Source organism: Streptomyces sp. NPDC046727, from assembly GCF_040645635.1.
Taxonomy (GTDB): domain Bacteria; phylum Actinomycetota; class Actinomycetes; order Streptomycetales; family Streptomycetaceae; genus Streptomyces.
The window spans coordinates 112,891-168,865 of the sequence record NZ_JBEYYR010000010.1 but is presented as its reverse complement, the minus strand read 5'-3'; the positions used below and the strand labels follow the sequence as shown (position 1 = coordinate 168,865).

Below are 55,975 nucleotides of genomic sequence, written 5' to 3'. Positions count from 1 at the left end.
ATTCCTCGTTGCGCCGGGTGAGCCAGCGCAGGCGGCCGTCGACCGGTTCCATGACCGAGATCAGCAGGCCGTTGCCGGCCATGGCGAGGACGCGGTCGTGGAAGCGGGTGTTGATGTCCGTGATCGCCTCGGCGTCTTCGTCCTTCGTGGCCCGGGCCGCCTGGTCGAGCAGGGCCCGCAGTTCGGCGAGGGCCTCGGGGGTCGCGCGGGACGCCGCCAGCCCCGCCGCGTACACCTCCAACGCCTCGCGCAGCTCGAAGAGTTCCCGGACGTCGGCCGGGGTGAGCCGGCGTACGACCGTACGGCGGGCCGACTCGAACAGGACGAACCCCTCGGCGACCAGGGCGCGGATCGCCTCCCGCACCGGCACCCGCGAGACGCCGAACCGCTCGGCCAGTTCCCGTTCGACGAGCCGGTCACCGGGGCCGAGGCGCCCGGAGATGATGTCCTCCCGCAGGCTCGCCAGGACCCGTTCGCGCACCGCGCCCAAGGGTTCGGCCTTCGCCCTGCCGGGGCTCGTCGTGGGGCTCATGGGCCCATCTTCGCCGAAAGCGGGGGGCTTTTACGGGGCCGTAACGGCAACGACATCGGTCCGAACGCTTGACGGCGGGACCATGGCGGCAGTTTGGTATACCAAACGCGCTCGCCCGGCACCGAAACCCGCCGCCCTCCGTCCCCTCGTCCATGGAGGCCCCGTGTCCCTCGCCGACCGCGCCGCAGCCACCGGCGCCCTCGCGTCCGTCCCCGACCCCCGCCTCGTCAACGAGGACCTCGCCCCAGCGAAGCAGCGGAACTGGAAGGTCTTCGACCTGTTCGCCATGTGGATGTCCGACGTCCACAACCTCGGCAACTACACCTTCGCCGCCGGCCTGCTGGTCCTCGGCATGAACGTCTGGCAGATCTTCACCTCGCTCCTCGTCGGCTTCGTGCTGATCTACGCCGGCATGAACCGCATGGGGAGGATCGGCCAGCGGCACGGGGTACCGTTCCCGGTCGTCAGCCGGATCAGCTTCGGCGTCTGGGGCGCCAACGTCCCGGCGCTGATCCGGGCCGTGATCGCCATCATGTGGTACGGCATCCAGACCTATCTGGCCTCCGTCGCCGTCAATGTGATGCTGCTCGCGGCCTGGCCGGGCCTGGAGTCGCTGACTCACCACTCCTTCCTCGGCCTGGACGCGCTCGGCTGGATCTCCTTCGTCTCGCTCTGGCTGCTCCAGGCGCTGATCATCAGTCAGGGCATGGAATCCGTGCGGAAGTTCCAGGACTTCTGCGGTCCGGCGATCTGGCTGGTGATGATCGCGCTGGCGGTGTGGGTCCTGGCCAAGGCCCACTGGAGCATCTCGCTGACCTCCACCCCGCATCCGGTCTCCGTCGGCGAGCAGTGGCGGCAGTGGTTCGGCGCGATCGGCCTCATCCTCGCCACCTACGGCACCCTGATGCTCAACTTCTGCGACTTCTCCCGCTTCGCGCCCGACCAGCGGACCGTCCGCCGCGGGAACTTCTGGGGCCTGCCCATCAACTCCACGGCGTTCGTGGTCGTCTCGGTGATCGTCACGGCGGGCTCGCTGAAGGCCTTCGGGCGGGCCATCACCGACCCGGCGGAGCTGGTCGCCGAGGTGGGCAACACCTGGGTGCTCGTCGTGGCCGCGCTGACCTTCGCCATCGCCACCATGGGCGTCAACATCGTCGCCAACTTCGTCTCACCGGCGTACGACCTCGCCAACGTCTGGCCGCAGAAGATCACCTTCAAGGTCGGCGGCATGATCAGCACGGTCGCGGCCCTGGTGGTCACCCCCTGGAACCTCTTCTCCAACCCGACCGTCGTCAACTACTTCCTCGGCGGACTCGGCGCCTTCCTGGGACCGCTGTTCGGTGTGATCATGGTGGACTACTACTGGGTGAAGCGCGGCAAGGTCGACGTCGACGCGCTCTTCGACGCCCGGCCCGGCGCCCCGTACCACTACCGCAAGGGCGTCAACCCCAAGGCGCTGGGGGCCTTCCTGCCCTCCGCCGCGGTCGCCGCCGTCCTCGCGCTCGTGCGGAGCTTCAGCGATGTGTCGCCGTACTCCTGGTTCATCGGCACGGCGCTCGCCGCCGGCCTGTACGCGGCGCTGTGCCACCGGGAGCGCGCGGCGGCGGGGCGGGAGGGCTGACGGTCGTGCGGATCATCGTCACCAACTGCAACACCACGCGGGAGATGACCGAGGGGATCGTCCGCGGCGCCCGGGCCGCCGCGGGCCCGGCCACCACCGTGACCGGGCTGACCCCCGACTGGGGCCCGGAGTCCGCCGAGGGCTGGCTGGACAGCTACCTGTCGGCCGCGGCCGTCCTCGACGCGCTGCGGACGTACGACGGCCCGGCCTACGACGCGGTGGTGCTGGCCGGGTTCGGCGAGCACGGGCGGGAAGGCGTACGGGAGTTGGTGGACGTACCCGTCGTCGACATCACGGAGGCCGCGGCACACCTCGCCTGTCTCCTCGGGCGCCGCTACGGCGTCGTCACCACCCTTGACCGGTCGCGCGGCCAGATCGAGGACAGCCTGGAGACGGCGGGCGTGGCCCGCAACTGCGCCGCCGTCGTCGGCACCGGCCTCGGCGTGCTCGACCTCGCGGCGGACCCGGCCCGTACGGAGTCCGCGTTCCTGGCCGCCGCCGAAGGCGCCCGGGACGCCGGCGCCGAAGTCCTGGTCCTGGGCTGCGCCGGGATGACGGGGCTGCAGCGGACGGTGGCGGTGAAGCTCGGGCTGCCGGTGGTCGACGGCGTCGGGGCGGCGGTGAAGCTCGCGGAGTCCCTGGTGGGGCTGGGGCTGACGACGAGCCGGGCGGGGGCTTACGGGAAGCCGCTGCCCAAGGGGAGGGTGTGGGGGCGGCCGGAGGCCGCACGGCCCGGCGTATCGGCGGGTCAGGGGCGCCAGACGTAACGGACGTCCGGCTCCCGCTCCTCGTTGCCGCTGCCGTCCGTGTACTCGACGGCGACGAAACCGTGCCGCTCGTAGAAGCGGTGGGCGGGCTTGTTGACCTGGAAGGTCCACAGGGTCAGCCCGCCCGGGCCGCGCTCCTTGGCCAGCGCGACGAACCGGTCCCCGAGGCCCCGCCCGCGCCACTCCGGGTCCAGGTACAGCTGGGACAGCACCTCGCCCTCCAGGACCATCAGACCGACGACACCTGTTCCGGCCGCCTCCGCCACCCAGGTCTCGTGCGACGGCACCACGACGTCCCGGATGTAGGCCCGGACGCCGTCGTCGGTGTGCGCCCGGACGACCGTCGGCAGCGCGGCGTCGAAGGACCGCAGATAGACCTCGGCGGCGGCGCGGGCGTCGGCCGCCACGGCGCGGCGCAGCTCGACCGTGTCCGTCACAGGTCGCCCTCTTCCGGCTCCGGCACCACGGCCGTGGCCGTGATCTCCACCAGCTGCCCGGTGTACCCGAGGCAGGAGACGCCGAGCAGCGTGGACGAGTGCGGCCCCCGGCTCAGCCCCGACGCCTCGACCACCTCCCACACCGCGGACAGCGTGGCGGGCTCGCTGCTGACCACGTACACCTCGGTCACCAGCACATGCTCCAAGCCGCTGCCCACGACCCGCAGTTGCTCGCGCAGATTGGCGATCACCTGCTCGGCCTGGCGCACCGGGTCCCCCGGCCCCACCAGCTCGCCGTCGGCGGTGAGCGGCACCGCCCCGGCGAGGAACGCGAGCTTCGTGCCGGCCTCGACGACGGAGGCGTGGGAGTAGGTGGGCGGAGGGAAGAGAGAGGGGGCGGTCACACGCCGGATCACGGAAGCGGCTCCTGGGAGAGTCGGTCGACTACTGCCCGATGATCGGTCCTGCCCGGCCTCGACCGCATCCGAATTATCGGGAGCGGACTGCGGGGTGGCTGCGCCAGGCTGAGCGCATGCCGCAGTCTTCCGACGCCGACTTCCTCGCCACCACCGCCGACCGCCTGGCCGCCCTCCCCACCGTCCGGGCCGTGGCCCTCGGCGGCTCCCGCGCCGAGGGCACCCACCGCCCGGACAGCGACTGGGACCTGGCCGTCTACTACCGGGGCCCCTTCGACCCGGACGACCTGCGCGCCCTCGGCTGGCCGGGCGAGGTCTCCGACATCGGCGGCTGGGGCGGCGGTGTCTTCAACGGCGGCGCCTGGCTCACCGTCGACGGGCGCCGGGTCGACGTGCACTACCGGGACCTGGACGTCGTCGAACACGAGCTGGCCGAGGCGCAGAACGGTCGCTTCCGGGTGGAGCCGCTGCTGTTCCACCTGGCCGGGATCCCCAGCTACCTGGTCGTCGCCGAGCTGGCGCTCAACCGGGTACTGCGGGGCGAGATCCCGCGCCCGGCCGGATATCCGCCGCGGCTGCGCCGCACCGCCGCCGACCGCTGGTCCGGCACCGCCCGCGCCACCCTCTCCTACGCCGGGGCCAACCACGCCCCGCACGGCCGCCTCACGGAGACCGCCGGAGCCCTCGCCACCGCCGCCACCCAGGCCGCCCACGCCGTGCTCGCGGCCCGCGGGGAGTGGGTGACGAACGAGAAGCGGCTGCTGGAGCGGGCCGGGCTGCGCGGGATCGACGCGGTGGTGGGGGCGCTGCGCGCCGAGCCCGGCGCCCTCGCCGACGCCGTGGCCGAAGCCGAGGCGATCATCGCCGGGGCGCTGCGTTCGTAGGGGCGGTGCCTTGCGTTCGTAGGGGCAGCAGGGCGCTTGCGTTCGGTTCGTAGGGGCAGCCGAGGGATTGTGTTCATAAAGAAACCGGCCGGGCCCGACATCTTTCACCTGTCTGAAACGTGAGCGTCCGGTTTGCCGGGGGAACGCGATCTACCGTGGAGACACCTCCACCGGCCACCGTCGTCCGAAGGCCCACCCCGCCCTCGTATGAACAGGAGCCCCGTGTCCCGGCCCGCCGTACCCCTCTGGCTCGCCCACGCCTTCCGTGCCCAGCGCGGTCCCGTCCCCTGGAGCGCGGTGTGCCGAGGGGCGCTGGCCGCCGGGCCGCTGCTGCTCGCCGGCCTGCTCCTCGGACGGACGGCCGACGGGGTGCTCGCCGCCATCGGCGCGATGCTCGCCGGCATCAACGACCGGCCCGGCAGCCGGCGGGCGTCCGTGCAGCGCCTCGGGGTGCCCGCCCTGGCCGGGGCGCTGGGGCTGCTCGCGGGGACGTACGCCGGGCAGGGGCTGACCGCCGTACCGCTGACCCTGGCGCTCACCGCGCTGGGGCTGCTCGCCGGCGGTATCAGTGCCGTCGGACCCGTCGCCTCCGCCGCCGGCACCCAGCTGCTCGTCGCCGCGGCCATCGGCGCCGGGATGCCCGCCGCACAGAGCGGCTGGCAGCGGGCCCTGGCCTTCCTGGCCGGCGCCGGCTGGCTGCTGGTGCTGCGGCTCGCCCTGCCCACACCCGGATCGCTCGCCGGGGACTTCCGGTTCGACGGGGAGCGGGCGGCGGTCGCCGACGTGTACGACGCGATCGCCGCGCTCCTCGAAGCCGTGGGCGGTGCGCGTGCCACCGCCCGGCGGGCCGCGCTGACCGCCGCGCTCGACCACGCCCAGGACGCCCTCGCCGGGCCCCGGCTGCGCCCGTACGCCGGCTCCGCGGCCGAGCGCCGGCTGCACGCCCGGTTCGCGGCGGCCCTGCCCCTCGCCGAGGCCGCCACCGCCCTCTACTGGGCGGGGGAGCCCGTGCCGGCGCGGGCGGCCGAGGGGCCCCGGCGGCTCGCGGCCGCCGTCCGTGGCAGCACCGGCACCGGCCCGCTGCCCGCACCTCACCGGTCGGCCCCCGCCCTGCGCGCCCTGGACGACGCCCTGTTGCGCGCCGCCGAGGCCTTCGACCGGGGCGAGGGCGCCCAGCGCGGGCTGCTCGGCCGGCGCCGCGACGTCCGGCACGCGCTGCGGGCCGCGCTCGGTGCCGGCGGGCGCGAGTACGGTCTGCGTGTCGCCCTCTGCTTCGGCGCCAGCGCCGCCATCGCCCAGGCCCTGCACCACAGCCGCTGGTACGGGCAGCACGCGCACTGGTACTGGCTGCCCGCCACCGCCGTCTTCCTCGTCAAGCCCGACCTCGGTCCGCTCGCCTCACGGGTGCTGTGCCGGGCCGCCGGTACCGTGCTCGGCGCCGTGGTCTTCGCCGGCTTCGCCGCGCTGCTGCCCCGCCCGGCCGGGCTGATCGCGCTGGTGGCGGTGTGCGGCGCCCTCGTGCCGGTCGCCACCCGGCACTTCGCGGCGCTCACCGCCGTCGTCACCGTCCTCGTCCTCGCCCTGGTCATGGCCGGCGGCGAACCGCAGGCCTCGGTCAGCCGGATCGGCGAGACCCTGCTGGCCTGCGCACTCGTCCTGGTCGTCGGGCATCTGCCGATGCCGGGGGAGCGGGGCGGCGGGGTACGGGCCCGGCTCGCGACGGCCGGCGGCGCCGCGCACACCTATCTCCTGCACGTCCTCGGCGAGTCCGACGACCGCGCCGAGCGGTGGGCGCTGCGCCGGGAGGCCTACCGCACCCTCGCCGAGGCCCGGACCGCCATCGCGCTCTCCGCCGCCGAGCTGCCCGCCCTCGCCCGGCACACCGAGGGCACGGACGCCGTCGCCGAACTGCTGGAACGCCTCGTGGACACGACCACCGCCTGCGCCGTGCACCTCGACGACACCGGTCGGCTCACCCCCCGGCACCTGCGCCGACTGCGGGAGGCACTGGGGGAGCTGGAGCGGCGGGGCGTGCGCGTGCCGCTGCCCGCCACCGCGTAGCCGTGCCCGGCGGGCGAGCCACGTCCCGCGACGCCGGGAGGACCGGAACGCCGGGCCTAGGCCAGCCGTATCCACACCGGAGCATGGTCCGAGCCGGGGGTGTCCCGTCGCTGCGCCGGGTCCGGGCCGACCGACGGCAGCCGGGGTGCCGGGTCGGTGGGCAGGCCGGTGCCCGCCTCGGTCACCCGCTGCGCCAGATGGTGGCTGACCAGCACATGGTCGATCAGTTCCCGGCGCCCGGAGTCGATCCGCGAGTAGCGGCGGTCGACCGGTATCAGCGGGGCCACGTCCCACAGCCGTACCGCGTCGCCCCCGTCGGGACGGTCGTACCCGGTGGTGCCGAACTCGGAGCCGGGCGGGCCGAGCAGGATCTGGGTGGTGGCCGCCAGGACCTCGTCGTTGAGGTCGCCGAGCACGGCCACGTCCCGGGTCCGGCCCTCGCCCGCCAGCAGCTCGTCCGCGAGAGCCCGCAGCGCGGTGGCCTCGGCGGCGCGGCGGAAGAGGGCGTAGGCGCCGTAGCGGGCCCGTTCGCCCTCGTCGTGCGGGAAGAAACGGTCCCCCGGGTAGGTGAGCAGCTTGGACTTCAGATGCGCGACCGCCACCGTCAGCCGGCCCGCCCCGGTGTCCGTCGTCACGGCCAGGAAACCGCGCCCGGCCCCCGCCTCCACCGCACCCGAGTCGTCCGACTGCACCGGGCGCAGCTCCGCCGGGAAGCCGGCCGTGTCGGCCACCACGCGCAGCTCGGTACGGCCGAGGAAACCGACCCGTATCCCGCGCCCGTCGGGATGCGCGGACAGAGCCGTGTGCCAGTCGCCGCCCAGCAGGCCGGCCAGATCCGCGAGCGCGTCCGGGTCGCCGACCTCCTGGACGCCGAGCAGTACCGGGTCGAGCGCGCCGATCACACGTGCGAGAGCGGCGAGTTTCGCCTCGTAGGCGGCCTTGTCGCGCGGGCCGTACGGGCCGCCGGGTCGGTAGAGGTTCTCCAGGTTCCAGGTGCCGAGGAGCATCCCGGACTCCTTTCAGGGGCCGCGGACGGGCTGTGGTGAGGCCAGGGTGCTCGTCCCGCGCGCCGCACGACAGGGCCCGTGACCGGATGCGCGGTTCGGCTCACGCGACGGTACGACAGGGCCGTACGTTGGGCTCATGAGTGCCGTTGGCCCCCCGAGCGCCGCTCCTGCCGACCTGGTCGTCACCGGCTGCACCGTCCTCGTCCACGACGAGGAGGAACGGATCGGATTCCGCCAGGACGCCGCGATCGTCGTCCGCGACCGGCTGATCGACGCGGTCACCACGGCCGCCGCCGCGCGGGAGGTGCCGGCCGTGACCCGGATCGAGGCGCCCGGGCAGGTCGCGCTGCCCGGCCTGATCAACTGCCACACCCACGCCCCGATGGTGGCCCTGCGCGGGCTCGCCGAGGACCTGCCCATCGAGGAGTGGTTCAACGACGTCGTCTGGCCCGTCGAGTCCAACCTCACCGAGCGCGAGGTGGAGTTGGGAGCGCGGCTCGCCTGCGCCGAGATGATCCGGGGCGGGGTGACCTGCTTCGGCGACCACTACTTCCACATGGACACGGTCGCCGCCGTCGTCGCCGAGTGCGGGCTGCGCGCCCACCTCGGGCAGACCTACTTCTCCAGCCAGGGACCCCGGGGGCGGGAGGCGTCACTGGAGTTCGCGCTCCGCCGGCGCGGCACCGCCGACGGCCGCATCACCACCGCCCTCGCTCCGCACGCCCCTTACACCGTCACCGACGCCGACCTCACCGCCACCGCCGAACTCGCCCGCGAGCACGGGCTGCCCGTCCACCTCCACGCGGCCGAGAACCCCGCCCAGACCGAGACCAGCCTCGCCCGGCACGGCCGCACCCCCATCGAGGTCCTGGACCGCACCGGACTCCTCGACACCGACCTGCTCATCGCCCACGGCACCGGCATCGTGGAGCGGGACCTGCCGCTGCTGGCACGCACCGGCGGCCGTACGGCGGTGGCCACCGCGCCCCGCGGCTACCTCAGGTTCGCCTGGCCGACGACCACTCCGGTACGGGCCCTGCGCGCGGCCGGTGTCCCCGTCGGCCTCGCCACCGACGGCGCCGCCTCCAACAACTCGCTCGACGTGTGGGAGGCGATGACGCTGACGTCCCTGATCCAGAAGTCCACCGAGGGCGACCCGCGCTGGCTGACCGCCCGCCAGGCCCTGCACCACGCCACGCTGCAGAGCGCCCGCGCGGTCGGCCTCGGGGACCGGGCGGGCGGCCTCGCGCCCGGCCGGTGCGCCGACTTCGTCCTGGTCGACCTCACCGGACCGCACACCCAGCCGGTCCACGACCTCGCCGCCACCCTCGTGCACAGCGCCCGCGCCGCCGACGTGCGCACCACGATCGTCGACGGCCGCGTCCTGATGCGGGACCGCGAACTCCTCACCCTCGATGTGCCGTCGGTCGTGGAGGAGCTGACGGCCCGGCTGCCCGCGCTGACCGCGCGCGACCACGGGCGGCGCGTCCAGGAGTACGACGCCTGAGCCGAGACCCTGCGCGCTCTGCCCCGGACTGGCCGAAAATCTCTCCTTATCCGGCGATGAGTTCCGCTCCCGCCGGCGGTCACCACCCCGAACCGACCGTCGGACAGGAGGGCCCATGTCGCTTCCGGAGATCGTCTCGCGCGAGCAGTGGCGCGCGTCGCGCGAGGAGTTGCTGCGCAAGGAAGAGGCGGTCAGAAAGGCGCGCGAGGTCCTGGGCGCCGAGCGCCGCCGGCTGCCCATGGTCGAGGTCGACCCCGAGTACGTCTTCGAAGGCGGCGACGGCAAGGTCACCCTGCTCGGCCTCTTCGAGGAGCGGACCCAGCTCGTCGTCCACCACTTCATGTTCGCGCCGGAGTGGGAGACCGGCTGCCCGTGCTGCGCGGCCTTCCTGGACCAGATCGGGCACCTCGCCCATCTGCGGGCCAGGAACACCTCCTTCGCGGCCGTCTCCCGGGCGCCGTTCACCCGGATCCTGCCGTTCAAGGCACGGATGGGCTGGGCGGTGCCCTGGTACTCCTCGTCGGACAGCGACTTCAACCACGACTTCGAGGCCACCGTCGCGTCGGACGGGAACCTGGTCGAGCGCCCGGGCCTCAGTTGCTTCCTGCGCGACCACGACCGGGTCTTCCACACCTACTCGGTGTACGACGACGGCCTGGACGAACTGGGCACCACCGCGGCCCTGCTCGACCTGACCGCGCTCGGCCGCAGCCCCGCCGGCAGCGACCGGCTCCGCCTGCACGACGAGTACGACTGCTGACACGGAGGGTGCCGTTCGTGTCACCAAGTGAACGGATCCTCACGGTCCGCGCCGACCCCGTGTCGGCATTGTCTCAGTCGGGTCACCGAGCGAGCCGTTTCCCTCCTCCAAGGCGTTAACTCCTCTACGGACGACGCTTTCTGGAGGTGCGAGATGGTGAACGGGCGAACGGTGCTCGAACGCTTTCCCGCCGGTGGTCCGCGAGGCTCCTGGCCCGCGGAGGAGTTCGCGCACGCGCGGCGTCTGGAAGGCCTGCCCGCGGAGGTCGTCATGGACCTCGCGACCGACATGTTCCTGGTGATCGTGCGCGGGGGCGAGGCGGCGGAGTGAGCCCCTCTTCGGCGCCGGGGCCTGATCCGGGGCCGGGCGGTGGCGGGGTGGCTCAGGCCGGCTTCGGTGCGGGAACCTGCTCGGCTGCCGGCGCCGGTGCCCTCGCCGTGAACTGCTCCGCCTGGAGCGTGTACAGCTCGGCGTAGACACCGCCCCTGGTCAGCAGCTCCTCCGGGGAACCGGACTCCACCAGGCGCCCCTGCTCCAGCACATGCACCAGGTCGGCATGCCGCACCGAGGCCAGCCGGTGGGTGATCAGGACCACCGTCTGCCCGCCGCGCGCCAGTGCCCGGATCTTCTCGAACACCTCCAGCTCGGCCCGTGCGTCCAGCGCGGCCGTCGGCTCGTCCACGATCAGGATGCTCCCACGGCGGTAGGCCGCCCGGGCGATGCCGAGCCGCTGCCACTGGCCGCCGGACAACTCGTGCCCGCCGCTGAAGTTCCGGGCCAGCAGGGTGTCCAGACCACGCGGCAGATCCGCGACCACCTCCTCGGCACCCGCCTCGGCGACCGCCGTGGCCAGGCGCTCCTCGGTCATGGGGGCGGCGGAACGGCCGACGGCCACGTTCACCCGGGCGGTGAACGGCCAGCGCTTGAAGTCCTGGGCCACCATCGCGATCCGCTCGGCGAGCAGCCGCCGGTCGGCACGCGCGGCGTCGACCCCGTCCCACAGGATCCGGCCCCGGTCCGGTGTGTACAGCCCCGCGAGCAGCTTGACCAGCGTGGTCTTGCCCGAGCCGTTCTCCCCGACGAGCGCGATGATGCGGCCGAGGGGGAGAGTGAGGGTGACGTTGTCGAGAGCGGGACGGCTGGGGTGGGGGCGGGTGCCGGCCGGACGCGGGTCAGGTGACTGCGTGTCACCCGAATTCGGCGTGTCATCCGGGTTCGGCGTGTCGTCCGGGCTCGGATCACCGGGGTCTGTGTCACCCGGATAGCTGAACGAGACGTTCTCGAAGCGGATCTCCTTCGGGTCCTTCGGCAGCGGTTCCCCGCCCGCAGGGATCGCCCGTTCGGCAGCCGCGACGTACATCCGCTGCAGATCGCCCACGAACAGGGCCTCCTCGTGCAGCTGATTGATCTCCAGCACCAGCGTGTCCAGGCTCGCCGCCCCCGTACGGATCGCGATCACCGCCGTACCGGCCACCGACAGGGCCATCGCGCCGGTCAGCAGCAGCGCGCCCAGCGTCGCGTACGTCGCGAGGGTCGCGAGGCCCGTCCAGGCCGCCGCGATCAGACCGGTCCGCGCGGCCAGCCGGGACAGCCGGGCCTGCTCCGCCTCCGCGGTCTCCGACATGGACCGGAAGTGCCGCAGCAGGAACGGGCCCACCCCGTGCACCCGGATCTCGGGGGCGGCGGCCGGCTCGGTGAGCAGGTTGCTGATCAGCTGGCCGGCCCGGGCGTGCTGCACCCAGGTGTGGAAGGACTCGTAGCGGCGCCGGGCGTTGGTCAGCGCGCTCCAGGCGCTGGGCAGGGTCATGGTGACCAACAGGGGCAGCAGCGCCGGATGCAGCACGGTGAGCACGCCCGCCGCGGCGACCAGCGAGATCATCGCGTTGATCACCCGTGCGCTGTAACCGATCATGTGCCGGGCGGACCGGGCGCCGTACTGGGCCGTGTCCAGCAGTTTGTGGAAGGCGTGGTCCTCGATCGCGGCCAGCTCGACGTCGGCCGCGCGCTCCAGGTACAGCTCGGTCGCCACCCGCTCCACCTTGGGCTCCAGCCGTCCGGTGGCGTAGGTGGAGGCGGCCCGCAGCAGCGCGGCGACCAGCATCACGGCGGCCATCACGGCGAGGGCGGGGCCCGCCGCGCGCAGTCGCTGCTCGATGTCCGGGCCGGTGAGCAGCTTGCCGAGCGCGTTGTTCACGGCCAGCAGGCTCACCGCCTGGGCCGCGCCCCGGCCCACCTCGGCGGCCAGCACCACGCGGGCGGCTCGCGCGTCGGCCTGCCGGGCCAGCCGGAGACTGGACGCCAGCATGCCGGGCAGCCGGACCATCATCGCCCGGAAGCTCAGCGCCAGGAAGGCGTCCGCGTGCTGGTTCCAGCCCATGTCGTACCGCAGCGGCCCGCCGAACAGCAGCCGCTCCGACGCCGACACCACGGGCTGGGCCGCCTCCTGTCTCTTCCTCACCATGACCTCCCGAACCCCACCGGAACGGCCACTATCGCGGCCGGTGCGGCGCCTCGGCAGGGCGCGAGGAGCAGCACGAGGGGCGCGGAGGGAGCGCGGTGTCGCGGGGCGCGGTCGGGAGGGCTGGGAGGTGGGCGCGGGTGAGTGCGACGGGCGCGGGTGCGGCGGGAGGGGTGCGGTGGTCGGGGAGTGGGTGCGGGTGCGGCCGGAGGGGCGCGGTGGATCGGGCGCGGGCGCGGTTACGCCGAAACCGCCCGCGACCAGTCCGGGGCCACCCCCGTCACCCGGCACAGGGCCAGGTACAGCGGGATCGGCGGGGTGTACGGAACCGTGCCCTCCGGGCGGTGGATGAGCCGGGCGGTGCCGGTGACCAGGGCTCCGGCGGCGTAGTGGGCCGGTGCCGGCCAGGGCAGGGCGTAGTCGGAGTCCGACGGAACGATCCACCACCAGTGGGAACCATCGGTGTACACACAGCCCACCCGCGGCAGCTTGGGCACGACGAACGGGCCGAGGCGGTCGGGTACGGCCACGGCGTCACAGCCGAGCGGAGCCGTCATGCCGTCGGGCAGTGTCAGCCGATGGCCCGGTCCCGGGGCCGGCCGCCGGCGCTGCAGATGGACCAGGGTGTTCAGACCGATGGCGTGATCCTGGCCGGCAGCGCCGTCCCCAGGGCGTCCGGCCCCGCGCATGCCCGTCACGACCGCTCCCCGCGTAGGCGCTGCCCGGTCGCGCGGTACGAGCGCTGCTCCGGGGCCGTGTGCCGACGGTGCTCCGGGCGCGCGGCGGGCCGCTGCGGCTCGGCTGCTCCCTGTCGGTGCTGTTCCACCGCTCCGGAGTCCTGCCGGCCCGCAACGGTGTCTTCCTGCTGGACAGTGTCTCCGTGCTGGACAGTGTCTCCGTGCTGGTCAGCGGGTGGCGTGTGCGGGTCCCGGCTCGCCTCGGCCGGGTCCTCGCCGGAGTCGTCCGGGCGGCCCGGCTTGGGGCGTGCGCCCCAGCCCAGGTCGCACCGCGGCCCTGCGGTGTCGGAGGCGGCGTCGGTCCCGCGGGGCAGTTCGGCCCACACCAGCAGGCCGGGGCCGTGCTCCTGGGCACCCCAGGCCCGGCACAGCGCGTCGACGAGAAGCAACCCCCTCCCGTGCTCCTCATCGGGTCGCTGCGGAGACGGGTGGGGTTCGCCAGGAGCACAGCCCCCGTCGCGGACGGCTATGCGCACCATGTCGTCGTGGTCGTGCAGCTCGCACACGACCCGGGTGCTCGCCGTGTGCACGATCGCGTTGGTGACCAGCTCGGATATGACCAGGGCCGCGTTGTCACAGGTGTCCGCGCAGACGGACCAGCCCGACAGCCGAGCCTGCGTCAGGCGTCTGGCCTGGGCGACGGAACCCGGATGTGCGGCCAGCTCGAACCGGAATCGGCGCTCGGCAGCGCCCCCCTGGGGGGTTGCTCCCTCTCCCACGCTCGAACCGGCTCGCGCGGGGGGAACCCCATCGGCGCCGAGACCGGGACGGTCTGCGGCGGCGTCTGTTCCTAAAGGCGCGGACGGAATCACGCCTGCCACTATCTCCCCGCCGCGGACACTTGGCAAGAGTCACTCTGAAAATTGCAGAGTGCAGTGTGACTCGGTCAGAGGCCGTGGCACACTGCTCGCAACAGCACCTCGCGCGGCGCCAATTGGAGTCGTCGGAGATCCGATCCGGTCTTCGAATGAACCTTCGAATGGCGCCGTAGGGCTGTCAGGAAACTTTCGGTGGGCTTTCGGTGGAGGTGGGAGCGTGAGCGAACCGCGGTCCGCGCCGACGGTGGGCCAGGTGGTCCTCGGCCGGCGCCTGCTGGACCTGCGGGAACGCGCCGGACTGAAGCGCGAGGAGGCCGCCCGCGTCCTTCGTGTCGCCCCCGCCACCGTCCGCCGCATGGAGATGGCCGAGGTCGCCCTCAAGATCCCGTACCTGCAACTGCTGCTGAAGGCATACGGCGTCCCCGACGAGGAGGCTGAGGTCTTCGTCCAGCTGGCCGAGGAGGCGAACAGGCCCGGCTGGTGGCAGCGGTTCCACGACATCCTGCCCAACTGGTTCTCGATGTACGTGAGCCTGGAGGGCGCTGCCAGCCTCATCCGCTCCTACGAGCCGCACTTCGTCCCCGGCCTGCTGCAGACCGAGGACTACGCGCGCGCGGTGCTGAAATCCGGTGCCATCGGCCAGACGAGCCCGGACGACATCGAGCGGCATGTCGCGCTGCGCATGCAACGCCAGGAACTGCTCACCCGTCCCGACGCCCCCCGCTTCTGGGCGGTGATGGACGAGACCGCCCTGCGCCGCCCGGTCGGCGGCCCGGAGGTGATGCGCGCGCAGATCGACAAGTTGCTCCAGGCCACGAAGCTCGCCCATGTGACGCTCCAGGTCGCCCCGTTCGCCAACGGGCCGCACCCGGGAACGTACGGGCCCTTCGTGCTGTTCCGATTTGCCATGTCAGAACTGCCGGACATGGTCTACAGCGAGTACCTGACCGGCGCCGTCTACCTGGACGCGCGCACCGAGGTGGCGACCCACCTGGAGGTCATGGACCGCATGGCGGCGCAGGCCGCTACGGCACAACGCACGAAGGAGATCCTCCGCGATCTCCGCAAGGAGCTGTGAATGGATCGCATCAAGCCGCGCGGACGCGTCTACAACGGCATGCCCGCGCGGGAGTTGGGCACCGAGGGTTGGCACAAGCCCTGGAGCGGCGGCAACGGCGGAAACTGCCTGGAGGCGATGAAGCTGGCCGACGGCCGGATCGCCGTGCGCCAGTCGACCGACCCGGACGGCCCGGCGCTGATCTACACCATGGACGAGATGACCGCGTTCATCGAGGGTGCCAAGGCGGGGGAGGCCGACTTCCTCCTGTCCTGAACCCGCCGACGGCCCTGACCTGCGGCGGTTTTTGATGCTTGCTTGCTCAACCTCCTGATCCCGACAGTGGCTTGACCTTCAACACGTCCGACGCTCACGGAGCTCCGCCCCGCGCCCCCACGAGGAGTTCGCCCGCCTCTTCACCGGCTTCGCCTGGCCGACCCCGGCGAAATTCGGCTGCGTGGGCCCGTGCCCCGCGCCTACGGTGGTTCCGGTTCAGGTGCGCAGGCAGCGGATCCTTCCGTCGCAAGTACTCGCTACCCCCCGGCCGTCCGGCCCCACTCCGGTCGGCCGGATCAATGCCGATGGCCGGCCGAGCGCCGGCCACCGGCACGCGGGTGTTCACGTCGCCGCCGCCGACCTCGATCTCTGAACCCGTCTCCCGGAACTCACACCGGCGGCGGCAGCACCCCGCACAGCGCCTCCAGCGCCGCCCCGTAGCCGTGTTCGGCCGGGGCCGCGTACCCCACCACCAGACCGTCGCCCGCCTCCGTCGGACTCTCTGGATGCCGGAACGCGGCGAGACCGTCGAGGGCGACGCCCTGCCACGCGGCGGCCTTCACCGTCGACCGCTCCGTGCCGGGCGGCAGCCGCAGCACCGCGTGCAACCCGGCCGCGATGCCCGTCACCTCGATCTGCGGCGCCTGTGCGGCGAGCGCGGCGACGAGCCGGTCACGCCGCCGCCGGTACGTCTGCCGCATCCGTCGCACATGGCGGTCGTACGACCCACAGGCCACGAAGTCCGCGAGAGCGAGCTGGTCCAGGACGCTCGCCCACCCCTCCCGCTCGCCCTTCACCGCCAGCACCGGCTCCACATACCGCTGCGGCAGGACCATCCAGCCCAGCCGCAACGCCGGCGACAGGCTCTTGCTGACCGACCCGATGTGGATCACCCGCTCCGGATCGAGGCCCTGCAGCGCGCCGACGGGCCTCCGGTCGTACCGGAACTCACCGTCGTAGTCGTCCTCCAGCACCACCGTTCCGTGCGCGCGTGCCCAGTCGATCACGGCGGCCCGGCGCTCCGGGTGCAGCGGGCCGCCGGTCGGGAACTGGTGCGCGGGCGTCAGCAGCACGGCCCGCTCACGCCCGAGCGCGTCCACCCGCGCGCCGTGCTCGTCGAGCGGCAGCGGCACCGTGCGCACGCCCGCCTCCGTGAGCAGTTCCCGATGGAAGCCCAGCCCGTACGCCTCCACACCGAGCGGACCGCGCAGCACCCCGCCGGCACCCGGCTCCCGCGTGCCCCGGCTGAAGAGCAGCCGCAGCGCGTGCGCGAAGCCCGAGCAGATCACGATCCGGTCCGGCTCCGTACGCACCCCACGCGCGCGTGCCAGGTATTCGGTCAGCGTCTCGCGCAGCTCCCGGCGCCCCGCGGGATCGCCAGGCCCGAACGCCTCGTTCGGTGCCTCCTGCAGCGCCCGGCGGTACGAGGCCGCCCAGGCCGCACGCGGGAAGGCCGACGCGTCCGGCGTGCCCTGCCGCAGGTCGTGCCGCGGACCCCGTGCGCGCAGAGGCGCCTTCACGGGTGTTCGCACGGCGTGGCGCAGCGGCTCGGTGCGCTCGGCGACCCGCGTCCCGGAACCCTGCCGGGCGGTCAGCCAGCCCTCCGCGACCAGCTCCGCGTACGCGTCCGCCACCGTGTTGCGGGCCACGCCCAGGTCCGCGGCGAGCGACCGGTACGGCGGCAGTCGGGTGCCCGGAGCCAGCCGGCCGCTGCGCACGGCCTCCCGCAGCGCCCTCGTCAGCGCCGCCCGCCGACCGCCCGGTCCGGACAGCTCCAGGTGGAGATCCGCGCCGATCCGCTCTGCGGAATTGACCCACGATCCCGTCATGGAAATGCACCCTACAGCCGGTCTTTTTGCCTCCTAGGTTTAAGGGCATGACGACGAACACGACCACCGCCACCGCCACCGACATCACCACCGGGATCGCCGCCGCCGAGGCCGCCCGCACCCGCCTGGACTTCGCGAAGGCCGCCCCGAAGGTCTTCCGCGCGATCATCGGCTTCGACGCCGCCGCCCGCGCGGGCCTCGACCCGGCCCTGGTCGAACTCATTCAGATCCGCGCCTCCCATCTCAACCACTGCGCCTACTGCCTGCACATGCACACCAACGACGCCCGCAAGGCGGGGGAGAGCGAGGACCGGCTCCACATGGTCGCCGTGTGGCGCGAGGCCCGGCACTTCTTCACCCCGAAGGAACAGGCCGCCCTCGCCCTGACGGAGGCCGTGACCCTGGTCGCCGACGGAGGCGTCCCCGACACCGTCTACGCCGAGGCCGCCGCCCACTTCGACGACGAGGAACTGGCCCACGTCCTCTCCCTGATCCTCACGATCAACACCTGGAACCGGGTCGCCCTGGCCACGGGCAAGGTGGCGGGCACGGACGAGCGCACCGCCTGACGCCCCCGCCGAGACCTCCGATCCCGGCTCGCCGCGGCCCCCTCGGACAGCGCCTCAGACCACCAGCGGCCGGTCCGAGGCCGTGATCGGGGCCGGGAGCCGGGAACGCCCTGTCAGATAGCGGTCGACGGCCGCCGCGACCGCCCGCCCCTCCGCTATCGCCCACACGATGAGCGACTGCCCGCGCGCCGCGTCTCCGGCGGCGAACACCCCGGGGACGTTGGTCGCGAAGCCGTCGTCCCGGGCGATCGTGCCGCGCGGCTGCAGGGCCACCTCCAACTGGTCGATCAGCCCGTCCTCCGGGTCCGGCCCGGAAAACCCGAGGGCGAGCAGTACGAGGTCGGCGGGGAGCGTCCGCCCGGTGCCCGGCACCGGAAGCCGTTGCTTGTCGACCTCCACCAGATGCAGTGACCGCACATGCCCCCTCTCGTCTCCGGTGAAGCGGAGCGTGGACGCCGCGAACAGCCGCGCGTCCGCGTCCGCCGCCGGCGCCGTACCCAGATCCCGCGCCTCCTCGTGCGCCGCCGAGAGCCGGTAGACCTTCGGATACGTCGGCCACGGCTCGGCTTCCTCGTCCCGCTCGGCACCCGGCTGCGCGTAGATGTCCAGCTGGGTCACGGACGCGGCCCCCTCGCGCACCGCCGTACCCAGACAGTCCGCCCCGGTGTCCCCGCCGCCGACGATCACCACGTGCTTGCCGGCGGCCGACAGCGGTGAAACCTCCAGATCCCCCTCGCACACCCGATTGGCCAGCGGCAGATACTCCATCGCCTGGTGTATCCCGTTCAACGCCCGGCCCGGCACCGGAAGTTCCCGCCACGCCGTCGCACCTGTCGCGATCACCACCGCGTCGTACCGGGTCCGCAGCTCGTCCGCCGGAACATCCCTGCCGACCGTCGTCGACGTGCGGAACTTCGTCCCCTCGGCCAGCATCTGCTCGATCCGCCGCTCCAGATGCCGCTTCTCCATCTTGAACTCGGGGATGCCGTACCGCATCAGCCCCCCGATCCGGTCGTCCTTCTCGTACACCGCGACTGTGTGCCCGGCCCGGGTCAGCTGCTGCGCCGCGGCGAGCCCGGTGGGCCCGGAGCCGACGACGGCGACCGTCTTCCCGGTCAGCCGCTCGGGCGGCCGGGCCGACGTGAAGCCCTCCTCCCACGCCTTGTCCGCGATCGCGCACTCGACGTTCTTGATGGTGACGGCCGGCTGGTTGATCGCCAGCACGCACCCCGCCTCGCACGGCGCCGGGCAGAGCCGCCCGGTGAACTCCGGGAAGTTGTTGGTGGCGTGCAGCCGGTCGCTCGCGGCCCGCCAGTCCTCCCGCGAGACCAGGTCGTTCCACTCGGGGATGAGATTGCCCAGCGGACAGGCCTGGTGGCAGAACGGGATACCGCAGTCCATGCAACGGTCGGCCTGCTTGCTGATGATGGGCAGCAGCGCTCCCGGGACGTACACCTCGTTCCAGTCCCGCACCCGCTGCTCGACGGGCCGCCGCGGCCACTCCTGGCGCGGCGTGGTCATGAACCCCTTGGGATCGGCCATGGGCGTCTTCCTCGCGTACGGGCACCGGAGGCACCGGGTGTACGAAGGGCCGTGCGTCATCGGGCGGCACTCTTTCGGCCACGATACGTCCGCTCCGACGGCCGCGCAGGGTGGCGGACAGCGCTTTCTGCCGGGGTTCCCTCAGCACACGCCGGCCGGCTCCCGGGCGTCGCTCAGGGCGGATCCGGGGGAGTCCCAGGGGATGATCAGGGTCGGGGCAGCCGTGAGGCAGCAGGCCAGGTACCTGGAGGGGCCAGCGGGCCGGGTTCCCGAGGGAGAATCACGTCAGGGCCAATATGTAGACGAAGGAGGCCGCGGCCGAGGCGACGGTCCGGACATGGTTCCAGAACGTCCACTCGCGCACATACACCGGCCAGTACACGGCCGCCTCCGGCGCACCCGGGGTGAGCCTGGCGAGCCGGTCGTTGCGCGGCACGTTCGCGACCGTCGTCAGCACGAACGACCCCACCAGATACAGCGCACTGCCCAGCAGCAGCGCCACCTTCCCCTCGTCCGGCCACACGACGAACGTCACCACCGCGATCATCGCGCTCAGCAGCGCGGATCCCATGAACACGGCCATGAAGGCCGGCCGCACCGCGGCGACGTTGATCGCGTTCATCGCCGCGACCCCCTGCGCGGGCGGCAGCGCGGCGAGCCCCCGCATCACGAAGGTCGAGAATCCGCAGAACACACCGGCCACCAGCCCGGTCCCGATGATTCCCGCCACGACCAGCACGAAGAACGGCCCGTCGATCACTTCCACGCCCCCATTCCGTTCCACCCGGGCAGGCGCCCGGCACCAACATCACTCCCAGTGAAAGCCCACCACCGGGGAACCGGCCACGGCGAGAGCCCACGGCACGAACCCCCGCCCCAAGCCGCCACCTGCCCGCACCCCGGCTCCCTCCGGGGAGTCCTCACCCTGCCGCGTCCTCGCCGGCCTCCCCCTGCCAGGCCCGCAGCACGCTCTCCACGACCGGCGTGATCCGACGCCGCGCCTCGTACCTCGTTACCCCGCTCATCAGCAGCTCGTCGTACGGCGTGTCCACATGACGCACGCCCGCCACGACCGCCGAGATCACCGCCCCCTCGGTCAGCGCCCGTCCGGCCGCGCTGCGCCCGACCCGCCCGCTGCCCCGCACCGAGGCGTGGGCCGCGATCGCCCGGGCCCGCTCGGCCGGACAACCGGGGAACAGCCGGAGGATCTCGGCCGCGAACGCCGCCGCGAACCGGTCGTCCTCCGCCGCCCTGCGCCGCGCGTCCCGGGCCCGCCGCCGGCGCCGCGCCTCGGCGTCCGCCAGACAGCGGGCCTCTGCCCGGGCCAGGGCGTCCTCTTCGACGAGCACGCCCTGGCGTTCGTAGCGGCTCTTGCGCCGGTTGAACCGCACCACGACCGCTGACAGCGTGCTCTCCTCCCGCGACCTGCGGGTCAGGGCCGTGTCGCCGCGCGGCAGGAACACCAGGTGCCCCAGATCGGCACAGTGCAGGCACCGAGGTGCTCCGTCCTCCAGCACCAGCAGCGACAGCGGACCACGCCGGCAGCCGGCACACCGCTTGCGCTTCGACGACTGGACGACGACAAGCCGACCGGGGGAGTGGGGAGTTGCGGGGAGCGCCATACGCGGTACTTTCCCCGCCGCCGCCCGCGCCTCCCACGCCCGCGCGAGTCTTCTCCTCAACCAACGATTCCGCCCCCACACATCCTCCCGCTCCTCCTCCGGTTCCCCCTCCGGTTCCCCCTCCGGTTCCCCCTCCGGTTCCTCCTGCGGCTCCTCCTCTCGTCCTTCCGCCCGTTCGAACTACCCCTTGTCCTCCCGGAGGTTGAACACCGACACCCGAGTGCGGTGCCGCACCGGTTCCTCGATCTCGTCCACCAACGCCACCGCGAGATCCGCGTACGACAGCCACGGTTCACGGTCGTCACCGGGCAGCTGCTCCCCGCCGACGCGGTACCGCCCGGTGCGGGCCCCGCCGTGCTCCAGGTGCCCGGCGGGCGTGAGCATCACCCAGTCGACGGGACCGTCCCCGCGTTCCCGCAGCCGGTGCAGCCCGGCGGTGTGCGCCTGCGCGAACGGCCGGATCTCCGGAGGGAACGCGAGCGGATCGTCCATCACCGGCCGCCCGTCCGCACCGAGCAGGTTCGCCCCCAGGCCCACCGCGACGAGCCGGCCCACCCCGGCCGCGGCGAGCCCGTCGAGCAGCGCGTCGGCCGCCTTCACGAAGAACCCGGGGTCCAGCGTGTCGAAGCCCTGCTCCGGCCCGCTGAACGGTGAGACGGCGTGCACGGCACCGGCATGCCCGGCAGCGATCCGGCCGACCGATCCGGGGTCGGTGACGTCGCCCCGTACGACTGTGACGCCTTCCGCGTCGAGATCCGGATACCGCGCCGGATCACGCACCACTGCCGTCACCGTGTACCCACGCGCACGCGCCTCCGCCGTCACCGCCCGCCCGGCCCGGCCGCCGGCACCGAAGACCACGATCCCGCTCATCCCCAACCTCCGAGTGACTCAGACCTGTTCGTGTCCGACCGGACGTTAGGGGCCGAGCCCCCGGTTACCGCAACGGAACCGGCGTTACGCTCGATGGATGACCGACGCGACGGACCGCGACCGCGCCGTACCTCTCGATCCCGACATGTTCCACCCCCTCTGTCCGTCCTCCGCGATGCCCTTCCGGGTCGGCGACAAGTGGTCCGGCATGGTGATCCGTTGTCTCCAGGACGGGCCGCGCCGCTTCGGTGAACTCCGGGTTCCGCTCAAGACCGTCACGCCGAAGGTCCTCAGCGAGACCCTGCGCGCGATGGAGCGCGACGGCCTGGTGACCCGCACCGCCTACGACGAGAACCCGCCGCGCGTCGAGTACGCCCTCACCCCGCTCGGCCGCACCTTGATCCCCCTTCTCGACGCGGCCCGCGTCTGGAGCGAAAACCACCTCCCCACCCTGCTCGCGGCCCGCCACGCGACCGACCCCCTCGCCTGACCGACCCCCGCCGCTCCCGCACCGCTCTCCCGGCCCACCCGGCATCATGGGGCCTGTGCGACTCGAAGCGATCACCTGGGACCTGCTGGCCGAGCGGCTCGCCGACCGGTTGGCCGGTGCGGTGCCGGCCGACGGCGGTACCTGGCAGCGCGTCGGCTTCGACGGGGCCCCGGCCGCCCACCCCGGAGACCTCGCCGGGCGTGTCGGGGAGGCACTTCGGGTGCGTGGCCGGCCCTCGCTCGTGATCGGCACCGAGGGCTTCCTGCGCCCTGCCTCGCTGCGCCTGGAGCACGGGCGGCGGGACGCGGAGTCGTACTACAGCGGATGGTTCGACACAGGCGCCCTGTGGCGTGAGGTCTTCGGCCCGCTCGATCCCGGAGGCAGCGGGCGGGTCCTGCCCGACCTGTGGGATCCGGCCACCGACCGGGCCACCCGCAGCCCTTACGTCCAACTCCCGCCCGGCGGGATCCTGTTGCTCCACGGCCCCCTCCTGCTGCGCCACTGGTTCCCCTTCGATCTGACGGTGCACCTCCTCCTTTCCCCTGGCGCCCTGCGCCGCCGCACCCCCGAGGCCGACCACTGGACCCTCCCCGCCTTCGCGCGCTACGAGGCCGAGACCGACCCGGCCGGGACGGCCGACGTCCTGGTGCGCGCCGACGACCCGCGCCATCCCGCCTGGAGCGGCTGATCCGACGCGCCCTCCGGAGATCCGGCCGATGAACCAAGTCAATCCTCTTTTATATGCACGTGCATCTAGCTAGGGTGGTGCCATGACGACCTCACCGGCCTCTCCCGTCGCCTTCGGCGACTCCCTCCGCGCTCTGCTGGACGGCAAGAACTTCGCCAGCGTCGCCACGCTCGGCCCGGACGGCGCCCCGCAGAACTCCGTGGTCTGGATCAAACGCGACGGCGACAGCGTGCTCTTCTCGTCCGTCGACCGCCGCCAGAAGGTGCGCAACCTCCGCCGCGACCCGCGTATCAGCCTCTCGGTCTTCGACCTGGCGAACCCCTATCACTCCGCCGAGATCCGAGGTCTCGCCGAGATCCTGCCGGACCCGGGCAAGCGGCTCCCGTACGAGCTGTCGCACAAGTACCTCGGCATCGACCCGCCGGCCGAGAAGGACGACGAGACCCGCGTCGTCGTCAGGATCGTCCCCCAGAAGGTCGTGTCCTTCGCGGCCTGACCGGGCGAAGCGTCCGGGCCGCGCCGTGGCCGTCGGTAACCGCGGTCCACAGCGCGGCGGCCCCGCCGTTCAGAGCCAGCCGTTGCGCCGGAAGCCCCGGTACAGCGCCAGACATGCCGCAGCCATCACGGTCATCACCAGCGGATATCCGAACTGCCAGTGCAGCTCCGGCATGTGGTCGAAGTTCATGCCGTACACCCCGCACACCATCGTCGGCACGGCGATCACCGCGGCCCAGGCCGTGATCTTCCGCATGTCCTCGTTCTGCGCGACGGTCACCTGCGCGAGATGCGCCTGCAGGATGGAGTTGAGCAGTTCGTCGAACGCGGCGATCTGTTCCTTGGCCCGGATCAGATGGTCGAGCACATCCCGGAAGTAGGCCTGTATCTCCGGGTCGACGACCCGTATCGGCCGGGTGGCCAGGTCCTCCACCGGGCGGCTCAGTGGCACCACCGCCCGCTTCAGCTCCAGCAGTTCGCGCTTCATCTGATAGATGCGGCCCGGATCGAGGCGCGCGCCGTTCTCCGAGAACACCTCCGTCTCGACCTGGTCGATGTCGGCCTGCACCGCGTCCGTGACGTTCAGATAGTCGTCGACCACATGGTCGGCGATCGCGTGCAGCACCGCCGCCGGTCCCTTCGCCAGCTGGTGCGGGTTCGCCTCCAACTCCTCGCGCAACGGGCCCAGTGAGCCGTGCCGGCCGTGCCGTACCGTGATCACGAAGTCCTCGCCGACGAACACCATGATCTCGCCGGTGTCCACGACCTCGCTGGTCGCCGTCAGCTGCTCGTGCTCCACGTAGCAGACGGTCTTGAACACCGCGAAGAGCGTGTCCCCGTAGTGCTCCAGCTTCGGCCGCTGATGTGCCTCGACCGCGTCCTCCACCGCCAGGGGATGCAGGTCGAACAGCTCGGCGATGCCCGCGAACTCGCGGTCCGTCGGCTCGTGCAGTCCCAGCCAGACGAAGCCCTCGCCGGTCTTGCGTACCAGCCGCACCGCATCCACCAGGTCGGCGCACCCGGGCACGCGCACGCCGTCCTGATATGTCACGCAGTTCACCACCGACGAGCCCAGCGGCGACCTGGCGGGGTGGCTCAGGTCCACGCGCGGCCGACGCCGGGCCAGCCGCGCCACCTTGCGCAGGCCACCGACCCTGCCCAGCCCCGTGACCTTCCGCAGATTCCCTGCCATCGACATCTGGATCTCCTCGCGTGGATCTCCGCGCAACGCTTCCGCGCCTTGCCCGGCAAGTCTGCCAGCCCCGGGCAAAGTGCGGGCAAGCCTGTGGGAACGGCGAGTTCCGCTTTGTTCCCGCCTGTGGACAGAGGGTCGACCGAACCGGACAGGCCGGGTGACTGGGATGATCGGCGGCGTGACGCGATCCGACGGGTACCTCCTGGACAACCAGCAGAACGAGGCGGGCCGGCGCTTCGACGCCTTCGCGGACCTCTTCGACCCCACGACCTTCCGGCACCTCGAAGGACTCGGCATCGGGCCGGGCTGGCGCTGCTGGGAAGTCGGGGCCGGCGGTACCTCCGTCGTGTCCTGGCTCGCCGAGAAGGTGGGGCCGACCGGCCAGGTCGTCGCCACCGACATCGACACCGGGCGGCTCAACCCCGCGGCCCGCCCGCCGGTGGAGGTCCGCGTCCACGACGTGGGCGCCGAGGAGCCGCCGGGCGAGGGCTTCGACCTGGTCCACGCCCGGCTGGTCCTCGTCCATGTACCCGACCGGGAACGGGCGTTGCGGTCCATGGTCAAGTCGCTGCGGCCAGGCGGACGCCTGCTGATCGAGGACGCCGACCCCGCCCTCCAGCCCCTGACCTGCCCCGACGAGTACGGCTCCGAGCAGCGGCTCGCCAACCGGCTGCGCCAAGGCTTCCGCAAGCTGCTCGCCGACCGCGGCGCCGACCTGTCCTACGGCCGTAAACTCCCGCGGCTGCTCCGGGAGGCCGGGCTGCGGGGCGTGGAGGCCGACGCGTACTTCCCCGTGACCTCGCCCGCCTGCACCGCCCTGGAGGCCGCGACGGTCCGTCAGATCCGGGACCGGCTCGTCGCCGCCGGCCTGGCCACCGACGCGGAGATCGACCAGCACCTGGCCAACGTCGAAGCCGGCGACATGGACCTGGCCACCGCACCGATGATCTCGGCGTGGGGCCACAAGGGGTAGTCGGCGGTGCGCCCCCCACCCGCCTAGCTCCCGTTGCCCGGATGCGGTGGTCTGCCGCCCACCCGTCGTACCGCCTCCGCGCCCGCCCGGCAGCCCCGTGCCGCCGCCTCCTCCGGAGTCGCGCCGGCGAGCAGCGCGGCGAGGAACGCGCCGGTGAAGGCGTCACCCGCGCCTGTGGTGTCCCGAGGCACCGCCGGTACGGCCGGCACCCGCGCCACAACGGCACCGGAACGCGCCACCAGCGCCCCGTCCGCGCCCGCCTTGGCCACCACCAGCGGCACGAGACGGCTCAACTTGGCCGCCGCGTCCGCCGGATCCGGCAGCCCGGTCAGCAGGCATGCCTCGTCCCGGCTGGGCAGCAGCAGGTCCAGTCCCTCCGCGAACGCCAGGAAGCGGTCCACTCCCAGATCCACCAGGAACCCGGCCGACGCCGGGTCCAGGCTGACCGGCACACCACGCGCGCGTGCCGCCGCGGTCGCCGCCTCGGCGAGTGCCCGGCTCGGCTCCGTGAACAGCAGATAGCCCGACAGATGCAGCCGGTCCACCCCGTCCAGGAGCGCGTCCGACCAGTCGGCGGGACCCAGCCGCAGGGACGCCCCGCTGTCCGTCAGAAACGTCCGCTCGGCGGCCGCGTCCGTGTCGACGAGGCAGATCACCGTCCCGGTCGCCGCCTCGGCATCCACCACCAGCCGGGGCCGCACCCCGGCCGCGACCAGCTCCCGCTCGTGCCACGCGGCGGCCTCCGCGCCCACCCGCCCCAGCAGCCGTACGTCCGCGCAGCCGACGTGGGCGGCCCAGCAGGCCACGTTGGCGCCCGCGCCGCCCGGCAGCGTCCGGATCACGGCGGCCGTGTCGGTGCCGGCCGCCAGCGGCCCCCGGCGCCGGGCGACCACATCCGTGATGACGTCCCCGACGACCAGCAGCGCTCCGTCGCGGCTCGCGGTCACCCCCTGGTCCACGCCGTGGCGATCCGCGCGGCCAGCCGTACGTTGCCGCGCACCGCCGCCAGATTGGCGCTCAACGACGCACCGTCGGTGTGCCGGACCAGGTGGTCCAGCAGGAACGGGGTCACCGCCTGCCCGGTGACCCCCTGCTCGGCACAGGCGCGCAGCGCGTCGTCCAGCACGCGCGCGTGCAGGTCGGGATCGAGTTGCTCCGCCTCCGGGACGGGATTGGCGACGATCAGCGCCGATTCCGCCGCGTCCAGCGCGTCCTGGGCGCGCATGACGGCGGCGACCTGCTCCGGCGTGTCCAGAGTCCAGTCGACCGGATGCCCCGAGTCCGACAGATAGAAGCCGGGGAACCGGTCCGTGCCGTACCCGGCGACGGCCACGCCCAGCGTCTCCAGCCGCTGCAGCGTCGCCGGCACGTCCAGGATCGATTTCACGCCCGCGCACACCACCGTGATCCGGGTGCGCGCCAGCAGCCCCAGATCGGCCGACTCGTCCTGGGTCACCGTCCACTCCCGGTGCACACCGCCCAGCCCACCGGTGGCAAACACCCTGACCCCAGCCAGCGCGGCCAGCTGCGCCGTGGCCGACACAGTGGTCGCCCCGCTCGCCCCCGCCGCCACGGCGAGCGGCAGGTCACGGTGCCCCAGCTTGCGTATGCCCTCCTCGTTCGCGACCCGTTCCAGCTGGTCCTTGTCCAGGCCGACGAGGGGCCTCCCGTCGAGCACGGCGACGGTCGCCGGCACGGCACCCTCCCGCCGTACCGCTTCCTCCAGCTCCAGCGCCACCTGCAGGTTGCGCGGGCGGGGCAGGCCGTGCGCGATGATCGTGGACTCCAGGGCCACCACCGGCCGCCGCGCGTCGATCGCTTCCCGGACTTCTTCCGACACCACCAGCTCCACGTGCCCGCCTCCTGTCCGTCGGTCCTTCCCTCATCTCTGGCGGCCACCGACCCTGGATAAACGCTTGTGGCCGGTGGAGGAGGCCATCAGCCTGGGTCGCATGAGGAACAACACCACGCGTCTCGACCATGTCGTCCTGTGGGTGGCCGACCCGGTCGCCGCCGCCGTCTTCTACCAGACGGCCGTCGGCCTGGAGCCGATCAAGGTCGCAGAGTTCGTGGAGGGGAAGGCGTCCTTCCCCTCCGTGCGTGTCAACGAGGAGACCATATTCGACCTCGCACCGCGCACCTTCGCCGAACGGATGAGGATGCTGCCCGGCTCCGCCGACAGCGCGGGCCACCCGGTCAACCACATCTGCCTGTCCCTGCCCGCCGACGCCTTCGACGCCCTGCGGGTCCGCCTGGAAGAGCACGGTGTCCCCGTGTCGGGCATCGACCACGGCCTGTCCGGCGCCCGTGGCAACGCCACGCGCAGCTTCTACTTCCGGGACCCCGACGGCAACATCTTCGAAGCCCGGCACTACGACGACTGACCGCGACGACGGACCGGGTCCGGGGGCCGGTCAGAACAGCGGCTCGGGCAGCACACCCTCCAGGGCGAGCAGCTTCCGCTTGGTCTCCAGCCCGCCCCCGAAACCACCGATGCCGCCACCGCTCTCCACCACCCGGTGGCACGGCACCACCACAGGCAGCGGGTTGGCGCCCATCGCGGCGCCGACCGCCTGCGCTCCGCCGGGCTGCCCGACCCGCCCCGCCAGATCGCCGTACCCCACCACGGTGCCGTACGGCACACCGGACGCCAGCTCACGCAGTACCTGCCGGTTGAACCCGGAGATCAGCGACCAGTCCAAAGGCAGGTCGAAGTCGTGCCGCTCGCCCGCGAAGTACGCCCGCACCTGGCCTATCGCCTCCGCCAGCAGCGGAGAGTCCGGATCCTCCACGGGCCGGCCGCCCAGGCGGGCGGCCAGCCGCTCCAGCGCACGGTCGCGCACCGCGTCCGAAGCGTGGAAGACGACGTTGACCAGGCCGTCGTGGGTCGCCGCCAGCATCAGCGGACCGATGTCCGTGCCGACGACGGCCCACACGACCCGCTGCTCATCCTGCCCATGGCTGTCCATGCGCCCACGGTACGACCCGCCACTGACAACGCTCGCCCGGCTCAGTCCGAGCCCAGCGCCGCCCGCACCACGTCGGGCTTGTTGGTGATGATCCCGTCGACCCCGTAGGCGGCGACCATGCGGGTGCCGGCAGCGTCGTTCACCGTCCAGGCGAACAACTTGAGCCGCCGGCCGTGCGGCCCGTGGAAGACGTGCACCGCCGAAACATAGCCCCTGCTCAGCGACCCGTACGAGGGATTGACCAGATCGGTGAAGCGCGCGAGCCCGGGCAGCTGCGCCACGGTGGGCGTCCCGAGATAGGCGGTGGTGACCGCGGGCTTCAGCTCATGGACGGCCCGCACGCTGTCCGCGCTGAAGCTCTGCACGACCAGCCGCCCCAGGTGCCTGCCGTCCAGCCACCCCTCGTTGCCGAGGAGCTTCAGGGTCTGCTGCTCGATGCCCGGGTACAGCTCCGGGTTCTTGATCTCCAGGAGCAGCTTTTCGTGATTGTGCTCGACCCGGCGCATGTACTGCTGCAGCGTCGGCACGCGCGCGCCCGCGTACGCGGGGGAGAACCAGCTGCCCGCGTCCAGCCGGGCGATCTCGGCCGCGGTGAAGTCCCGCACCTTCCACGGGGCCCGGCCGGGGAAGACGTCCTCGACGTTCGTGGTGCGCTGCAGGCTGTCGTCGTGGAGGACGACCAGCTCGCCGTCCTTGGTGCGCTGGACGTCGTTCTCGACCCAGGAGAAGCCCAGCTCGGCGGCCTTGTCGATGGCGGCCAGCGTGTTCTCGGGTGCGTAGGCGGAGGCACCCCGGTGGGCGATGACCACGGGCACGCCGTCCTCACGCGCCCGGGCGTCGGACGTGGGGCTCAGCAGAACCGCCGCCGTCCCCAGGGCCGCGGCGAGCGTGGCGGCTACTACGCGCGCGTACATGCGTACTCCTCGCGTCGACAAAATACCGACAGCTCCAGACTGACAGCAGAGGGTCAACGACACCCGGGCGCACGATGGACACAGATTGAATGGAGATGTCCAAGTGCGCTCACCGGTGCCGCACAACTGCGGCAAGGGCGTGTTTCTTTGCCGGAAAGTCGTTCGACCATTCCGGTGGGGGTCATACTCTCTGCGACAACCCTGACCGCCCGCGCGGTCCTGGGACGGGGGCATATTCAGGTATTCCGGGACGCAAGAAGGCGGAAGGGCAGCCGCGGATGCAAGGCACGGTCGACGGATTCAGTTACGGGGCCGTCACCCCGTTGGTGGCCTATCTCATGGCCTGCCTCGGCGGTGCCCTCGGCCTGCGCTGCACCACACGGTCTTTGCTGGTCACACACTCCCGGCGCCCGGCCTGGCTGGCTCTCGGCTCGGCCGCGATCGGCTCCGGCATATGGACCATGCACTTCGTCGCGATGATGGGCTTCACCATCAAGGAGACGTCGATCCAGTACGACAAGCCGATCACCTATGCGAGCCTCGGGCTCGCCATCGTGATGGTCGGCATCGGGATCTTCATCGTGGGCTACCGGGGCGCCACCGGAACCCCCCTCTTCACCGGCGGCACGATCACCGGTCTGGGTGTCGCCTCGATGCACTACCTCGGCATGGCGGGCGTCCACTTCCATGGCCGCTTCACCTACAACACCTTCACCGTCGCCGCCTCCGTCGTCATAGCGGTCGTGGCCGCCACCGCCGCCCTGTGGGCCGCCGGACAGGTGCGGGGCTTCGTGTGGAGCGTGGGCGCGAGCCTCGTCATGGGGCTCGCGGTCAGCGGCATGCACTACACCGGGATGGCCGCCCTCAGCGTCCACCTCGACAGCGCCTCCCAGGCCGCCGGGGGCACGCCCGCGGCATCCGTGCTCGCGCCGATGCTGATCGGCCCGCTCGCCTTCCTGCTCCTCGCCGGCGCCGTCGTGATCTTCGACCCGCTGATGATCATGGGCCGGCGCCACTGGACTCCCGTCGAGCACAAGCCGGGTGTCCCGGCCGCCGCTGTCGCCTCCCACACGGACCGCCGCCCCGCCGTCCACGAGGGGCACCGGCCGGCCCGCCGGCCCGAGCACCACGGCTCCCGCACCCCGCAGAACCGCTGATCGGGACCCGTTGTCAGTGGGGGGTCGTACGGTGGATGGCATGCGGCCCGTTTCCCACATCGAACGCACGGTGGCGCCTTTCGAGGTCGTCAGCCCCTACCAGCCCAGCGGCGACCAGCCCAGGGCCATCGCCGACCTGGCCAAGCGCATCCAGGGCGGTGAGAAGGATGTCGTCCTCCTGGGCGCGACCGGCACCGGCAAGTCCGCCACCACGGCGTGGATGATCGAGCAGCTCCAGCGCCCCACGCTCGTGATGGCGCCGAACAAGACGCTGGCCGCCCAGCTGGCCAACGAGTTCCGCGAGCTGTTGCCGAACAACGCGGTCGAGTACTTCGTCTCGTACTACGACTACTACCAGCCCGAGGCCTACGTCCCGCAGTCCGACACCTACATCGAGAAGGACTCCTCGATCAACGAGGAGGTCGAGCGCCTGCGCCACTCGGCCACCAACTCGCTGCTCACCCGCCGCGACGTGGTCGTGGTCGCCTCGGTGTCCTGCATCTACGGCCTCGGTACTCCGCAGGAGTACGTGGACCGCATGGTCCCGCTCAGGGTCGGCGACGAGATCGACCGCGACGACCTGCTGCGCCGCTTCGTCGACATCCAGTACACGCGCAACGACATGGCCTTCACCCGCGGCACCTTCCGGGTCCGCGGCGACACCATCGAGATCTTCCCGGTCTACGAGGAGCTGGCCGTCCGCATCGAGATGTTCGGCGACGAGATCGAGGCGCTGTCCACGCTCCACCCGCTCACCGGCGAGATCATCAGCGACGACCAGCATCTCTACGTCTTCCCCGCCTCCCACTACGTCGCCGGTCCCGAGCGCATGGAGCGGGCCGTCAACGACATCGAGAAGGAGCTGGGAGAGCGCCTGGCCGAGCTGGAGAAGCAGGGCAAGCTCCTGGAGGCTCAGCGGCTGCGGATGCGCACCACGTACGACATCGAGATGCTCCGGCAGATCGGCACCTGCTCCGGCGTGGAGAACTACTCGATGCACTTCGACGGCCGGCTGCCCGGCTCGCCGCCCAACACCCTGCTGGACTACTTCCCGGACGACTTCCTGCTCGTCATCGACGAGTCGCACGTCACCGTCCCGCAGATCGGCGCGATGTACGAGGGCGACGCCTCCCGCAAGCGCACCCTCGTGGACCACGGCTTCCGCCTGCCCTCCGCCCTGGACAACCGCCCCCTGAAGTGGGAGGAGTTCCAGGAGCGCATCGGGCAGACCGTCTACCTGTCGGCGACCCCGGGCACCTACGAGATGTCGCGCTCGGACGGCTTCGTCGAGCAGATCATCCGGCCGACCGGACTGGTCGACCCGGAGGTCGTGGTCAAGCCCACCGAGGGGCAGATCGACGACCTGGTGCACGAGATCCGCAAGCGCACCGAGAAGGACGAGCGGGTCCTCGTCACCACGCTGACCAAGAAGATGGCCGAGGACCTCACCGACTACTTCCTGGAACTCGGCATCCAGGTCCGCTACCTGCACAGCGACGTCGACACCCTGCGCCGCGTCGAGCTGCTGCGCGAGCTGCGCTCCGGTGAGTACGACGTCCTGGTCGGCATCAACCTGCTCCGTGAGGGACTCGACCTGCCCGAGGTGTCCCTGGTGGCGATCCTGGACGCCGACAAGGAGGGCTTCCTCCGCTCCGGCACCTCGCTGATCCAGACCATCGGCCGTGCGGCGCGTAACGTCTCTGGTCAGGTCCACATGTACGCCGACAAGATCACCCCGGCGATGGAGAAGGCCATCGAGGAGACGAACCGCCGCCGGGAGAAGCAGATCGCCTACAACAAGGCGAACGGCATCGATCCGCAGCCGCTGCGCAAGAAGATCAACGACATCGTCGCGCAGATCGCCCGCGAGGAGGTCGACACCGAGCAGCTCCTCGGCTCCGGCTACCGCAAGACGAAGGACGGCAAGGGCGCGAAGGCCCCCGTTCCGTCGCTCGGCGACAAGGCCGCCAAGGGTGCGAAGGCGGGCAAGGCCGCCAAGACCGCCAAGGGCCAGGCGGTGCCCACGGACCGTCCGGCCGCCGAACTGGCCGAGCAGATCGAGGAGATGACCGAGCGCATGCGCGCCGCCGCCGCGGAGCTGCAGTTCGAGATCGCGGCGCGGCTGCGCGACGAGGTCTCCGAGATGAAGAAGGAGCTGCGTCAGATGCGGGAGGCGGGCCTCGCCTGAGCCTCTGCTCCCGTCCCGACCTCGGCATATGCGCCAAGTGTTGCAACACCGACACAAAAGCGCGGGCCGGGGTCGGCACTGTCAGTGGCCCTGCGTAGGGTTTTGGACAACCGCGCTGTGCGCAGCACACAGCCCGGCGCGGCAACAGGGGACCGTCGAGAGGGGATTCAGCCGTGTCCGTCAACTTGTCCAAGGGTCAGGCCATCAGCCTGGAGAAGAAGGACGGTGCCACCCTGACCGCGGTCCGTATGGGGCTCGGCTGGCAGGCGGCGAAGCGGCGCGGCCTGTTCGGCTCCCGCACCCGCGAGATCGACCTGGACGCCTCGGCGGTCCTCTTCGCCGGCGGGAAGCCCGAGGACGTCGTCTTCTTCCGCCACCTGGTGAGCGACGACGGTTCCGTGCGCCACACCGGTGACAACCTCGTGGGCGGCGCCGGTCAGGGCGGGGACGACGAGGCGATCCTGGTGGACCTGCAGCGTGTCCCGGTCCACATCGACCAGATCGTCTTCACGGTGAACTCCTTCACCGGCCAGACCTTCCAGGAAGTGCAGAACGCGTTCTGCCGGCTCGTGGACGAGACCACCGGCCAGGAACTGGCCCGCTACACCCTGGCCGGCGGTGGCGAGTACACCGCCCAGATCATGGCCAAGGTGCACCGGGCAGGCTCCGGCTGGACGATGACCGCCATCGGCTCCCCGGCGAACGGCCGCACCTTCCAGGACCTGATGCCGACGATCCAGCAGCACCTCTAGGACCGACCGCCGGCCCACCGGGCGCGGTACGCACGACAGAACGACACGGGGGGACGGCGATGGCGGCTGAGCTGGTACGGGGACAGAACCACTCGCTGTCCCAGGCCCGGCTGGAGATCCGGATCTCGGCCGGAGTGCCGGTCCTGGCCGGAGCCACCCTCGGCGACGAGCACGGCACGGTGCACGGCCGCGAGTGGGTGGCCCACCTCGGTGCCCCTGCGGTGCCCGGCGTCGAGGTGCTCCGGCAGGCCGCCGCCGAGCACCGCCTGACCGTCGACCTGGCCGCCCTGCCCGAGGCCGTGCACCGCATCGACGTGTTCCTGGCCCTGCCCACCGGCACCGCGGGCCCGCTCCGCTTCGGTGCCGTCCCCGCCCCGCACACCACGGTGAACGGCCTCGACGGCACCGAACTCGCCTGCTACACCCTCACCGGCCTGGACGCCGAGGCCGCCGTGATCGCCCTGGAGCTGTATCGCAGGCAGGGTGCCTGGAAAGTGCGTGCGATGGGCCAGGGCTACGCGGGCGGCCTGCCCGCACTCCTCGCCGACCAGGGGCTGCGCGACGCGGACGACGTCACGACGGCCATCCAGGAGGCGGCGGCCCACACCCTGCCTCACGCGATACCCACACCGTCGACCGAGCCGGCCGCGCCGACCGCCGTCGGTTCCACACCCCTGGCGTCTCCCACCCCTGAAACACCTCCCGCGCCTCACACGGCGTCCGCTCCGCAAGCTGCCTCCACATCCGAGCCCGCGGAGTCGCTACGGCCGTACGGCCCGCAGCACCCGGACGACGATCACCTGCAGCCCATCGGCCCGATCGACTACACGCACCCCCGCCGGACCCGCAACGGTCCTCCTCCGCCCCCGCCTCCCGCCCCCTCGGCCGCCGACGGACAGCCCGCTCAGCCCGTCGCCGGAGACGCCGTGGGCTGGTCGATGGAGGAACGGCTGTACAACCAGGTCTGGGGCATGTTCGAGGATCTGGCCCGCACCACCGCCGCCTACCGCAGGGCCGTCGAATTCGCCGACTCCCGACTGGAGGAGGAGCTGGACCAGGCCCTCGCCGACCCGCGCCGGCGGCTCGGCACGGCGGGAGACACCGCCCGCGAGGCGGCCCACGCTCGCCGGACCCAGCTGGCGGACCAGGCGCGCGAGGCCCTCGACCGCGACCTCGCCCAGCTCACCGCCGAGGCCGAGGTGGTGGAGCCCGCGCTCCCGCCCGCCTACGCCCGGTGGGACAACCCCGTCTGGCATGCCTACCGTGTCCCCGCGGAGTCGCCGATGGCCCTGCGGCTCGGCGATCTCCACCTCCCCGATAGCGTCCCGCTGCGCATACCCCTGCTGGTCAGGCTGCCGCTGGAACGCGGTCTGTGGATCGACAGCGGTCCGGCGGCAGACACCGGCGACCGTGTGCCCGACTCCGCCGAGCTGCGACACCTGGCCATGGAGGCGGCGGTCGCCCTCGCGGCGCGCCTGCTGGCCGTCCACCCGGCCGGGGCGTTCGCGGTGCAGGTCATCGACCCGGCCGGTGCCGGAGCGCGGGCGCTCCTGCCGCTGACGCAGGCGGGGGTCCTCGCGGTGCCGCCCGCGACCGGCGCGGCGGGGGTCTCGCAGATGCTGGAGCGGCTCACCCGGCGGGTCGACCTGGTGCAGATGGCGATGCGGGGCGGTGCGGCCGAGTCACTGCCGGCCGATGTGGACACCGCGCAGCAGCTCCTGATCGTCAACGACTTCCCGCACGGGTTCGACGAGCGGTCGGTGACCCGGCTGCGCTATCTCGCCGACGAGGGGCCGGCCGTCGGCGTGCACCTCCTGCTGGTCGCCGACCGTGAGGACACCGCCGCCTACGGCCCCCTGCTCGACCCGCTGTGGCGTTCGCTGCTGCGACTCACCCCGCTGCCCGACGACCATCTCGCCGATCCGTGGGTCGGCCATGCCTGGACGTACGAACCGTCACTCGCCCCGGTGGGCAGCCGGGTAATGCGCGAGGTGCTCACCGAGGTGGGCCGAGCCCGCACCAAGCAGTGGTAAAGGGGCTCTGACCAGCCAACTTGGCATCTATTTTACTAAACACTTTACCTTTCCTTGGTGATTGGGGTACTGTCTTCCGTACGGAGGGGAGTACTCCCTGACTGCGGCGCACCCGTCAGTACGGACCGGTTCCAGGTCCCGGGGCGTCGGCCCATCACGGGTGGAAGAGACCTCCGGCAGCGACAACGCTGAGTGTGTTTGCCGTTCCCCAATGCCGGAGGTGCAGTGGAAGTCTCCATGGCCCTATGGGTCTTCACCATCGTGGGTCTCGCCGCCCTGATCGCGGTCGACTTCTTCATCGGCCGCAAGCCGCATGAGGTGTCGATCAAGGAAGCGGGTATCTGGACGGTCGTCTGGATCGCCCTGGCCGGGCTCTTCGGTCTCGGTCTTCTCGTCTTCGGCGGTGGACAGCCGGCCGGCGAGTTCTTCGCGGGCTTCATCACCGAGAAGTCACTGAGCGTCGACAACCTCTTCGTCTTCGTCCTGATCATGGCGAAGTTCGCGGTGCCCACCCAGTACCAGCAGCGCGTCCTGCTCGTCGGCGTCCTCATAGCCCTGGTCCTGCGGGCCGTCTTCATCGCCGCCGGAGCCGCGATCATCGCCAGCTTCTCCTGGGTGTTCTACCTCTTCGGCGCCTTCCTCATCTGGACCGCCTGGAAGCTCATCCAGGAGGCCCGCGCAGAGGAGCAGGACGAGGAGTACGAGGAGAACAAGCTCCTGAAGGCCGCGGAGCGCAAGTTCGGCGTGGCCGACCGGTACCACGGCACGAAGCTCTGGATCCAGCAGAACGGCAAGCGGGTCATGACCCCGATGCTGGTCGTGATGCTCGCCATCGGTACGACGGACGTGCTGTTCGCGCTGGACTCCATCCCCGCGATCTTCGGCCTCACCCAGGACCCGTACATCGTCTTCACCGCCAATGCCTTCGCCCTGATGGGCCTGCGTCAGCTGTACTTCCTCATCGGTGGCCTGCTGAGGAAGCTGGTCCACCTGTCGTACGGCCTGTCGATCATCCTCGGCTTCATCGGCGTCAAGCTGGTGCTGCACGCGTTGCACGAGTCCGGTGTCCATGTCCCCGAGATCAGCATCCCGGTCTCCCTCGGTGTGATCTGCGCGGTCCTCGCCGTCACCACGGTCACCAGCCTGCTGGCCTCCAAGAAGCAGGCGGCAGTCGAGGCGGCGAAGGCCGCCGGCGAAGACGCCCGGAAGGGCAGCGTCGACGTCTGACCGCACCGTCGGGGAAGCCCGTGATCCGCCCCATAGCCCCTCAGCGGGGTGTCGTCGCGACGCGGAGGCCCGGTCCCACCGGCACCGGGCCCCGCACCGGAAAGGATGAGAGGTATCCGAAAAGAACGGAATGCGAACCCTGTAAGCCTCTGCGACCATCGCCGCATGATCACTCGGCTCCGGTCGCTCACTCATCGATGGACGATCCTCGTGCCGGTGCTCGCGGTCGTCCTGCTGGCCTTCACCTGGGGCCGGGACCTGCCCGGTGTGGTCGTCGGCCTGGTGACCCTCGTCCTCGCCGGTGCCGTTCTGGCGGCCGTGCACCACGCCGAGGTGATCGCCCACCGGGTCGGTGAGCCCTTCGGCTCCCTGGTGCTCGCCATCGCCGTCACGGTCATCGAGGTGGCCCTGATCGTCACCCTCATGGCCGACGGCGGCGACAAGAGTTCCACCCTGGCCCGGGACACCGTCTTCGCCGCCGTGATGATCACGTGCAACGGCATCGTCGGGCTCTGTCTGCTCGTCGCCTCCCTGCGGCACGGCACGGCGGTCTTCAACCCCGAGGGCACCGGCGCGGCACTGGCGACCGTGGCCACGCTGGCCACGCTCAGCCTCGTGCTGCCGACCTTCACCACCAGCAAGCCCGGACCGGAGTTCTCCTCGGTCCAGCTGACGTTCGCCGCGCTGTCCTCACTGATCCTGTACGGGCTGTTCGTGACCACCCAGACCGTACGCCACCGCGACTACTTCCTGCCCATCACCCGGCAGGGTGAGGTCATCACCGCCGACACCCACGCCCAACCCCCCTCCGCGCGCGCCGCCTGGATCAGCCTCGGCCTGCTCGGGCTCGCCCTGATCGGGGTGGTCGGCCTGGCCAAGGGCGTGTCGCCCACGATCGAGTCGGGTGTGGCGGCGGCGGGCCTGCCGCAAGCGGTGGTCGGTGTGATCATCGCCCTGCTCGTCCTGCTGCCGGAGACGATCGCCGCGCTGCGCTCCGCACGCCGTGACCGGGTGCAGACCAGCCTCAACCTCGCGCTCGGCTCCGCGATGGCCAGCATCGGCCTGACCATCCCGGCCGTGGCACTCGCCTCCGTCTGGCTGTCCGGGCCGCTCGTCCTCGGCCTCGGCTCGACCCACATGCTGTTGCTCGCGCTGACCGTGGTGGTCAGCTCCCTGACCGTCGTGCCGGGCCGTGCCACGCCCCTGCAGGGAGGCGTCCACCTGGTGCTGTTCGCGGCCTACCTGGAACTGGCGATCAATCCCTAGCCCGCGATCGGTTCGCGGCCCGTCCGGTCAGCCCGTGACCTGCTCCACCGCCGGCACGGGCACCGGACGGGTCTCCGGAAGCAGCGCGAAGCACATCAGGCTGATCAGTGCGATACCCGTCAGATACACCCCCACGCCCCACGGGACCCGCCCGCCCCGCTCCGCGAGGGCCGTTGCCACGATCGGGGTGAGGGCGCCGCCGAGGACGCCGCCGAGGTTGTAGCCCACCGCGGCACCCGTGCACCGCACCCGGGGCTCGTACAGTTCCGGCAGGTAGGCGGCGATCACCGAGACGATGGTGACGAAGGCGAGCAGGGCGCCCAGGATGGCGAGGAACATCAGCAGCGGCTCGCCGGTCGCCAGCAGCGCGACCATCGGGAGCATCCACAGGGCGCAGGCCGCGCACCCGGTCAGACACATCGGCCGACGTCCGTACCGGTCGCCGAGCAGCGCCAGGAACGGCGTCAGCGCGCCCTGCACGACCACCGCGCCCACGATGCAGACCAGCATGACCGTACGGCTCACGCCGAGCCGCTCCGTCGCGTACGACAGCGACCAGGTCGTCACCGTGTAGAACACCGCGTAGCCGACCGCCAGCGCCCCGGCCGTCAGCAGCACCAGCCGTCCGTGGTGCCGTACGACCTCGACGAGCGGCACGCGCGCGTGGTCGTCGATCTCCAGGAACCGGGGGCTCTCCGCGAGCGACGAGCGCAGCCACAGACCGGCCAGTGCCAGCGCGCCGGCCGCCCAGAACGGCACGCGCCAGCCCCACCGCGCGAACTCCGCGTCGGACAGCGTCGCCGACAGCACGAGCATCACCCCGTTGGCCAGGACGAAGCCGAGCGCCGGCCCCATCTGGGGGAAGCTCGACCACAGCGCTCGCCGCCCGGGGGGAGCGTGCTCGGCGGTCAGCAGCACCGCCCCGCCCCACTCCCCGCCGAGCCCCAGCCCCTGCAGGAAGCGCAGGACGAGCAGCAGCACGGGCGCGGCCATGCCGATGGCCCCGTACGACGGCACACAGCCGACCGCGACCGTGGAGGCACCGGTGAGCAGCAACGAGACGACGAGCACGGGCCGCCGTCCGCGCCGGTCCCCGAGGTGCCCGAACAGCACCGAGCCCACCGGCCGGGCCACGAACCCCACCCCGAACGTCCCGAACGCCGCCAGCGTCCCGGCGAGCGGCGAGAACGTCGGAAAGAACAACGGCCCCAGAACCAGAGCCGCCGCGGTTCCGTAGGCGAAGAAGTCGTAGAACTCGACCGCTGTCCCGGCGAGCGAGGCGGCGGCGAGCCGCGGCATGGACGGGGTGCTTACGACGGGTACATCGTGCATGCCGCGTCAACTACCCCCAGTGATCAAGGGTTACGGGGGCGTGCGGAGGTGACCACGGGACCGGAGTGCGCGCCGGGGTGAGCGGGGCCCGCGGCCCGCTGTCCGCCCTGGTCGGCGTGATAGACCGGGTGCGAGCAGCGGTCGTACCCGCACCGCCCCGAACGGACCGGAGGAACCGTGCCCCGCACCCTTGCCAGCGCCCCGATCATGATCCTCAACGGGCCCAACCTGAACCTGCTCGGCCAGCGCCAGCCCGAGATCTACGGCAAGGACACACTGGCCGACGTGGAGGCGCTGTGCGCCAAGGCGGCAGCCGCGCACGGCGGCACCGTGGACTTCCGGCAGTCCAACCACGAGGGCGAACTGGTCGACTGGATCCAGGAGGCGCGGCTGAACCACTGCGGGATCGTCATCAACCCCGGCGCCTACTCGCACACGTCGGTCGCCATTCTGGACGCGCTCAACACCTGCGACGGCATGCCCGTGCTGGAGGTGCACATCTCCAACATCCACCAGCGCGAATCGTTCCGGCACCACTCGTACGTCTCGCTGCGCGCCGACGGCGTGATCGCCGGCTGCGGAGTGCAGGGCTACGTGTTCGGCGTGGAGCGGGTCGCGGCGCTGGCCGGCGCGGCGCAGGCGGACGCGTAACCCCGCGCGCGGGACTACAGCCGGCCCGCCTCCACGATCCGCCGCAGGAACCGCCGCGTGCGCTCCTGCCGAGGGTCGCCGAAGACCTGCTCGGCGGTGCCGCGCTCCAGCACGACCCCGCCGTCCAGGAAGCACACCTGGTCGGCGACGTCCCGCGCGAAGCCCATCTCGTGCGTCGCCAGCACCATCGTCATGCCCTCGTCCTTCAGGCCACGGACCACCTCCAGCACCTCGCCCACCAGTTCGGGGTCGAGCGCGGCCGTGATCTCGTCCAGCAGCAACAGCCGCGGCCGCGCCGCGAGGGCCCGTACGATCGCCACACGCTGCTGCTGACCGCCGCTGAGCCGGTCCGGGTAGGCATCCGCCTTGCCGGCGAGGCCGAGGCGCTCCAGCAGCTCCCTGGCCCGTTCCTCGGCCTCCGCACGAGAGACGCCGTGCACCCGGCGCGGCGCGAGCGTGATGTTGTCGAGCACGGTCATGTGCGGGAAGAGGTTGTACGCCTGGAAGACGACCCCGATCCGGCGGCGTACCGCGTCCTGGTCCGCGCGCGGGTCGGTGATCTCCTCGCCGTCCAGCCAGATCGCGCCGTCGTCGACCTCCTCCAGGAGGTTGGCGCAGCGCAGCAGCGTGGACTTGCCCGAGCCGGAGGCGCCGATCAGCGCGGTCACCGTGTGCGGGGCGACCTCCAGATCGACGTCCCGCAGGACGACCGAGTCGCCGAAGGTCTTGCGGACGGACTCCATCCGCAGGACGGGCGCATTGCTCACGGGCGTGCTCTCGGACGCGCTCACAGGGCTCCTCCCCGGGTCCTCACAGGGAACCTCCCTGGGCCCGCTGCCGGTCCATCCGGGCCGTCACCCAGTCGGTGAACCGGGTCATCGGAATGGTCAGCGCCACGAACACCAGCCCCGCGACGATGTACGGCGTGTAGTTCAGGCTGCGGCCCACGATGATGTCGGCCGCGCGTACGGCGTCCACCGCACCTCCGATGGACACCAGACCGGTGTCCTTCTGCAGCGACACCAGGTCGTTGAGCAGCGGCGGCACCTGGCGGCGCACGGCCTGCGGCAGTACGACGTAGCGCAGGGCCTGCCGGTTGGTGAGGCCCAGCGAGCGCGCCGCCGCCCGCTGCGAGGGGTGGATGGACTCGATGCCGGCCCGGAACACCTCCGCCACGTACGCCGAGTACGTCAGCGTCAGCGCCGTCCCGCCGAGCAGGACCGGATCGACCGTGACCCCCTGCAGCCGCAGCGCCGGCACGCCCAGGACCACGATCATCAGGTTGATGATCAGCGGCAGACCGCGGAAGAAGTCGGTGTACGCCGCCGCTAGCGCCCGGAGCGGGAAGAAGACCGGGCCGCGCAGGGTCCGCGCGACGGCGATCAGCATGCCGAGGACCAGGACGGCGGCACCGCAGATCAGCAGCAGCCGGACGTTCAGCCACAGCCCTTCGAGGACCTTCGGGAACGCCTCGCGCGCGTAGTGCGCGCTGAAGAAGGTCTCCTTGGTGCGCGGCCAGCCCGGTGCGTTGACGACGACCAGGTAGAGCACGGCGGCCGTGACGAGGGTCGACAGCGCCCCGATGGCGGTGGCACGGCGGGCACGCGCGCGTCTGTAGCGCTCGCGCGCCAGCCGCCGCTCGGAGGGTACGTAGTCGTCGCCGGAGCCGCCGTCACCGGCGCCACCGGTCATGTCACCCTTGTCGTCCGCCCCCTCCCGGGCCGACTCGCCCTTGGTGAGCGTCACTTGAGCACCGGGGCGTCGACGGCGTCCGAGAGCCACTGCTTCTCGATCCCGGCCAGCGTGCCGTCCTTGCGCAGGGCGTCGACGGCACCGGTCACGCACGAGGTCAGCGCGCTGCCCTTGTCCAGCACGAGGCCGAACTGCTCGGCAGTGCCGCCCTGGTTCTCGAACTGGCCGACGATCTTCGCGTCCGTCACCTCGGCCGCGGTGATGTAGAACGCGGTCGGCAGGTCGGTGACGATGGCGTCGACCTGACCGTTCTTCAGCGCGGACTTGGCCTGGTCGTTCTTGGCGTAGACGGCGGCGTCCTGGGCCGGCTTCACGACGTCGGAGATGTAGTCGAGGCTCGTGGTGCCCACCTGGGCGCCCAGCTTCAGCTTCTTCAGGTCCGCGATGCTCGTCGCCCGGGCGGCCTTGGTGCCCTTGAGCGCGATGACCGCCTGGCGCACGTCGTAGTAGCCGGAGGAGAAGTCAACGGCCTTCTTGCGCTCGGCGCTGATCGACACCTGGTTGATGTCGAAGTCGAAGGTCTTCACCCCCGGCGCGAACGCCTTGTTGAACGGCACGCTCTGCCATACGACCGCGCTCTTGTCGTACCCCAGCTGCTTCGCCACGGCATAGGCGACCGCCGACTCGAAGCCCTTGCCGTTGGCGGGCTTGTCGTCCTTGAACCAGGGCTCGTACGCCGGTTCGTCCGTCGCGATCGTCAGCTTCCCGGACGTCTTGGTGGCGAGCTTGCCCTGGGCGCAGCTCTTCGCGGCCGACCCGGACGGGGCGGCCGACGCCTTCTCCTCGGGCTGCGGGGCGCAGCCGACAGCGGTGGCGAGCAGGGCTACGGTGGCGGCGGCGACCGCGCGGCGCAGGGCGCGAGGGGCAGGATGCATGGCGGGAGAGTGGCAGCGAACGCAGCGTTTGTCCAGGTCACGGTGGTCGTTGTCCGCATACTGGGAACGGGTGTTGCGGCCGTGTGAACGCGGCTCGACGTCGTCCACGCGCGCGTGCCGCAGGCCTGGGCCGCCGGCCGAGGGCGGGGTTGGAGGCCGGCGGCCCCTACCGCTCAGGAGCCGTCATCCTGGGCGGGGCTCCTACCAGTTGACTGCGCGCGACGGCTCTGCGGGAGTGCGCGCGGGGGTCCGGTGCGTGCGAAAGGTTCACACGGGGCGCGCACAGGAGTGGTGTGCGCGGGGCGCGCGTACGGCCTGCACGCCGGAGCGCGGGCACTCAGCGAGAGCCGCCAGGCACCCGCGGACGCGCACGCGAACCGCCAGGCTCTCACGGACGCGCCGCCGCGCCGTCCGGTGCCCGCTCACCACCCGCGCGCGTGCCACTCCGGCAGATGCGGCCGTTCCGCGCCCAGCGTGGTGTCGTTGCCGTGCCCCGGATAGACCCACGTCTCGTCCGGCAGCACGTCGAAGAGCTTCGTCTCCACGTCGTGGATCAGGCTGGCGAACGCCTTCGGGTCCTTGCGCGTATTGCCGACACCGCCCGGGAAGAGGCAGTCGCCGGTGAAGACGTGCGGGTGCCCGTGCGGGTCGTCGTAGACCAGCGCGATCGAACCGGGCGTGTGCCCGACCAGATGGCGCGCGGTGAGTTCCACCTGGCCCACCCTGATGACGTCGCCGTCGTCGACGTGGACGTCGGTGGGCACCGGGATGCCGGGGGCGTCGTCGCGGCCGGCGTACGTACGCGCGCCCGTGGCCGCGACGACCCGGGCGAGGGCCTGCCAGTGATCGCCGTGCTGATGCGTGGTGACGACGGACGCGATGCCGTCGTCACCGATCATGGCGAGGAGTGTCTCCGCCTCGTTGGCGGCGTCGATCAGAAGCTGCTCGTCGGTGGCCCGGCAGCGCAGCAGATAGGCGTTGTTGTCCATCGGGCCGACCGCGATCTTGCTGATCATCAGGTCTTTCAGCTCGTGCACATCCGCCGGTCCGCCGACCTTGACCTCTCCGGAGTACGTCATGACGGCAGCCTATAGCGGGGGAGCCCCGGTGGACGGCCGCCGGGCGAGCCCGTGGGCGGTGGTCCTCCTAGAGCGGAGGCAGCTTCGGCAGCGCCCCGCCCCGTACCTCCAGCGCCGCCCCGTCGCGGCGCCCGGCGAGCCAGCCCACCAGGTCCGCGGGCCGGCCGGTGACCGTGACCCCGGGCTCGTCCGCCTCGCGCCCGGTGCTCCACGCGCGCGCGGCATCCGTGACGCGGGTCGCCGGCACGTCGGGGTGCCCGGAGAACCGGTCCGTGAGGAAGCCGGTCTCCCGCTCCAGGAACTCCGCCGGAAGATCCTCCAGCTCGTAACCGATCCCGAGGTCGACGTGGTGCAGCTCCACCTCCGCCCACCGGCGGAACGGCACCCGGGCCGCGGAGTCGGTGACCCCGTTGCGCAGCTCCACCGTGCGCGTCCAGTCCGCGGGCGCGTCCCCGGCCGCCTGGAAGCGGGCCGCGCTCTCCCGGACGTCGGCGACCTGGTCCTCCAGGGGCCGCGGGGCGTCGCGCTCGATGTCGGCGTCCCGCACCTCGGCGCTCGCGTACATGGGACGGCCCTGGAGGACGTTCACGAGCGCGTCCGCGTTCCGGGCGAGGTGGGCGAGGACGTGGCCGCGGCTCCAGCCCGGAAGCCGTGACGGCTCGGCGAGTGAGGCGTTGTCCAGTTTGGCGACCGCGGCGAGGAGCCGGTCCGTCGCTTCCCGTACACAGGCCAGGTCATGCGCGTGATCAATCATGGTGCTGACCCTAGTCCGGCCACACGTTTGGGTGAAGGTGGTGAACCTCGCCCGCAAATCGAATGTGCGTGCTATATCGTCGAAGGTGGCGTCGGGCATGCTGGATGGTCGGTGGTTGTTATGCAACCGGGCAATCCGACCGGCGTTGTCAGTGGCTCCCCCTAGTCTGAAGAAGCACAGGGGCCCCGCCCCTGTCACTTCTCCCAAGAAAGGTGCGGACCGGCGTGGCCGACCGTCTCATCGTCCGTGGCGCGCGCGAGCACAATCTGAAGAATGTCTCGCTCGACCTGCCTCGCGACTCGCTCATCGTCTTCACGGGCCTGTCCGGGTCGGGCAAGTCCTCCCTGGCCTTCGACACGATCTTCGCGGAGGGCCAGCGCCGTTACGTGGAGTCGCTCTCCTCGTACGCACGGCAGTTCCTCGGCCAGATGGACAAGCCCGACGTCGACTTCATCGAGGGCCTGTCGCCGGCGGTGTCCATCGACCAGAAGTCGACCTCGCGCAACCCGCGCTCGACGGTCGGCACGATCACCGAGGTCTACGACTACCTGCGCCTGCTCTTCGCGCGCATCGGCAAGCCGCACTGTCCCGAGTGCGGCCGCCCGATCTCGCGTCAGTCGCCGCAGGCCATCGTGGACAAGGTCCTGGAGCTGCCGGAGGGCAGCCGCTTCCAGGTGCTGTCCCCGCTGGTGCGCGAGCGCAAGGGCGAGTTCGTCGACCTCTTCGCCGACCTGCAGACCAAGGGCTACTCCCGCGCGCGCGTGGACGGCGAGACCGTCCAGCTGTCCGACCCGCCGACCCTGAAGAAGCAGGAGAAGCACACCATCGAGGTGGTCGTGGACCGCCTCACGGTGAAGGGCACCGCCAAGCGCCGTCTCACCGACTCCGTGGAGACCGCCCTCGGTCTGTCCGGCGGCATGGTCGTGCTCGACTTCGTGGACCTCCCCGAGGACGACCCCGAGCGCGAGCGCATGTACTCGGAGCACCTGTACTGCCCGTACGACGACCTGTCCTTCGAAGAGCTGGAGCCCCGCTCCTTCTCCTTCAACTCGCCCTTCGGCGCCTGCCCCGAGTGCACCGGCATCGGCACGCGCATGGAGGTCGACCCGGAGCTGATCGTCCCGGACGAGGACAAGTCCCTGGACGAGGGCGCCATCCACCCCTGGTCGCACGGACACACCAAGGACTACTTCGGCCGCCTGATCGGTGCCCTCGCGGACGCCCTCGGCTTCCGCACCGACATCCCCTTCGCGGGTCTGCCGCAGCGCGCCAAGAAGGCCCTGCTCCACGGCCACAAGACCCAGATCGAGGTGCGCTACCGCAACCGGTACGGCCGGGAGCGTGTCTACACCACGCCCTTCGAGGGGGCGGTGCCCTTCGTCAAGCGCCGGCACAGCGAGGCCGAGAGCGACGCCAGCCGCGAGCGCTTCGAGGGCTACATGCGCGAGGTGCCCTGCCCCTCCTGCGAGGGCTCGCGGCTGAAGCCGATCGTCCTCGCGGTCACGATCATGGAGAAGTCGATCGCCGAGGTCTCCGCGATGTCGATCAGCGACTGCGCGGAGTTCCTGGGCGAGCTGAAGCTGAACGCCCGCGACAAGAAGATCGCCGAGCGGGTCCTGAAGGAGGTCAACGAGCGGCTGCGCTTCCTGGTCGACGTCGGCCTGGACTACCTCTCGCTCAACCGCGCGGCAGGCACCCTCTCCGGCGGCGAGGCCCAGCGCATCCGCCTGGCCACCCAGATCGGCTCCGGCCTCGTCGGCGTCCTGTACGTCCTGGACGAGCCGTCCATCGGTCTGCACCAGCGGGACAACCACCGGCTGATCGAGACCCTGGTCCGCCTGCGCGACATGGGCAACACGCTCATCGTCGTGGAGCACGACGAGGACACGATCAAGGTCGCCGACTGGATCGTGGACATCGGCCCCGGCGCTGGCGAGCACGGCGGCAAGGTCGTGCACAGCGGCTCCCTGAAGGAGCTGCTGGCCAACGCCGAGTCGCAGACCGGCTCCTACCTCTCGGGCCGCAAGTCGATCCCGCTCCCGGACATCCGGCGCCCCCGTGACCCGTCCCGGCACCTGACCGTGCACGGCGCCCGCGAGAACAACCTGCAGGACATCGACGTGTCCTTCCCGCTGGGTGTGTTCACGGCCGTCACCGGCGTCTCCGGCTCCGGCAAGTCGACCCTGGTCAACGACATCCTCTACACGCACCTGGCCCGTGAGCTGAACGGCGCCCGGACCGTCCCCGGACGGCACACGCGCGTGGACGGTGACGACCTGGTCGACAAGGTCGTGCACGTCGACCAGTCGCCGATCGGCCGCACCCCGAGGTCCAACCCGGCGACGTACACCGGCGTCTTCGACCACATCCGCAAGCTGTTCGCCGAGACCACCGAGGCGAAGGTCCGGGGCTACCTGCCCGGTCGCTTCTCCTTCAACGTCAAGGGCGGTCGCTGCGAGAACTGCGCGGGCGACGGCACGATCAAGATCGAGATGAACTTCCTCCCGGACGTCTACGTCCCGTGCGAGGTCTGCCACGGCGCCCGGTACAACCGGGAGACCCTGGAGGTCCACTACAAGGGCAAGTCCATCGCCGAAGTGCTGAACATGCCGATCGAGGAGGCCATGCACTTCTTCGAGGCGGTCCCGGCGATCTCCCGTCACCTGAAGACGCTGAACGACGTCGGTCTCGGCTACGTCCGCCTCGGCCAGTCCGCCACCACCCTCTCCGGCGGTGAGGCGCAGCGCGTCAAGCTCGCCAGCGAACTGCAGAAGCGGTCCACGGGACGCACGGTCTACGTCCTGGACGAGCCGACCACCGGTCTGCACTTCGAGGACATCAGCAAGCTGCTCAAGGTCCTCGGCGGACTGGTCGACAAGGGCAACACGGTCATCGTCATCGAGCACAACCTCGACGTGATCAAGACCGCCGACTGGATCGTGGACATGGGTCCGGAGGGCGGCGCCGGCGGTGGCCTGGTGGTCGCCGAGGGCACGCCCGAGGAGGTCGCCGGGGTTCCGGCGAGCCACACCGGCAAGTTCCTGAGGGAGATCCTCGGCGCCGACCGGATCAGCGACGCCGAGCCGGTGAAGGCCCAGCGCGGCAGTACGGCCCGGAAGACGGCCGCGGCCACGTCGTCGGCGAAGAAGACGGTGACGGCCAAGGCCAACAACACCGCGACCAAGAAGGCCGCCAAGGTCACGAAGAAGGCGACGCCCGCGAAGAAGACCACGCGGGCCCGCACGGCCTGAGACGGTCAGCCCGGAGGGCGTTGAGGACACCCTCCGGCCCGGCCTGACATCGCATCAAGAATTCGGCGCCCCGCGGGAACTCCCCGCGGGGCGCCGCTCGTTCCACCATCAGCCAGCCCGGTCCAGCGGTCCGACAGGTCCCCCTCGCCCACCGCAGGTCCGGCCGTACCTTGTCAACAGCACAGGGAAACAACCCGCTCAGAGTGCGGCCGACTCACCCAGCTCCGCCGCGTACGGTGGCTCGGCCCCCGCCCGCGAGCAGGTGACCGCCGCCGCCCGTGCCGCGAAGCGCAGCAGCCGTGTCCAGCCCTCCGTCCCGAGGGCGGCGAGCGCTTCCGGGGACAGCGCGTCCCGGACGGCCAGTCCGTGCAGCAAGGCCGCGTTCACCGTGTCACCGGCGCCGATGGTGTCCACGACCTCGACCTTCTCGCCCGGCACGGAATGCTCCCCGCCGTCCGGGGTGAACACGGTCAGACCGTCGCCGCCCCGTGTGATCACCACGGCCGCCGGTCCCGCGCTCAGCCACTCGCGCGGGGTGCCGCCGAGCCACTCCGCATCCTCCTCGGACAGCTTCAGCAGCGTCACCGAGGGCAGCCAGCTCTTGAAACGCGCACGGTAGGCGTCCGCGTCCGCGATGAGCCCCGCCCGGATATTGGGGTCGAGCGCGGTGAACAGCCCCTGTCCTGCGGCGGTACGCATCAACTCCTCGTAGGCGCTCGCCCCCGGTTCCAGGACGAGCGAGCAGGTACCGAAGGACACCGCGCGCGTACCGGCGGGGAGTACGGCAGGGGTGGTGAACAGGCGGTCGGCGGTGCCGTCGACATAGAAGGAGTACGCGGCCGAGCCGGCGGCGTCGATCGTGGCCACGGCGAGCGTCGTCGGCTCAGGCCCCCGCTGTACGGCGGACACGTCGACCCCGGCCCGCCGCAGTCCGTCGAGCAGAGCCTCGCCGAAGGCGTCGTTCGACGTCCGCGAGCAGAAGGCGGTGCGGGAGCCGAGTCGGCCGAGCGCCACGGCGGTGTTGTACGGGCCGCCGCCGAGCGCCGGCTTCAGGTCCGCCAGGGCACCGGGGCCCTGCGGTACCAGGTCGATCAGTGCCTCACCGGCGACGACGATCACGAGGCGGTTCCCTTCTCGGACAGCGTGGATGATGCGGTGTGCCCGGCCTCTGCGGTGCTGCCCGGCTCCTCCGGGCAGCCGCAGGACGTGCGATGGACGAATGCGCAGGGCAGCCGGACGGTCTCGGCCGGCCGGTCCGGCTCGGCCAGCCGGTCCAGGAGCACGCGGACGGCTTGGGCGCCCAGCTCTCGGCTGGGCTGGGCGATGGCGGTCAGCCGGGGCGAGAACAGGTCGGCCCAGGCGAAGTCGTCGAAGCAGCACAGGGCGATGTCGTCCGGCACGGACCGGCCGTGCCGGCGCAGTGCGCTCAGGGCGCCGATGGTCATCGCGTTGTTGGCGGTGACGAGCGCCGTGGGTGGATCGGGCAGGCCGAGCAGGGCGGCCGTCGCCTGCTCGGCACCGGCGGACTCGGAATTGCCGGATACGAGGAGACGCTCGTCGTAGGCCAGACCGGCGGCGGCGAGGCCCTCCCGGTAGCCGGAGATGCGCTCACCGGTGGTGCTGAGCCCGGGCAGGCCGGCGATCAGACCGATCCGGCGGTGCCCCAGCCCGGCGAGGTGGGTGACGAGCAGGGCCATCGGCGCGGCACTCTCGGCACAGACCTGGTCGAACCACGGCGCATCCGGGACAGAGGCGGCCCCCGCACCGCCGTCCGGCGATACCGTCTCCGCCACGCGCGCGTCGATCCGTCGGTCCAGGAACACGGTCGGGACCGCGTGGCGACGCAGGTAGCCGACGAGGTCCCCGGGGTCGGCGGACGGGGCGACGATCATGCCGTCCACCCGGCGCTCATGGAGCAGCTGCACGACCTTGCGCTCATGACGGGGATCGTCGTGCGGATCGGCGATGAGCAGGCTGTAGCCCGCTTCCAGAGCAGCGGCCTCGACGCCCTGCAGGATCTCCGTGAAGTACGGGTTGCTGATGGCCGACACCGCAAGTCCGATGGAGCGGGTGCGCGAGGTCACCAGAGAGCGGGCCAGGGTGTTGGGGGTGTAGCCGAGGGCGTCGACGGCGTCGAGCACGGCCTGGCGGGTGTGGGGGAGCACCGGGCGCGTGCCGTTGAGGACGTGGGAAACGGTCGCCACGGAGACTCCGGCACGCCGGGCGACATCCGTCATGGTGGCCATAGCGTTCCCTTCCGGTCTTATGGCCGGGACGGTATCCCATGGCACAGCCCCGCGTAAACGCTTACGTAAGCGTTTACGCACCTGCACCGCCATCTAGTCCGCCACTCATCCCACCCAGCTCCGCCGACGCACCCCCGAGTCCGCCCGGACTGCACCCGAACGCGCCCTCGAATCGCCCTTCAGCTCGCCCCCGACTCCACCAACCCCGCCCCGAGACCGGCCCCTCTGCCCCGGTATCGTCGCTCTGCACACCCCTTGACCAGTGGAGTTCCAGATGCCCGCCCGCTCCTCCGCGAGCCGCCGTACCGTCCTTCGAGGGGCCGCCGCGGTCCCGGTCGCCGGGCTCGGCCTGGCCGCCTGCTCGGCCCCCGGTGGCAACGGTGCGGCCGCCACCCCGACCGCGCCGGTGGACCTCGGTGCCGAGAGCGAGGTCGCCAAAGGCGGGGCCAAGCTCTACCGGGATCACAACGTGGTGGTCAGCCGTGACCAGGACGGCGCGCTGAAGGCGTACAGCACGATCTGCACGCACGCGGGGTGCCCCATCAACAAGCTGCAGGGGACGACCCTGATCTGCCCCTGCCACGGCAGCGAGTTCGACGCCGTGACGGGCAAGGTGGTCCAGGCGCCGGCCACCGAGCCCCTGGCCGAGCTGTCGGTGAAGGCCACGAAGGGCAGGATCGTCGCCGGTCCCGCGGACTGACCGGACCGACCGGAGAGCCGCGGGGGCCGGAACCACGTCTCAGTGAAAAGGCCCCGGGGGACCGCTCACTCCCAGTCCCAGGCGATCCCCACGATGCCCGGCCGGATCCTCGGCTCGACCACATGGACGCAGTGGTGCGGATCCGCCACGGACAGTTCCTGTCGGCCGCTGCGCGGGGCCGCCGCCGAGTGCTGGGCGAAGCGGTGGCAGCGCACCGGCAGTGCGGCCGTGTCGAAGCGCACCTGCAGCGCGTACTGGCCGCCGGGTGATCCGAACCGGTGGAGGTACTCGCGGGACGTCCCGGCCGTGCCGTCCTCGATGCCGTACCGGAAGAGGAAGGTGTCGCCGGTGCGCAGCCGGGTGCCGAAGAGCAGCTCGGCCACCAGGACGCCGGTGTCCTGGTCCCAGCGGAGGCGGCCGGTGCGGCAGTTCTCCAGGGCGTGCACGGCGATGCGGCGTGGGTCGCAGCCGGGGTCGCCGTGGTGGACGGCGACGAACCGGTCGACGCCGTCGCGGTGGGCCCGCACGATGTGGTGGGCCTCGCGGCTCGCCAGCTCGCGCCGGGCGCCGATGCGGACGCATTCGTGGTGGCCCAGGGTGTGGAGTCCGCCGTCCAGGGACCAGCCGAGGTCGGCGGTGAGCCGGTCCAGGACGTCCGAGGCCTCGATCAGGGAGCGGTAGGAGCGGCCCGCCTGGTGGCCGGCCATCGCGGGCTCGTTCGACTCGGCGAGCAGCCGGATCAGTGACTCGTCCGGCAGCTGGAGGATCTCCTCCAGCGCCCGTACCGCGCGCAGCGACTCCGGGCGCTGCGGGCGGCGGGCACCCTGCTGCCAGTAACTCAGGCTGGTGACGCCCACCTTCACCCCGTGGCGCGACAGATGGTGCTGCACGCGCTGGAGCGGCAGTCCGCGTGCGGCGATCGCGGCGCGCAGCGCCACATGGAAGGGGCCGCCCCGCAGGGCCGTGTCCAGTTCCGCGGTGGGGATGTCCGCGTGCTCTGTGGCATGCCGCATGCCGACGGGCCTTTCTGTGAGGTGTTGCTACGGCTGGTCAGACCGCCTGTGCGGGTGTGCGGGGCCACCCCCGTGGGCGCTGCGGACGCCCGTGGCCGGGCACACCGCGCCCGTACGCATGTGTGTACGGCCCCGAGTTCCCCCGCATTGAAGCGTGTTGACCAGAACCCGACAACACCTCGGGCCCGGCCGTTCCGGACAACTGGCCGGACCTCGCCGCTCCGCGCACGCCGGAGGGGGTCCGCGAGGACTGCCGTGGGCCTCGTCCAGGGCCTCGCCGGGGGGACGGCGGCGGGCTGAACGCCTCCGGCACGGCCGGAACGCGACCGCCGGACCTGCCGAGGGCCGCAGCTTGGCCGAACGCGGCCGCTGGACGTGCCGAGGGCCCCGGCATGGCCGAACGTGACCGTCGGACGTGCCGAGGGCTTCGGCTTGGCCGAACGCGGCCGTCGGAGGCGTCGAGCCCCCCGGGAAGCCGTCCCGGAAGCCCCCGCGATGCCGCCCCGGGGTCCGCCGGTCCAGGAGCAGCGGCGAGGCCGGTGGCCGGGAGGCGTACCGGCGGCCGACCGTGGGCCGGCGTACGGGTGCGGGGGTTGTCCACAGGCCCGACGCGGTGTCGGTGCTCGCCAGTAGGGTGTGAGACATGGCCGACCCCTCCAGCTACCGCCCCAGGCCGGGAGAGATCCCGGACACTCCGGGGGTGTACAGGTTCCGTGACGAGCACCGCCGGGTGATCTACGTCGGAAAGGCGAAGAGCCTGCGCCAGCGCCTGGCGAACTACTTCCAGGACCTGGCGAACCTGCACCCGCGCACCCGGACGATGGTGACCACCGCCGCGTCCGTGGAGTGGACGGTGGTGTCCACGGAGGTCGAGGCGCTGCAGCTGGAGTACTCCTGGATCAAGGAGTACGACCCCCGGTTCAACGTCAAGTACCGCGACGACAAGAGCTACCCCTACCTCGCGGTCACGATGAACGAGCAGTTCCCGCGCGTTCAGGTGATGCGCGGTCACAAGAAGAAGGGCGTCCGGTACTTCGGGCCGTACGGGCACGCGTGGGCCATCCGGGACACCGTCGACCTGCTGCTGCGCGTGTTCCCGGTGCGCACCTGCTCGGCCGGTGTCTTCAAGAACGCCGCCCGCACCGGTCGCCCCTGCCTGCTCGGCTACATCGGCAAATGCTCCGCCCCCTGCGTCGGCCGGATCACTCCCGAGGACCATCAGGGGCTGGCCGAGGAGTTCTGCGACTTCATGGCCGGCCGGACCGGCACCTACCTCCGCCGTCTGGAGAAGCAGATGATGGATGCGGCGGAGGAGATGGAGTACGAGCGGGCGGCCCGCCTGCGCGACGACATCGATGCCCTGAAGAAGGCCATGGAGAAGAACGCGGTCGTCCTCGCCGACGCGACCGACGCCGACCTCATCGCCGTCGCCGAGGACGAGCTGGAGGCGGCCGTGCAGATCTTCCATGTGCGCGGTGGCCGGGTCCGCGGTCAGCGCGGCTGGGTGACGGACAAGGTGGAGGAAATCACCACCGGCGCCCTGGTCGAGCACGCCCTGCAGCAGCTCTACGGCGAGGAGAGCGGGGACGCGGTCCCCAAGGAGGTGCTGGTCCCGGCCCTGCCCGAGCCGGTCGAGCCGGTCCAGGACTGGCTGACCGGCCGCCGGGGGGCGAACGTGTCGCTGCGCATCCCGCAGCGCGGCGACAAGAAGGCGCTCATGGAGACCGTGCAGCGCAACGCCCAGCAGGCCCTCGCGCTGCACAAGACGAAGCGCGCCTCCGACCTGACGACGCGCTCGCGGGCGCTGGAGGAGATCGCCGACGCCCTCGACCTGGACAGCGCCCCGCTGCGGATCGAGTGCTACGACATCTCGCATCTCCAGGGCGACGACGTGGTGGCCTCCATGGTCGTCTTCGAGGACGGGCTGCAGCGCAAGAGCGAGTACCGCCGCTTCCAGATCAAGGGCTTCGCCGGCCAGGACGACGTGCGCTCCATGCACGAGGTGATCACCCGCCGCTTCAGGCGCTACCTCGCCGAGAAGGAGCGGACAGGGGAGTGGGCCGACGGCTCCGGCGCCGAGGACACCCTCACCGACGGCGGCTCGCTCACCGGGACAGACGTGATCACCGACTCCCTCAAGGACGACGACGGCCGCCCGAAGAAGTTCGCGTACCCGCCCCAGCTGGTCGTGGTCGACGGTGGCCAGCCGCAGGTCGCGGCGGCCCGGCGCGCCCTGGACGAGCTGGGCATCGACGACATCGCCGTCTGCGGCCTCGCCAAGCGCCTGGAGGAGGTCTGGGTGCCCGGCGACGACGACCCCGTGGTCCTGCCCCGCACCAGCGAGGGCCTCTACCTGCTCCAGCGGGTCCGCGACGAGGCCCACCGCTTCGCGATCACCTACCAGCGCGTCAAGCGCGCCAAGCGCTTCCGCGCGGGCCCGCTGGACGACGTCCCCGGCCTCGGCGAGACCCGCAAACAGGCGCTCATCAAGCACTTCGGCTCGGTGAAGAAGCTGCGGTCCGCCACAATCGAACAGATCCAGGAAGTGCCCGGGATAGGCCGGAAGACGGCCGAGACCATCGCCGTGGCCCTCGCTCAGGCGGCCCCGGCCGCACCCGCCGTGAACACGGCGACCGGAGAGATCATTGAGGACGAGGAACCCGATACGACGGGGGGTTCCTCGGGGGAGCCCGTGACCGCGGGCGCCCCGGACGAACGACGGGGGCAGGAGACATGAGCGAGCACGACACACAGCCGACAGCACAGAGAGATCAAGCGCACAGCGACACGGGCGACGATGTCGTCCGCGACGACGCCGACGCCGGCCAGGACACGGGCCAGGACAACGGAGCACAGGTGAGTACGGGCAGCGAGACAGCCGGGGCCCCGGAGGCGGCCATTCCCGAGCTGGTGATCATCTCCGGCATGTCCGGAGCCGGCCGGTCCACGGCCGCGAAGTGTCTGGAGGACCTCGGCTGGTTCGTCGTGGACAACCTCCCGCCCGCCCTCATTCCCACCATGGTGGAGCTGGGTGCCCGCTCGCAGGGCAACGTGGCGCGGATCGCGGTCGTCGTGGACGTGCGCGGCCGGCGCTTCTTCGACAACCTGCGCGAGTCCCTCGCCGACCTGGACACCCGAGGCGTCACCCGGCGGATCGTGTTCCTGGAGTCCTCCGACGAGGCCCTGGTCCGCCGCTTCGAGTCGGTGCGCCGCCCGCACCCGCTCCAGGGCGACGGCCGGATCGTGGACGGCATCGCCGCCGAGCGGGAGCTGCTGCGCGAGCTGCGCGGCGACGCCGACCTGGTGATCGACACCTCCAGCCTCAACGTGCACGAGCTGCGCGCCAAGATGGACGCCCAGTTCGCCGGCGAGGAGGAGCCCGAGCTGCGGGCTACCGTGATGTCCTTCGGCTTCAAGTACGGCCTGCCGGTCGACGCCGACCTGGTCGCGGACATGCGGTTCCTGCCCAACCCGCACTGGGTCCCGGAGCTGCGCCCGTACACCGGCCTCAACGAGGAGGTCGCCGCCTATGTCTTCAACCAGCCCGGCGCCAAGGAGTTCCTCGACCGGTACGCCGAGCTGCTGCGGCTCATCGCGGCCGGCTACCGGCGCGAGGGCAAGCGCTACGTGACCATCGCCATCGGCTGTACCGGCGGCAAGCACCGCTCGGTCGCGATGTCGGAGAAGCTCGCCGCGCGCCTCGCGGCCGAGGGCGTGGAGACGGTGGTCGTGCACCGGGACATGGGACGGGAATGACGGAACGTACACCGCGGCTGAGCAGGCTGCGCCGGATGGTGCCGGACGCGCGTGCCGGCCGTCCGGCCGAGGTGCGCGGGGGCCGGCCCCGGCGGCGCGGCGCCCAGCCCAAGGTGGTCGCGCTCGGCGGCGGCATGGGCCTGTCCGCGTCGCTCGCCGCGCTGCGCCGGATCACCGGCGACCTCACCGCCGTCGTCACCGTGGCCGACGATGGCGGATCCAGCGGCCGGCTCCGGGACGAGCTGGGCGTGCTGCCGCCCGGCGACCTGCGCAAGGCGCTGGCCGCGCTGTGCGGCGACGACGACTGGGGCCAGACCTGGGCCAGGGTCATCCAGCACCGCTTCCAGTCGCAGGGCGACCTGCACGATCACGCGGTCGGCAACCTGCTGATCGTCGCCCTGTGGGAGCAGCTCGGCGACCATGTGCAGGCATTGGACCTGGTCGGC

At 71.8% G+C, this 55,975-nt stretch carries 52 protein-coding genes and 1 pseudogene (2 of these 53 running past the window's edge); 27 read left to right on the top strand and 26 right to left on the bottom strand.

Annotation, left to right across the window (positions count from 1 at the left end; all coding sequences use genetic code 11):
- On the bottom strand, positions 1-532 hold the 5' portion of the coding sequence (locus tag ABZ937_RS15290; protein ID WP_361691348.1) for a GntR family transcriptional regulator. Its footprint begins 152 nt before the window's first position; 532 of the gene's 684 nt are visible here — the first part of the coding sequence; the start codon lies at positions 530-532; its stop codon lies off the left edge, out of view.
- 163 nt (positions 533-695) lie between these two features.
- Here ABZ937_RS15290 and ABZ937_RS15285 point away from each other — a divergent pair, with 163 nt between their 5' ends.
- Both ABZ937_RS15285 and ABZ937_RS15280 read left to right on the top strand, forming a co-directional pair.
- Positions 696-2,153, top strand: coding sequence for an NCS1 family nucleobase:cation symporter-1 (locus ABZ937_RS15285; RefSeq protein WP_361691344.1), 1,458 nt, complete (start codon positions 696-698; stop codon positions 2,151-2,153).
- A 5-nt stretch (positions 2,154-2,158) separates the two neighbouring features.
- Positions 2,159-2,920 (top strand): aspartate/glutamate racemase family protein, encoded by a 762-nt coding sequence (locus tag ABZ937_RS15280; protein ID WP_361691341.1) that lies wholly within the window; start codon positions 2,159-2,161, stop codon positions 2,918-2,920.
- Here the strand turns inward: ABZ937_RS15280 and ABZ937_RS15275 are convergent.
- Both ABZ937_RS15275 and ABZ937_RS15270 read right to left on the bottom strand, forming a co-directional pair.
- Positions 2,902-3,357 (bottom strand): GNAT family N-acetyltransferase, encoded by a 456-nt coding sequence (locus ABZ937_RS15275; RefSeq protein ID WP_361691338.1) that lies wholly within the window; start codon positions 3,355-3,357, stop codon positions 2,902-2,904. The genes ABZ937_RS15280 and ABZ937_RS15275 overlap by 19 nt on opposite strands.
- Complete coding sequence (locus ABZ937_RS15270) at positions 3,354-3,773, bottom strand: RidA family protein (RefSeq protein ID WP_361691335.1); 420 nt, start codon at positions 3,771-3,773, stop codon at positions 3,354-3,356. Before ABZ937_RS15270 ends, ABZ937_RS15275 begins: the two co-directional genes overlap by 4 nt.
- 116 nt (positions 3,774-3,889) lie before the next feature.
- Between ABZ937_RS15270 and ABZ937_RS15265 the strand changes: the two genes are divergently transcribed.
- Both ABZ937_RS15265 and ABZ937_RS15260 read left to right on the top strand, forming a co-directional pair.
- Positions 3,890-4,657: a nucleotidyltransferase domain-containing protein gene (locus ABZ937_RS15265; protein WP_361691332.1), complete on the top strand. Its 768-nt coding sequence runs from the start codon at positions 3,890-3,892 to the stop codon at positions 4,655-4,657.
- 207 nt (positions 4,658-4,864) lie between these two features.
- The gene (locus ABZ937_RS15260; RefSeq protein WP_361691329.1) at positions 4,865-6,718 is read left to right on the top strand and encodes an FUSC family protein; all 1,854 of its coding nucleotides are present in this window, start codon (positions 4,865-4,867) and stop codon (positions 6,716-6,718) included.
- A 56-nt stretch (positions 6,719-6,774) separates the two neighbouring features.
- On the opposite strand, the gene ABZ937_RS15255 is transcribed toward ABZ937_RS15260, so the two are convergent.
- Entirely contained in the window at positions 6,775-7,725 is a 951-nt protein-coding gene (locus ABZ937_RS15255) for an endonuclease/exonuclease/phosphatase family protein (protein WP_361691326.1), read from the bottom strand.
- Positions 7,726-7,861: 136 nt separating this feature from the next.
- On the opposite strand from ABZ937_RS15255, the gene ABZ937_RS15250 reads away from it, so the two are divergent.
- The 3 genes from ABZ937_RS15250 to ABZ937_RS15240 all read left to right on the top strand — a co-directional run bounded on the left by ABZ937_RS15250 (position 7,862) and on the right by ABZ937_RS15240 (position 10,322).
- A complete protein-coding gene (locus ABZ937_RS15250; protein WP_361691323.1) occupies positions 7,862-9,232 on the top strand; it encodes an amidohydrolase in 1,371 nt (456 codons plus the stop codon).
- A 115-nt stretch (positions 9,233-9,347) separates the two neighbouring features.
- Positions 9,348-9,992: a DUF899 domain-containing protein gene (locus ABZ937_RS15245; RefSeq protein WP_361691320.1), complete on the top strand. Its 645-nt coding sequence runs from the start codon at positions 9,348-9,350 to the stop codon at positions 9,990-9,992.
- 153 nt (positions 9,993-10,145) lie between these two features.
- The gene (locus ABZ937_RS15240; RefSeq protein ID WP_361691317.1) at positions 10,146-10,322 is read left to right on the top strand and encodes a hypothetical protein; all 177 of its coding nucleotides are present in this window, start codon (positions 10,146-10,148) and stop codon (positions 10,320-10,322) included.
- A gap of 52 nt (positions 10,323-10,374) precedes the next feature.
- Here the strand turns inward: ABZ937_RS15240 and ABZ937_RS15235 are convergent, their stop codons facing one another.
- The 3 genes and pseudogenes from ABZ937_RS15235 to ABZ937_RS15225 form a co-directional block, all read right to left on the bottom strand.
- Positions 10,375-12,453: an ATP-binding cassette domain-containing protein gene (locus tag ABZ937_RS15235; protein ID WP_361691314.1), complete on the bottom strand. Its 2,079-nt coding sequence runs from the start codon at positions 12,451-12,453 to the stop codon at positions 10,375-10,377.
- Between the two features lie 236 nt (positions 12,454-12,689).
- Entirely contained in the window at positions 12,690-13,139 is a 450-nt protein-coding gene (locus tag ABZ937_RS15230) for a hypothetical protein (RefSeq protein WP_361691642.1), read from the bottom strand.
- Between the two features lie 269 nt (positions 13,140-13,408).
- A pseudogene (locus ABZ937_RS15225) lies at positions 13,409-14,008 on the bottom strand (ATP-binding protein); the annotation flags it as partial.
- Between the two features lie 214 nt (positions 14,009-14,222).
- Here ABZ937_RS15225 and ABZ937_RS15220 point away from each other — a divergent pair.
- Together ABZ937_RS15220 and ABZ937_RS15215 are read left to right on the top strand one after the other, a co-directional pair.
- Positions 14,223-15,083: a helix-turn-helix transcriptional regulator gene (locus ABZ937_RS15220; RefSeq protein ID WP_361691311.1), complete on the top strand. Its 861-nt coding sequence runs from the start codon at positions 14,223-14,225 to the stop codon at positions 15,081-15,083.
- A complete protein-coding gene (locus ABZ937_RS15215; RefSeq protein WP_361691308.1) occupies positions 15,084-15,338 on the top strand; it encodes a DUF397 domain-containing protein in 255 nt (84 codons plus the stop codon).
- 389 nt (positions 15,339-15,727) lie between these two features.
- Here the strand turns inward: ABZ937_RS15215 and ABZ937_RS15210 are convergent, their stop codons facing one another.
- Positions 15,728-17,167, bottom strand: coding sequence for a PLP-dependent aminotransferase family protein (locus ABZ937_RS15210; RefSeq protein WP_361691306.1), 1,440 nt, complete (start codon positions 17,165-17,167; stop codon positions 15,728-15,730).
- Positions 17,168-17,214: 47 nt separating this feature from the next.
- Between ABZ937_RS15210 and ABZ937_RS15205 the strand changes: the two genes are divergently transcribed.
- The gene (locus ABZ937_RS15205) at positions 17,215-17,736 is read left to right on the top strand and encodes a carboxymuconolactone decarboxylase family protein (protein ID WP_361691303.1); all 522 of its coding nucleotides are present in this window, start codon (positions 17,215-17,217) and stop codon (positions 17,734-17,736) included.
- Positions 17,737-17,790: 54 nt separating this feature from the next.
- Here ABZ937_RS15205 and ABZ937_RS15200 read toward each other — a convergent pair whose 3' ends face one another.
- The 4 genes from ABZ937_RS15200 to ABZ937_RS15185 form a co-directional block, all read right to left on the bottom strand.
- Positions 17,791-19,278, bottom strand: a complete 1,488-nt coding sequence (locus ABZ937_RS15200) for a glutamate synthase subunit beta (protein ID WP_361691300.1) — start codon at positions 19,276-19,278, stop codon at positions 17,791-17,793.
- Between the two features lie 280 nt (positions 19,279-19,558).
- On the bottom strand, positions 19,559-20,038 hold the full coding sequence (locus tag ABZ937_RS15195) for an anthrone oxygenase family protein (RefSeq protein ID WP_361691639.1): 480 nt from the start codon (positions 20,036-20,038) through the stop codon (positions 19,559-19,561).
- Between the two features lie 160 nt (positions 20,039-20,198).
- On the bottom strand, positions 20,199-20,900 hold the full coding sequence (locus ABZ937_RS15190) for a DUF2293 domain-containing protein (RefSeq protein ID WP_361691297.1): 702 nt from the start codon (positions 20,898-20,900) through the stop codon (positions 20,199-20,201).
- 180 nt (positions 20,901-21,080) lie between these two features.
- A complete protein-coding gene (locus tag ABZ937_RS15185; protein ID WP_361691295.1) occupies positions 21,081-21,773 on the bottom strand; it encodes an NAD(P)H-binding protein in 693 nt (230 codons plus the stop codon).
- Positions 21,774-21,870: 97 nt separating this feature from the next.
- On the opposite strand from ABZ937_RS15185, the gene ABZ937_RS15180 reads away from it, so the two are divergent.
- The 3 genes from ABZ937_RS15180 (at position 21,871) to ABZ937_RS15170 (ending at position 23,447) form a co-directional block, all read left to right on the top strand.
- A complete protein-coding gene (locus tag ABZ937_RS15180) occupies positions 21,871-22,263 on the top strand; it encodes a helix-turn-helix domain-containing protein (RefSeq protein ID WP_361691292.1) in 393 nt (130 codons plus the stop codon).
- A 55-nt stretch (positions 22,264-22,318) separates the two neighbouring features.
- On the top strand, positions 22,319-22,951 hold the full coding sequence (locus ABZ937_RS15175; protein ID WP_361691289.1) for a uridine kinase: 633 nt from the start codon (positions 22,319-22,321) through the stop codon (positions 22,949-22,951).
- Positions 22,952-23,033: 82 nt separating this feature from the next.
- Positions 23,034-23,447 carry a PPOX class F420-dependent oxidoreductase gene (locus ABZ937_RS15170; RefSeq protein ID WP_361691286.1) on the top strand — a complete coding sequence of 138 codons (414 nt, stop codon included), beginning with the start codon at positions 23,034-23,036 and terminating at the stop codon, positions 23,445-23,447.
- Between the two features lie 69 nt (positions 23,448-23,516).
- Here the strand turns inward: ABZ937_RS15170 and corA are convergent, their stop codons facing one another.
- Entirely contained in the window at positions 23,517-24,644 is a 1,128-nt protein-coding gene (gene corA / locus ABZ937_RS15165) for a magnesium/cobalt transporter CorA (RefSeq protein WP_361691283.1), read from the bottom strand.
- Between the two features lie 175 nt (positions 24,645-24,819).
- Here corA and ABZ937_RS15160 point away from each other — a divergent pair, with 175 nt between their 5' ends.
- Positions 24,820-25,614, top strand: coding sequence for a methyltransferase (locus ABZ937_RS15160; RefSeq protein ID WP_361691280.1), 795 nt, complete (start codon positions 24,820-24,822; stop codon positions 25,612-25,614).
- Between the two features lie 23 nt (positions 25,615-25,637).
- Here the strand turns inward: ABZ937_RS15160 and ABZ937_RS15155 are convergent, their stop codons facing one another.
- On the bottom strand, positions 25,638-26,561 hold the full coding sequence (locus ABZ937_RS15155; protein WP_361691277.1) for a PfkB family carbohydrate kinase: 924 nt from the start codon (positions 26,559-26,561) through the stop codon (positions 25,638-25,640).
- Complete coding sequence (locus ABZ937_RS15150; RefSeq protein ID WP_361691274.1) at positions 26,558-27,466, bottom strand: pseudouridine-5'-phosphate glycosidase; 909 nt, start codon at positions 27,464-27,466, stop codon at positions 26,558-26,560. Before ABZ937_RS15150 ends, ABZ937_RS15155 begins: the two co-directional genes overlap by 4 nt.
- Before the next feature lie 100 nt (positions 27,467-27,566).
- Between ABZ937_RS15150 and ABZ937_RS15145 the strand changes: the two genes are divergently transcribed.
- Complete coding sequence (locus tag ABZ937_RS15145) at positions 27,567-27,998, top strand: VOC family protein (RefSeq protein WP_361691271.1); 432 nt, start codon at positions 27,567-27,569, stop codon at positions 27,996-27,998.
- Positions 27,999-28,028: 30 nt separating this feature from the next.
- Here ABZ937_RS15145 and ABZ937_RS15140 read toward each other — a convergent pair whose 3' ends face one another.
- Both ABZ937_RS15140 and ABZ937_RS15135 read right to left on the bottom strand, forming a co-directional pair.
- Positions 28,029-28,583: a methylated-DNA--[protein]-cysteine S-methyltransferase gene (locus tag ABZ937_RS15140; protein WP_361691268.1), complete on the bottom strand. Its 555-nt coding sequence runs from the start codon at positions 28,581-28,583 to the stop codon at positions 28,029-28,031.
- A gap of 41 nt (positions 28,584-28,624) precedes the next feature.
- Positions 28,625-29,497, bottom strand: a complete 873-nt coding sequence (locus ABZ937_RS15135) for a glycerophosphodiester phosphodiesterase family protein (protein WP_361691265.1) — start codon at positions 29,495-29,497, stop codon at positions 28,625-28,627.
- Positions 29,498-29,775: 278 nt separating this feature from the next.
- Between ABZ937_RS15135 and ABZ937_RS15130 the strand changes: the two genes are divergently transcribed.
- From ABZ937_RS15130 to ABZ937_RS15105, 6 genes are all read left to right on the top strand, one after another.
- A complete protein-coding gene (locus tag ABZ937_RS15130) occupies positions 29,776-30,654 on the top strand; it encodes an MHYT domain-containing protein (RefSeq protein WP_361691262.1) in 879 nt (292 codons plus the stop codon).
- A 40-nt stretch (positions 30,655-30,694) separates the two neighbouring features.
- Complete coding sequence (gene uvrB / locus ABZ937_RS15125; RefSeq protein WP_361691259.1) at positions 30,695-32,842, top strand: excinuclease ABC subunit UvrB; 2,148 nt, start codon at positions 30,695-30,697, stop codon at positions 32,840-32,842.
- Between the two features lie 173 nt (positions 32,843-33,015).
- Positions 33,016-33,594 (top strand): TerD family protein, encoded by a 579-nt coding sequence (locus tag ABZ937_RS15120; protein WP_361691256.1) that lies wholly within the window; start codon positions 33,016-33,018, stop codon positions 33,592-33,594.
- Between the two features lie 59 nt (positions 33,595-33,653).
- Positions 33,654-35,627, top strand: coding sequence for a TerD family protein (locus ABZ937_RS15115; RefSeq protein WP_361691254.1), 1,974 nt, complete (start codon positions 33,654-33,656; stop codon positions 35,625-35,627).
- A gap of 225 nt (positions 35,628-35,852) precedes the next feature.
- A complete protein-coding gene (locus ABZ937_RS15110) occupies positions 35,853-36,854 on the top strand; it encodes a TerC/Alx family metal homeostasis membrane protein (RefSeq protein WP_361691251.1) in 1,002 nt (333 codons plus the stop codon).
- A 165-nt stretch (positions 36,855-37,019) separates the two neighbouring features.
- Complete coding sequence (locus ABZ937_RS15105; RefSeq protein ID WP_361691248.1) at positions 37,020-38,120, top strand: ionic transporter y4hA; 1,101 nt, start codon at positions 37,020-37,022, stop codon at positions 38,118-38,120.
- Positions 38,121-38,147: 27 nt separating this feature from the next.
- On the opposite strand, the gene ABZ937_RS15100 is transcribed toward ABZ937_RS15105, so the two are convergent.
- Positions 38,148-39,419: an MFS transporter gene (locus tag ABZ937_RS15100; RefSeq protein ID WP_361691636.1), complete on the bottom strand. Its 1,272-nt coding sequence runs from the start codon at positions 39,417-39,419 to the stop codon at positions 38,148-38,150.
- 210 nt (positions 39,420-39,629) lie between these two features.
- Here ABZ937_RS15100 and aroQ point away from each other — a divergent pair, with 210 nt between their 5' ends.
- Positions 39,630-40,103 (top strand): type II 3-dehydroquinate dehydratase, encoded by a 474-nt coding sequence (gene aroQ / locus ABZ937_RS15095; protein WP_361691245.1) that lies wholly within the window; start codon positions 39,630-39,632, stop codon positions 40,101-40,103.
- 14 nt (positions 40,104-40,117) lie between these two features.
- Here aroQ and ABZ937_RS15090 read toward each other — a convergent pair whose 3' ends face one another.
- From ABZ937_RS15090 to ABZ937_RS15070, 5 genes are all read right to left on the bottom strand, one after another.
- Complete coding sequence (locus ABZ937_RS15090) at positions 40,118-40,846, bottom strand: amino acid ABC transporter ATP-binding protein (RefSeq protein ID WP_361691633.1); 729 nt, start codon at positions 40,844-40,846, stop codon at positions 40,118-40,120.
- A 67-nt stretch (positions 40,847-40,913) separates the two neighbouring features.
- Positions 40,914-41,849 (bottom strand): amino acid ABC transporter permease, encoded by a 936-nt coding sequence (locus ABZ937_RS15085; RefSeq protein ID WP_361691242.1) that lies wholly within the window; start codon positions 41,847-41,849, stop codon positions 40,914-40,916.
- Positions 41,846-42,730, bottom strand: coding sequence for an ABC transporter substrate-binding protein (locus ABZ937_RS15080; protein ID WP_361691239.1), 885 nt, complete (start codon positions 42,728-42,730; stop codon positions 41,846-41,848). The genes ABZ937_RS15085 and ABZ937_RS15080 overlap by 4 nt, the downstream gene beginning before the upstream one ends.
- Before the next feature lie 422 nt (positions 42,731-43,152).
- Positions 43,153-43,809 (bottom strand): MBL fold metallo-hydrolase, encoded by a 657-nt coding sequence (locus ABZ937_RS15075; protein ID WP_361691236.1) that lies wholly within the window; start codon positions 43,807-43,809, stop codon positions 43,153-43,155.
- Positions 43,810-43,876: 67 nt separating this feature from the next.
- Positions 43,877-44,563 (bottom strand): maleylpyruvate isomerase family mycothiol-dependent enzyme, encoded by a 687-nt coding sequence (locus ABZ937_RS15070; protein WP_361691233.1) that lies wholly within the window; start codon positions 44,561-44,563, stop codon positions 43,877-43,879.
- Between the two features lie 224 nt (positions 44,564-44,787).
- On the opposite strand from ABZ937_RS15070, the gene uvrA reads away from it, so the two are divergent.
- Positions 44,788-47,814, top strand: coding sequence for an excinuclease ABC subunit UvrA (uvrA, locus tag ABZ937_RS15065; protein WP_361691230.1), 3,027 nt, complete (start codon positions 44,788-44,790; stop codon positions 47,812-47,814).
- Positions 47,815-48,012: 198 nt separating this feature from the next.
- Here uvrA and ABZ937_RS15060 read toward each other — a convergent pair whose 3' ends face one another.
- Both ABZ937_RS15060 and ABZ937_RS15055 read right to left on the bottom strand, forming a co-directional pair.
- Positions 48,013-48,933, bottom strand: a complete 921-nt coding sequence (locus ABZ937_RS15060; protein WP_361691227.1) for a carbohydrate kinase — start codon at positions 48,931-48,933, stop codon at positions 48,013-48,015.
- On the bottom strand, positions 48,930-50,060 hold the full coding sequence (locus ABZ937_RS15055; RefSeq protein WP_361691224.1) for a LacI family DNA-binding transcriptional regulator: 1,131 nt from the start codon (positions 50,058-50,060) through the stop codon (positions 48,930-48,932). The genes ABZ937_RS15060 and ABZ937_RS15055 overlap by 4 nt, the downstream gene beginning before the upstream one ends.
- 274 nt (positions 50,061-50,334) lie before the next feature.
- Here ABZ937_RS15055 and ABZ937_RS15050 point away from each other — a divergent pair, with 274 nt between their 5' ends.
- Positions 50,335-50,760, top strand: a complete 426-nt coding sequence (locus ABZ937_RS15050; RefSeq protein WP_361691221.1) for a Rieske (2Fe-2S) protein — start codon at positions 50,335-50,337, stop codon at positions 50,758-50,760.
- Positions 50,761-50,825: 65 nt separating this feature from the next.
- On the opposite strand, the gene ABZ937_RS15045 is transcribed toward ABZ937_RS15050, so the two are convergent.
- Positions 50,826-51,773 (bottom strand): hypothetical protein, encoded by a 948-nt coding sequence (locus ABZ937_RS15045; protein WP_361691218.1) that lies wholly within the window; start codon positions 51,771-51,773, stop codon positions 50,826-50,828.
- Between the two features lie 643 nt (positions 51,774-52,416).
- Here ABZ937_RS15045 and uvrC point away from each other — a divergent pair.
- The 3 genes in view from uvrC to yvcK are tightly spaced (each overlapping or abutting the next) and all read left to right on the top strand, a layout consistent with a single transcriptional unit that may run on beyond the window.
- On the top strand, positions 52,417-54,510 hold the full coding sequence (uvrC, locus tag ABZ937_RS15040; protein WP_361691215.1) for an excinuclease ABC subunit UvrC: 2,094 nt from the start codon (positions 52,417-52,419) through the stop codon (positions 54,508-54,510).
- Entirely contained in the window at positions 54,507-55,529 is a 1,023-nt protein-coding gene (gene rapZ, locus ABZ937_RS15035) for an RNase adapter RapZ (protein ID WP_361691212.1), read from the top strand. The genes uvrC and rapZ overlap by 4 nt, the downstream gene beginning before the upstream one ends.
- Positions 55,526-55,975: the 5' end (the start) of a uridine diphosphate-N-acetylglucosamine-binding protein YvcK gene (gene yvcK, locus ABZ937_RS15030; protein ID WP_361691209.1), read on the top strand. It continues 618 nt past the right edge of the window; the window shows 450 of its 1,068 coding nt (coding positions 1-450); it begins with the start codon at positions 55,526-55,528; the stop codon falls past the right edge of the window. Before rapZ ends, yvcK begins: the two co-directional genes overlap by 4 nt.

What these genes read in the sequence shown, in the direction of transcription:
- ABZ937_RS15100 (WP_361691636.1), bottom strand. Translation starts at nt 39,419, where the DNA reads ATGCCGCGGCTCGCCGCCGCCTCGCTCGCCGGGACAGCGGTCGAGTTC.
- ABZ937_RS15050 (WP_361691221.1), top strand. Translation starts at nt 50,335, where the DNA reads ATGCCCGCCCGCTCCTCCGCGAGCCGCCGTACCGTCCTTCGAGGGGCC.
- uvrB (WP_361691259.1), top strand. Translation starts at nt 30,695, where the DNA reads ATGCGGCCCGTTTCCCACATCGAACGCACGGTGGCGCCTTTCGAGGTC.
- ABZ937_RS15260 (WP_361691329.1), top strand. Translation starts at nt 4,865, where the DNA reads ATGAACAGGAGCCCCGTGTCCCGGCCCGCCGTACCCCTCTGGCTCGCC.
- ABZ937_RS15180 (WP_361691292.1), top strand. Translation starts at nt 21,871, where the DNA reads ATGACCGACGCGACGGACCGCGACCGCGCCGTACCTCTCGATCCCGAC.
- ABZ937_RS15105 (WP_361691248.1), top strand. Translation starts at nt 37,020, where the DNA reads ATGATCACTCGGCTCCGGTCGCTCACTCATCGATGGACGATCCTCGTG.
- ABZ937_RS15135 (WP_361691265.1), bottom strand. Translation starts at nt 29,497, where the DNA reads ATGTACGCGCGCGTAGTAGCCGCCACGCTCGCCGCGGCCCTGGGGACG.
- ABZ937_RS15200 (WP_361691300.1), bottom strand. Translation starts at nt 19,278, where the DNA reads ATGGCCGATCCCAAGGGGTTCATGACCACGCCGCGCCAGGAGTGGCCG.
- uvrC (WP_361691215.1), top strand. Translation starts at nt 52,417, where the DNA reads ATGGCCGACCCCTCCAGCTACCGCCCCAGGCCGGGAGAGATCCCGGAC.
- ABZ937_RS15215 (WP_361691308.1), top strand. Translation starts at nt 15,084, where the DNA reads ATGGATCGCATCAAGCCGCGCGGACGCGTCTACAACGGCATGCCCGCG.
- corA (WP_361691283.1), bottom strand. Translation starts at nt 24,644, where the DNA reads ATGTCGATGGCAGGGAATCTGCGGAAGGTCACGGGGCTGGGCAGGGTC.
- ABZ937_RS15235 (WP_361691314.1), bottom strand. Translation starts at nt 12,453, where the DNA reads ATGGTGAGGAAGAGACAGGAGGCGGCCCAGCCCGTGGTGTCGGCGTCG.
- ABZ937_RS15130 (WP_361691262.1), top strand. Translation starts at nt 29,776, where the DNA reads ATGCAAGGCACGGTCGACGGATTCAGTTACGGGGCCGTCACCCCGTTG.
- ABZ937_RS15245 (WP_361691320.1), top strand. Translation starts at nt 9,348, where the DNA reads ATGTCGCTTCCGGAGATCGTCTCGCGCGAGCAGTGGCGCGCGTCGCGC.
- ABZ937_RS15190 (WP_361691297.1), bottom strand. Translation starts at nt 20,900, where the DNA reads ATGGCGCTCCCCGCAACTCCCCACTCCCCCGGTCGGCTTGTCGTCGTC.
- ABZ937_RS15055 (WP_361691224.1), bottom strand. Translation starts at nt 50,060, where the DNA reads ATGGCCACCATGACGGATGTCGCCCGGCGTGCCGGAGTCTCCGTGGCG.
- ABZ937_RS15145 (WP_361691271.1), top strand. Translation starts at nt 27,567, where the DNA reads ATGAGGAACAACACCACGCGTCTCGACCATGTCGTCCTGTGGGTGGCC.
- ABZ937_RS15255 (WP_361691326.1), bottom strand. Translation starts at nt 7,725, where the DNA reads ATGCTCCTCGGCACCTGGAACCTGGAGAACCTCTACCGACCCGGCGGC.
- ABZ937_RS15080 (WP_361691239.1), bottom strand. Translation starts at nt 42,730, where the DNA reads ATGCATCCTGCCCCTCGCGCCCTGCGCCGCGCGGTCGCCGCCGCCACC.
- ABZ937_RS15250 (WP_361691323.1), top strand. Translation starts at nt 7,862, where the DNA reads ATGAGTGCCGTTGGCCCCCCGAGCGCCGCTCCTGCCGACCTGGTCGTC.
- ABZ937_RS15205 (WP_361691303.1), top strand. Translation starts at nt 17,215, where the DNA reads ATGACGACGAACACGACCACCGCCACCGCCACCGACATCACCACCGGG.
- ABZ937_RS15230 (WP_361691642.1), bottom strand. Translation starts at nt 13,139, where the DNA reads ATGCGCGGGGCCGGACGCCCTGGGGACGGCGCTGCCGGCCAGGATCAC.
- ABZ937_RS15070 (WP_361691233.1), bottom strand. Translation starts at nt 44,563, where the DNA reads ATGATTGATCACGCGCATGACCTGGCCTGTGTACGGGAAGCGACGGAC.
- ABZ937_RS15265 (WP_361691332.1), top strand. Translation starts at nt 3,890, where the DNA reads ATGCCGCAGTCTTCCGACGCCGACTTCCTCGCCACCACCGCCGACCGC.
- ABZ937_RS15090 (WP_361691633.1), bottom strand. Translation starts at nt 40,846, where the DNA reads ATGGAGTCCGTCCGCAAGACCTTCGGCGACTCGGTCGTCCTGCGGGAC.
- ABZ937_RS15140 (WP_361691268.1), bottom strand. Translation starts at nt 28,583, where the DNA reads ATGGACAGCCATGGGCAGGATGAGCAGCGGGTCGTGTGGGCCGTCGTC.
- ABZ937_RS15045 (WP_361691218.1), bottom strand. Translation starts at nt 51,773, where the DNA reads ATGCGGCATGCCACAGAGCACGCGGACATCCCCACCGCGGAACTGGAC.
- ABZ937_RS15210 (WP_361691306.1), bottom strand. Translation starts at nt 17,167, where the DNA reads ATGACGGGATCGTGGGTCAATTCCGCAGAGCGGATCGGCGCGGATCTC.
- ABZ937_RS15185 (WP_361691295.1), bottom strand. Translation starts at nt 21,773, where the DNA reads ATGAGCGGGATCGTGGTCTTCGGTGCCGGCGGCCGGGCCGGGCGGGCG.
- ABZ937_RS15115 (WP_361691254.1), top strand. Translation starts at nt 33,654, where the DNA reads ATGGCGGCTGAGCTGGTACGGGGACAGAACCACTCGCTGTCCCAGGCC.
- rapZ (WP_361691212.1), top strand. Translation starts at nt 54,507, where the DNA reads ATGAGCGAGCACGACACACAGCCGACAGCACAGAGAGATCAAGCGCAC.
- ABZ937_RS15170 (WP_361691286.1), top strand. Translation starts at nt 23,034, where the DNA reads ATGACGACCTCACCGGCCTCTCCCGTCGCCTTCGGCGACTCCCTCCGC.
- ABZ937_RS15240 (WP_361691317.1), top strand. Translation starts at nt 10,146, where the DNA reads ATGGTGAACGGGCGAACGGTGCTCGAACGCTTTCCCGCCGGTGGTCCG.
- ABZ937_RS15075 (WP_361691236.1), bottom strand. Translation starts at nt 43,809, where the DNA reads ATGACGTACTCCGGAGAGGTCAAGGTCGGCGGACCGGCGGATGTGCAC.